Source organism: Haliea atlantica, from assembly GCF_054779855.1.
This window is the reverse complement of record NZ_BAAGXL010000007.1, coordinates 171,703-228,551: the sequence shown is the minus strand read 5'-3', so window position 1 is coordinate 228,551 and position 56,849 is coordinate 171,703. Positions and strand designations below refer to the sequence as shown.

Below are 56,849 nucleotides of genomic sequence, written 5' to 3'. Positions count from 1 at the left end.
CGCGGAGGCGGTCGAGGGTTTGCGCCTTGAGGGCCCGGATGGGGAGGCGCTGGTGATCCGGCGCCGGGCGCCGGGCTGGCAGTTGCAGGACGATAGCGGGGACGGGAGCGAAGTTCCGGCGGATGCGGCGCGAGTCGATGCCCTGCTGGACAGGCTGCTGGCCCTCGACAGCACGGGACCGGTGGCGAATAGCGAGGCCACCCATGACCGTCTGCGGGTCAGCGAGGAGGACTTCGAGCGGCGCATTAGCTTCCTCGGTCAGGCGAGCGAGCTGGCGGTGCTCTACCTGGGCAGTGCCCCGGATATGCGCAGTGTGCACGCCCGCGTGGCGGGCGAGAGCGCCGTGCATGCGGTGGCGATCAGCGCCTGGGAGGTGCCGGTGCAGCCGGACAGCTGGCGCCTGTCCGCGCCGGAGTCTGATCCTGGGCCCGCCGCAGGGTCGCAGGCGCCTGAGCCTGAACCGGCTCCATAGGCTTGAACGGCGAGGGCTCGCGTGATCCCCGGCGCGAGCCACTCGTCGCCACCCGGCGACCGGCGTCGCCCAAAGTAAGGTTTTGTAAATTCAATATTCTTGCGGTCAGCCCTTCTCTACAGTACGCAAACCGTACTGCGGCTCGCAGGCCGTTTTTCTCTTTTCGCGTTTTCGGAATCCACAGGGCATGACTGAATCCACTCTCCTTCCTCTTCCGCGTCGCTGGCTGTGGGCGGGGTTCATCCTGGCCGCATTGCTGGTCCTGGGCATTTACCTGACCGCTGACAGTGACGGCGAGGGGGATGCGCCACCCCGGCGCGGCGGCTGGGACGCACCGGCGGTGGTGCGGGTAGAGCCGGTGCAGCGGGGCAGTCTGGATGTCATCGTGCAGTCGATTGGTACGGTTACGCCCCTGAACACCGTCACCGTGCGCAGTCGGGTGGCGGGTGTGCTGGAGCGCGTGGTGTTTGCAGAGGGCGCGCGGGTAGAAGCGGGCCAGTTGCTCGCCGAAATCGATCCGCTGCCCTACCGGGCACAGCTGGAGCAGGCGGAGGGGCAGTTGCAGCAAAATCGCGCCCGGCTGGAAAACGCCCGGGACGATCTTGCCCTCTACCAGGACCTTTGGGAGCAGGACTCGATTGCCCGCCAGCAGCTCAGCGACCAGCGGGCCCTGGTGAAGGAACTCGAGGGCACTGTGCGTGCCGATGAAGCGCGGGTCGAGGACGCGCGGCTGCAGCTTTCCTGGACGCGCATCGAGGCACCCATTTCCGGCAAGCTGGGCCTGCGGCGGGTGGATGCTGGCAACCTCGTGGCAGCCGGCGATGCCGAGGGGCTGGTCAGCATTACCCAGATGCAGCCGATCGCGGTCAATTTCACGGTGCCCGAGGTGGAGGTGCCGGCCCTGTTCCAGGCGGTGAATGGCGGGGAAGCACTGCCGGTGCACGCACTGGGTCGCAACGGGCAAATACTGCTGGCGAATGGAGAGTTGACCACGCTGGACAACCAGATTGATACCAGCACCGGCACGCTGCGTGTCCGCGCGCGTTTCGCCAATGAGGACTTCGCCCTGTTTCCCAACCAGTTCGTCAATGTCGAGCTGCGACTGCAAACCCTGGAATCGGTGCTGACCATTCCCACCGACGCCGTGCAATACGGCACGGATCGCAACTATGTATATGTGATCGAAGACGGCAAGTCCTGGGTTCGCGAGGTGAAACTGGGCACTGCCTCCAACAATCGCGTGGTCGTCCGCGAGGGACTCGCCGAGGGTGACGCGATTGTGCTGGAGGGTCTCGATCGACTGCGCGACGGCAAGCAGGTGATACTCCCGTGAGTCTCTCCAGGCCTTTTATTCTGCGCCCGGTGGCCACCTCGCTGCTGATGCTGGCGCTGTTGGTCACCGGGCTGATCGCCTGGCGCCAGCTGCCGGTGGCGGCTCTGCCCCAGGTGGACTATCCGATTATCCAGGTGTTTACCTTCCAGCCTGGCGCCGGGCCCGAGGTAACCGCGCGCACCATCACCGCACCGCTCGAGCGACACCTTGGCCAGATACCGGGTCTCAAGCAGATGTCCTCCACCAGCGCCTCCGGCGCCTCGGTGATCACGCTGCAGTTTGATCTCGATGTCGACCTCGGGGTCGCGGAGCAGGAGGTGCAGGCGGCCATGAATACCGCCCAGAACCTGCTGCCCGGTGACCTGCCGACTCCGCCGGTCTACCGCAAGGTGAACCCCGCGGACGCGCCCATCCTGACCCTGGCGATCACCTCCGACAGTCTGCCCTTGCCCCAGGTGCACGACCTGGTGGACACGCGCATGGCGCAGAAGCTGGCGCAGTTGTCCGGCGTGGGCATGGTCAGCCTGGCCGGTGGCCAGCGGCCCGCCCTGCGTGTGCAGGCCAATCCCCGGGCGCTGGCCGCCTACGGCCTGAGCCTCGATCAACTGCGCCAGGCGATTGCCGCCACCAACGTGAACCAGCCCAAGGGCAGCTTTGACGGCCCCACCCGCAGCACCATGCTGGATGCCAACGACCAGATCCGCTCGGTGGCGGACTACCGGGAACTGATACTCACCTGGCAGGACGGGGCGCCGCTGCGGCTCGGGGATGTTGCCAGCGTCGTCGACGGTGCCGAAGACCGCTTCCTGGCGGCCTGGGCCGACGGCCAGCCGGCGGTGCTGCTCAATGTGCAGCGCCAGCCGGGGGCCAATGTCATTGAAGTCACCGATCGCGTGCGGGCCCTGCTGCCCCAGTTGACCGCTACCCTGCCCACGGCGGTGGATGTGGCCGTGCTCACCGACCGCACCGGGAGTATTCGCGCCTCGGTGCGGGACACCCAGAAGGAGCTGCTGTTCGCCGTGGGCCTGGTGGTGCTGGTGACCTTCGCCTTCCTGCGCAGTGTGCCGGCGACCCTCATTCCGAGCATTGCCGTCCCCTTGTCCCTGGTGGGCACCTTTGCGGTCATGTATCTGCTGGGCTTTTCCATCAACAACCTGACCCTGATGGCACTGACCATCGCGACCGGTTTTGTGGTCGACGATGCCATTGTCATGCTGGAAAACGTGGCGCGTCACCGGGAGATGGGCGCATCGCCGCTGGAGGCCGCGCTTCGGGGTGCGCGGGAAATCGGCTTTACCCTGGTGTCCCTGACCTTTTCCCTGATCGCGGTACTGATTCCTCTGCTGTTCATGCCGGACGTGGTGGGTCGGCTGTTTCATGAGTTTGCCATTACCCTGGCGGTGGCCATCGCGATTTCCCTGGTGGTTTCGCTGACACTGACGCCGATGATGTGCGCGCACATGCTGTATACCCCGCCCCGGGAGGAGGCGCGGGGCCTGCTGCACCGGATCATCCAGCACTACGGCCGCGCCCTCGACTGGGTACTGGCTCGCCAGGGCCCCGCGATGGCGGTGATGCTGGCGACCATCCTGTTGACCGGGGTGCTCTACCTGTTGGTGGACCGGGACTTCTTTCCCGTCCAGGACAGTGGTGTGATCCAGGTGGTCACAGAGGCCCCGCAGTCGATTTCCTTTACTGCCATGGCCGAGCGCCAGCAGCGGCTGGCCAGTGCCCTCCTGGCAGACCCGGGAGTCGATAGCCTGTCCTCCTTCATTGGCGTGGATGGCACCAATACCACCCTGAACAGCGGTCGCATGCTGATCAACCTGCCGCCCCATGACGCGCGCGGTGAGAGCGTGTTCGAGGTCATGGCACGCTTGCAGGAGCGGGCGAGGGAGGTCGATGGTATCGTCGCCTGGTTCCAGCCGGTACAGGAGCTGACCATTGAGGACCGCGTCAGTCGCACCCAGTACCAGTTCACGCTTACCAGTCTCGACAGCGACATGTTGCAGACCTGGGTACCGCCACTGGTGGCGGCGCTCAACGCGCGACCGGAGCTGGCGGATGTCGCCGCCGATCTGCAGCAGCGGGGGCGCGAGGCCTACGTGGACATCGACCGCGATGCGGCGGCGCGGCTGGGCCTGGATGTGACCGACGTGGCGGATACCCTGTACAACGCCTTCGGGCAGCGACAGATTGCGACCCTGTTCACCCAGTCCAACCAGTACCGCGTCATTCTGGAGGTGGACCCGGCCTTCGTCGGCGAGCCCGAGAGCCTGGGTCAACTCTATGTCACTACCGGATCCGGTGCGCCGACCCCGCTTTCCAGTGTGGCCACTATCCGCCAGCGACCGGCGCCCTTGTTGATCAATCATCAGGGCCAGTTCCCCGCCACCACGGTGTCTTTCAACCTGGGCGAGGGGGCGTCGCTGGGAGAGGCGGTAGCCGCGATTGAAGCGGTGCAGGCCGAGCTGCAGCTGCCCGGGGCGATCGAAAGTCGTTTCCAGGGCGCTGCGGAATCCTTCCGCGCGTCGCTGTCGAATACCCTGTGGCTGATCCTGGCGGCGGTGCTGACCATGTACATCGTGCTCGGTGTGCTCTACGAGAGCACGATCCATCCGGTGACGATTCTCTCAACGCTGCCCTCGGCCACGGTGGGGGCCCTGTTGGCGCTGCTGCTGACCGACCGCGCCCTGGACATGATCTCGGTGGTCGGGATTGTCTTGCTGATTGGCCTGGTCAAGAAGAACGGCATCATGATGGTGGACTTTGCCCTGGATGCGCAGCGCAATCTCGGTCTCTCTCCGCGGGAGGCCATTCACCGCGCTGCACTGCTGCGTTTCCGGCCCATCCTGATGACCACCCTGGCCGCCCTGTTCGGGGCGCTGCCGCTGATGTTGGCGGGGGGCTCGGGGGCCGAACTGAGGCAGCCCCTCGGGGTAGTGATGGTGGGTGGCCTGCTGGTCAGTCAGGTGCTCACCCTGTTTACCACCCCGGTGGTGTACCTGTTTTTTGACCGACTCAGCCGCCGTCGGGTGGCGCCACCCGACACGGTGCCGGCATTGTGAGCCCGCTGCGAACGCTGGTGGCGCGGCCGGTGGGGGTTTCCCTGCTGGCGCTGGCGGTGGTGCTCTGCGGTCTGCTGGCCTGGCGGCAGTTGCCGGTGGCACCCTTGCCACAGCTGGATGTGCCGATGATCGTGGTCACCGCCGGCTTACCGGGTGCCAGCCCCGAAAGCATGGCCAGCACCGTGGCCACCCCCCTGGAGCGCTCTCTGGGCAGTATTTCCGGGGTGACCTCGCTGTCCTCCTCCAGCCGTCAGGGCTCGACCCAGGTGGCGCTAATGTTTGAAATGGACCGCGATATCAACGCGGCGGCGCGGGAGGTGCAGGCGGCGATCAACGCGGTGCGCGGCGAGCTGCCCGCGGGGATGCCCGGCAACCCGCAGTATCGCAAGATTGATCCGTCCCAGGCGCCGATCATGGGTCTGGCCCTGAGTTCGCCGAACCTCTCCGCCAGTGAACTCTACGACGCCGGCTCGACCATCCTGGCCCAGAAGCTGGCACAGATCGCCGGGGTGGGGCAGGTGACGGTGAATGGCGCGTCCCTGCCGGCGGTGCGGGTGCAGCTGCAGCCCGGGGCCCTGCTGCACTACGGCATCGCGCTGGACGATGTGCGGCGTGCGATTTCCCGCAGTAACGCCCTGCGCCCCCTGGGGGTGATTGAAGAGGGGCCGCAGCGCTGGCAGGTACAGATCGCCGACCCGCTGCGCAGTGCGGCGGAATACCGGGCACTGGTGATCCGGCACGCAGACGGTGCCGTGGTGCGCCTGGGGGATGTCGCCACGGTGACTGACTCGGTGGAGAACCGCTACAGCAGCGGCTTCCACAATGACCGGCCCGCGGTGATTCTCAACATCAACCGGCGCACCGGCGCCAACATTGTCGAAACCATCGACAACATCCATGCCCGGCTGCCCCAGCTGCGCCAGCTCCTGCCGGCGGATGCCGAACTGGCCGTGGTGATGGACCGTTCCCCGGTGATCCGCGCGACGCTTCACGAAGCGCAGCTGACGCTGGTGATTGCCGTGTTGCTGGTGGTGCTGGTGGTCTGGGCCTTTCTCGGGCGCCTGCGCACGGCCTTGATTCCTTCGGCGGCGATCCCCGTGTCCCTGATCGGCGCCTTCGTGGTCATGCACTTCTGGGGCTTTTCCCTGAACAACCTGTCGGTGATGGCCCTGATCATCGCCGCGGGGCTGGTGGTGGATGACGCTATCGTGGTGCTGGAAAACGTGGAACGACACCTTTCCGCGGGCCTGTCCCCGGGGGAGGCCGCAAGTCGTGGTGTCAGCGAGGTGGGTTTCACGCTGGTGGCCATGACCCTGGCACTCGCGGTGGTATTTGTGGCCATTCTGTTGCCCGGGGGCATGCTTCAGCAACTGTTCCGCGAGTTCTCCGTGACCCTGGTCGCGGCGCTGCTTATCTCGCTGCTGGTATCCCTGACCCTGACGCCGAGCCTGTGTGCACGCTGGATGCGGGCCTCGGCTCAGGCAACACCTCGGGAGGCGCAAGGGGGCCGCGTCTTTTCGCGCCTCTTGCGCTTCTACGGCCATTCACTGGACTGGTTGCTGGCACACCGGCCCCTGGCCATCCTCCTGCTGCTGGCGGCGATAGCCGGCTCCGTGCAGCTGTTTGCCGGCCTGCCCAAGGAGGCCCTGCCGCGCCAGGACACCGGGCAGATTCGCGGCTTTGTTCGCGGCGATGACGGTTTCTCCTTCCAGGTGATGCAGCCCAAGATCGAGGTTTATCGCCAGTACCTGATGCAGGACCCGGCGGTGGCGGATGTGACCGGAACCAGCGGCGGTGACGGCGGCCTGACCAACGGCCAGATTACCATCCGCCTGAAGTCGCTGTCGGAGCGCGGTGTTTCCGCCCAGGCGGTGGTGGATCGCCTGCAGGCCCGGGCGCCGCAGGTACCCGGGGCCATGCTGCACCTGATGGTGGACCAGGACCTGAACTTCCGCTCGCCCTTCGGGCGCAGCGATTATGAGCTGGTACTGCGCTCGGATTCGCTGGCCTCCCTGAAGGTCTGGGCACGACGGGTGGCCCAGGCGATGCAGCAGAGCCCGGTGCTGGTCGATGTCGACTCGGTCGACGATGACGAAGCCCGCCAGGTGGTGCTGGAGATTGACCGCGAAGCCGCGCGCCGCCTGGGGGTCGACATGCAGACCATCGCCTCGGTTCTCAACAACTCTTTTTCACAGCGCCAGGTGGCCACGCTCTACGACGAGCTCAACCAGTACCGGGTGGTGATGGAGCTGGCGCCCGACTTCACTGCGCGCCCCACCAGCCTGTCGCGACTGGAAGTGCTCACCAACGATGGCCAGCGCGTGCCGCTGTCGACCTTTGCCAGCTGGGACTACGGCATGGCGGAGGACCGGGTGCGGCACGAGGGACAGTTTGCCTCCATGGGGATTGGCTACAGCCTGGCGCCGGGCGTCACCAGCCTGCAGGCGGAAGCCGCTATCGATGACATCCTCAATCAGGTGATGCTGCCCAGTGAGGTGCACGAGGCACCGCCATCGCCACAGGGCTTCAACCAGAGCCTGGAGGATCCCTGGCTGCTGGTGGCTGTGCTGGTGGCTGTCTATCTGCTGCTGGGCATGCTCTACGAGAGTACCCTGCATCCCTTGACTATCCTGTCGACACTGCCTCCCGCCGGGCTCGGGGCGCTGTTGGCACTGCGCCTGGGCGGTCTCGATTTCAGCCTGATTGCCCTCCTGGGGCTGTTCCTGCTGATCGGGATCGTGATGCGCAATGCCATCATGATGATCGATTTCGCCCTGGTGGCCCAGCGGCGCGACGGACTCGCCCCGCGCGAGGCCATTCACCGGGCGGCGCTGCTGCGCCTGCGGCCGATCCTGATGACCAACCTGGCGGGCATGCTGGGGGCGGTGCCCTTGATGATCGGCTTTGGGGAAGGTGCGGAAATGCGCCAGCCCCTCGGGGTGACGATTTTCGGCGGTCTGGCCCTGAGCCAGCTCCTGACCCTGTACACCACGCCCGCCGTCTACCTCTACCTGGAAAATTTGCGGCGCAGGGGGCTGGGCCTGGGTGCCACCGCTCCGGCTGCGCCGGGCAATCAATCATAGGCTTCCCTGTCATGTCGTGTTTTCGTCGCTCTCTTGCCGTCACTGCCGCCACCCTGTTCCTCGGTGCCTGTTCCGTGGGCCCGGACTACCGCCCGCCGACGGTGGCGGCACCCGCAACCGTGAAGTACGCGGCGGGCTGGCAGCCGCTGCCCGAGCAGGACTGGCAGAACAGTGGGGAATGGTGGCGCGTCTTTGGCGACGAGGCCCTGAACGCGCTGATAGCCGAGGCTGGACGAGGGAGCCAGACAGTGGCCCAGGCGGAGGCACGCTATCGCGCCGCCCTGGCCCAGCGGCGTCTGAGTCGCGGGGACTACAGCCCCCGCCTCGACGCAGACTTGTCGCTGCGGCGAGCTGGCAGCAGTGACCGTGCCGTCAGCGAGACTGCCGCGGCCGGTATCGGCATCAGCTGGGCCCCCGACCTGTGGGGGCGTGTGCGCCGGCAGGTGGAGTCGGATACCGCGGCCCTGGAGGCCAGCGCCGCTGACCTGGCAGCCGCGCGCCTGCTCCTGCAACTCGCGGTGATCGACAGCTATGTTGCAGTCCGGGTGCTCGACCGGCAGCGGGATATCCTGCAGGAGACCCTGGAGACGGTGGAGCGCTCGGTGGCGCTGACGCGCAACCAGTACGAGGCGGGTATCGTTTCGCGCGCCGATGTCATCCAGGCGGAAACCCAGCTGCAGTCCCTGCGCAGTGACGGCTACGACCTCGAGAACCGCCGCGCCATCGAGGAAAATACCCTCGCCGCGCTGCTCGGGCGGACGCCGGTCGATTTTGCCCTCGCCGCCTCCGACAGCCTGGCGACGGTGCCGATGGTGCCCGCGGAAGTGCCGGCGCTGCTGGTTGCGCGGCGACCCGATGTGGTGGCGGCAGAGCGGCGGGTGGCCGCCGCCAACGCCGAGATTGGCGTGACGATCGCCGCCTGGCTGCCGGATATCTCCCTCAGCGCCGGGCGCGGGGTCGAGGGCAGCAGCCTCAGCGACCTCTGGGAGGCGCCGGTGCAGGTCTGGTCACTGGGGCCAAGCCTGGCGCAGACACTGTTCGATGGCGGCCGCCGCCGGGCCAGCCGCGATATTGCCAGCGCCCGCTATCAGGAGCAGGTGGCGAGCTACCGGCAGACTGTCCTCGACAGCCTGCGCGACGTGGAGAATGCCCTGGCTACCAACGCCATCCTGGCGGAGAAAGCCGTGCAGCAGGAAAAGCTGGTGGAACTGGCGGAAGCCAATGAACGGGTGATTACCAACCGCTACCGCTCGGGGCTGGTGTCCTTCCTGGAAGTGGCCACGGCCCAGAACACAACCCTGAACGCCCGCCGCGGCCTGGTCGACGTTACCGCCGAGCGCTTGCTCGCGACAGCGGAGCTGGTGGCGGCGATCGGTGGCTCCTGGGAAGTCGGGGACGCCGTCGTTCAGTAGACGTCACGGCGGTAGCGATCTTGCTGGATCAGCGCTTCCAGGGCGGGTCGGCCGAGCATGTCCGCGAGTGTGTCGTCCACGCCCCGGGCCATGCCCAGGCGACTGCCACAGACCATGATCACGGCGCCGTCCGCCAGCCAGGCCGCGAGAGTTGCCGCCCGCTCCCGGAGCATATCCTGCACATAGCGGGCTCGCTCGGGGCAGCGTGAGAAAGCCAGATCGATGCGGTCGAGGTGGCCACTTTCCAGCCAGCGGTCCAGTTCGCCGGCGAAGGGGTGATCGCTGGCCGGGTCGCGTTCGCCAAACAGCAGCCAGTTGCGCCCGCCGCCGTGCAGCTCGCGCCAGCGCAGCTGGGCGCGCAGCCCGGCGATACCCGAGCCGTTGCCGATCAGGATCAGGGGGATGTCGGTCGCGGGCGGGCGGAACAGGGGGTTGTCGCTGATGCGCAACGTGATGCCCGCGCCGCAGCCCAGTTCCCGGGTGAGCCAGCCGGAGGCGAGCCCGGGCCGGCCCGCGGCGTCGCGCTGCCGGCGGATTACCAGATCGAGGCTGCCGTCCTCGGGGAGCGAGGCGATGGAATAGTGCCTGGCGATATCACAGCCGGGAGGTGTGACCTCGGCGATATCCCCGGGCTGCCAGCTGCACGCCTGTGTCGTGGCTGCGCTCAGGCGCAGGTGGAACAGCGGCTCGCCGGGTGAGCCCGGATTGAGGTGGCTGCGTGCCTGCAGGAACCAGTGACTGGTCGACGCCTCGGGTAGCTCCGAATCCTCAACCGGCGCCTGTCCCCACCACTGTTGCAGCTGCTTCCGCCAGCCCGCGAGGGCCTGGTTTGCCGCAGCGGGCCGGGCCGAATCCACCAGCAGGGGCCCCGCCAGTGCCTGTGCGCCGAGGGCGGCCAGCTGCGCGTGCAGGCGCTGACCAAAGGCGCAGAAATCCGGATACTGGCTGTCGCCCAGGGCCAGCACCGCGAAACGCAGATGCGGGAGCTTTGCCGCTTCCCCGTCCAGTACCCGGCGGGTGAACACGGCGGCATTGTCCGGCGCGTCGCCGTCCCCGCAGGTACTGGCGACAAACAGCGCCTGCCGCATCTGTGACAGCAGCCGGGTGTCCACCTGGTTGAGCGGCATCAGGCGGGCGCGGCCGTTCAGTGCGCGGGCACTCTGCTGCGCCAGCTTGATCGCGGTCCCGGTCTGGCTGGCGTAGGCCACCAGGATGTCGCCGTCGCCGCCGCGCGGCATCGCGCGCCGGTGACGATAGCGACACCACAGGCAGAACAGCAGGTAGAGGCCGCCGACCAGGCCGGCGAGCAGTCCGCGTTCGAGTTCTGACACGGCGCTGGAAACCTACAGCGGCAGGACTTCCAGGGTCACCACGTAGCTGCCCTGGCGGATCGTAGCGGGTGCCGCCGCGCGGTCATCCTGGTACTCCGCTTCCAGCCAGTAGCGTCCGGCCTGGGGCCAGGTCACCGCAATGAAGCCCTCGGCATCGGCGGTGAAGGTCATCTCCTCCTGGCTGTCGCGGTAGCGCACACCATCGGGAATCAGCGTCACTTCCGTACCCGCGGCGGGCTGGCCGTCGATCAGGAATTGAAAACTGGCGGTTTCGCCGCTGTAGAGGTCATTCGGGTGGGTGTGGGCTTGCATCTCCAGGCCCTCGCCACTCGGCGCCAGGGCGCTGTCGCTAGGCGCGCCGGCGGTGACCCAGGTTTCCACGCGGCGGGAGGCGCGGGACACCTCGAGGTTCTTGGCGTCACGGGGGACCTTGCGTTCAAAGTCGCCGGGCGCCGGTGTCTCGCCGCGACCGGGCCAGAAGTGCCGTTCGCCGTTTTCATCCTCCCAGCGGGCGCGCAGGCCGCTGCTGGCCATGCTCACGCGGTAGGTGCCGGGCTGGAGCAGCTGCAGGTCGAAGGTTCCGCGGTGCTTGCCGACATGGGGGTTCTGCAGCGGGATCTCGCTGCCGTCGGGGGCGGTGGCGGTGAATGCCGCCGGCTGCAGGGGGTGGTGGTTGAAGTAGAAAACATCATTGGAAACGGCGGCGTCGAAGGTGACCCAGGGGGCATCGCCAGAGAGAACCGTGGCGGCGGGCAGCAGCCAGACGCGGTGCGCCTGGGCACTCAGGGGTAAAGCCAGGATCAGGAGTGTAGTCAGAAGGGTTTTGCGTTGCATGAGGATTCCTCGCGTTCGCGTAAAAGAGAAGGTTTGATGCCTGTGGGCAGCGGCCGGAAACGGGCCCGACTCAGGGCGCCAGTTCCAGCACGACGCTGCCCAGTTCGCTGTCGCCCCGGGCTTCCAGGGTGGCGGCGCCGGATACGGGCCAGGAGAAGGGCAGGCGAAGCAGTTCGCGGCCGCCGACTTCCCGCGAGGCTTCGACGTACAGGGTGTACTCGCCGGGTGCCAGAGCGCTGAAGGCGTCACCCAGTGCAATGCGGTGCTCACCGGGCGCCCGGGTGGCACCGGTAAAACCGTCCACTGGCATTTCCAGGCTGCGACCACTGCGGCGCCACCACTGGCGCAGGTCCTTCAGCCACTTTTCCCCTTCGCGCTTATCGTCCATCTGATACCACAGGGCCAGATTGGTGACCTCGCGGCCACCCTCGGGCATCAGCCAGGCGGCAATGTAGGGGCGGTGGTACTCGGCCACCTGCAGGGCGGGGATGTCGATGGTCAGGCTGGCGTCGGCCGCCTGTACGGTGTTGATGGCAGCGGCGCCAAGCAGCAGGGCCGCGAGTGTCTTCCGTAACATGCAAAATTTCCTCAATGGACAAACAGAATGATCAGAATGAGCGGGATCACGATACCCAGGGCGACGCTGGGCCAGGTGGTCGGGCGCTGTCCAGCGTGACGCATCAGCAGCCACAAACCGGTGACGGAGAACACCACGCAGGCAATGGCGAAAATATCGATGAACCAGCGCCAGGCCTCGCCGGTGTCGCGCCCCTTGTGCAGGTCGTTGAAGTAGCTGACCCAGCCGCGGTCGGTGCGCTCGTAGAGCAGCTCGCCGCTCTCCAGGTCGAGGCTCAGCCAGGCGTCGCCGCCGGGCCGGGGCAGCGGCAGGTAGAGGTCGAACTCGCTCCACTCCGCCGCGACGCTGGCGCGAATGTGCAGGTCCAGCTCCTGCGCCAGCCACTGCCGCAGCGCGGCGGGCAGGGGCGCTTCGCCGGCGCCTGCCGCGCCGGCGTCCGCAGGCGACAGTGTCGCCAGCAGTTGCGCCGGGACCTGGGCTTCCAGCGTCCGTACGGTCGGCTGTGCGGGAATGCTGTCGGCGTGATTCAGCGTGATGCCGGTCAAGGCGAACAGCAGCATGCCCGCCAGGCATACGGCTGAACTGATCCAGTGCCATTGTCGCACGCTGCCCAGTCGCAGCCGGGCAGCGTATCCTCTTTCACGCATTCAGTGCCGTCCGTGGCTCAGAAGGTCATTTGTACGCTGAGCCACAGGTTGCGACCGGCGTCCTTGACGTTGTAGTCGTCGTTGAAGATCACCTCGCTGACCGCGCCGCGGCCAGTGGCCAGGGTGTAGACGCCATCGCCATCCAGATCCACGAAGTCCGTGGTGTAGGTGGTGAAGTCCTCGTCCAGCAGGTTGTTGACCCGGGCGAAGAAGGTGATGTTCTCGGAGAACTGATAGCGGGCCCCCAGGTTCCACACCTGGTAGTTCTCGTAGTAGAGCGCGCGGCCGAGGTTCTCGTCCCAACCCCGGTAGCGGTCAGAGCGAAGTTCCGCCTGCAGGGTGAAGGACAGCTGATCCAGGGCCTGCCATTCGAGGCTGGCGTTGGCCATGTGCTCGGCGGTATTGGTCAGCGGACGGCCCGCCTCGGGGCCGCTCAGCTGCTCGCTGTCGGTCCAGGTGTAGTTGCCGCGCAGGGACCAGCGGTCGCTGATCATGTAGCGGCCGGCGGTCTCGATACCCTGGATGTCGACTTCGTCGATGTTGATCTTCTGACTGTAGGTCGTATATCCCAGAGCATCGTACTGGCCCAGGTTCACGCAGGGGCGGGCCCCGCCGGTTGCCTCGCAGCTGAGGATGGTGTCGCCGCTGGCGATCTTGTCCTCGAACTGGGTATCGAAGTAGGTGATATTGAAGTTGTGGCCGTCGACACCATCCCAGTACAGGGCGATTTCACTGTTGACCGAGGTTTCCGGCTCGAGCTCCGGGTTGCCGGCGAAGGGCGAGGTGCCCTGACCGCCAAAGCCGGTGATGCCGTCGTAGAGGTCGGTGGTCTGGGGTGTCTTGTAGCCGGTACTGACGCCGCCCTTGACCGTCCAGGTATCGCTCAGGCTGTAGACGCCGTAGAGTCGCGGCGACAGCTGGCTGCCGAAGACATCGTGGTCGTCGTAGCGCACGCCCGCGGTGATGGTGAGGGGCTCGATCGGGGTCCAGCTGTCCTCGACAAACAGTGCGACCATCTCCTGGTCCTGGATACCGCCGGGCCGGCCGCTTTCCATGCCGAAAACGCCATCCTTGAGTTCGCCGTCGATCACCTGTGTGCCAACCACCAGCATGTGTCGGCCCGCGGCCTCCAGGGGGATATCCAGGCGTGCGTCGAGGGTGTACTGGCTGCTCTCGAGTGGGCGGTCGGGGCGCGGCAGGAAGGTGGCCTCGGCCAGGGCCTTGCGTTCGCTCTCGCTCATGCCGGCGTAATCGCCACTGCCGTCGTACAGGTTTTGCAGCAGCAGGCGTTCGTCGACTGTCAGGGGCAGGGTGCGTCCCTCGTTGGCGGTATCCACATAAGAGAGCGAGACCTGACTGTTGCCGAAGCCCCATTCGCCCTGGTGGGTGATGGACCACCAGTCGCGGGTGAACTCCTGGTCGGCGGCGTAGCCGGCACGCGGGTTGACCTGCCCCCCGCGCGCCTGCCAGAGCGCCTCGATGCTGTCCTTGGTGCCGAGCGGATAGCTGATCTCTCCGCTGTCGGGGTCGATCACCGGCGTATTGTCGTAGACCTGGCTGGAGCGGTCGTAGTCAAAGCGCAGGGTCTGGCGGTCGTCGAGTACCCAGGTCAGGGTGGCCCCGTATTCCTCACTCTCGCTCTCGACGGTCTTGCCGCCGCCGCCGAAGCCGAGGCTGCGCACGTGGACGGTGCCGTTGGGATCGACCACGTCGGCGAATTCGGGTGAGGAGGCTTCGGTTTCATAGTAGCTGCCGCGCAGGGCCAGCATCAGGCGGTCCTTCACCAGCGGCCCGCTGGCGGCGAACTGCCCCTTGTAGTCGTTGCCGAACTGGGAGTTTTCCTGCACGGTTCCCGAGACATTGACGCTGCCAAACCACGCGTCGGTGGTCTTGCGGGTGATCACATTGACCACGCCACCGAGGGCGTCGGCGCCATAGAGTGTCGACGCGGGGCCGCGGATCACTTCGACGCGCTCGATCGCCTGGGCGGGGGGCAGGTGACCAAAGGCGTTGCCGCCAAAGTTGTTGGGATAGATATCGCCGTGGTTGTTCTGGCGCTTGCCGTCGATCAGCAGCAGCGTGTATTCCCCGGTGAGACCGCGCATGCTGACACTGCCCTGGCCGGTCTTGTCCCGGGTGGTGCCGATGTCGATGCCTTCCTGGTACTTGAGGATGTCCAGCAGATTGACGTTGGGGCGAGTGAGAATCTCCTCCTGGGAGATCACCGAGATGCTGGCTGGGGCGTTGGTGATTTTCTGCTCGAAGCCGGTGGCGGTGACCACGATTTCCTCCAGCTGGGGCGGTGCCAGCTTGTCCACGGCAGAGGCGGCGGGTAGTGCGATCAGGGCCGCGATGGCCGCCGCCATGGCTTGTCGTGGTGTGGTCAAGGCTTTCTGTTGCATGCTGGTTCTCTCCCCCGGGCAAATAGGCACCAATAAACGTGGGCGCTAAATGTAATGAGAACGATTATCAAATGCAAACAAAAAGTGACAAAGTGTTGCCCGCGTCACGCTCGCGCGAGCGGGGGACAGGTTGTTGCGGCGGGAGGGGAGGTCGTGTGAGCGGCGGCCTTCAGGCCGCCGGTAGTCCGAGTTCGCGCATCAGCTGCTCGCGCAGACGGAATTTCTGAACCTTGGTGGCGGACATGGGCCAGTCACTGACGAAGCGCAGGTGGCGGGGTACCTTGAAGGAAGCGACCCGTTCGCGGCAGTAGTCGATCAGGGCATCGGCCTTGCAGTCGGTGCCGGGCTTTAGCTCGACGAAGGCGGCGACGACCTCCTCCAGGCGCGGGTCGGGGAGGCCCACCACCTGGACCATCTTGACCGCCGGGTGGGTCGAGAGCAGGGACTCGATTTCCAGCGCCGAGACATTTTCGCCGCCGACCTTGAGGGTGTCCTTGAGGCGGCCGTGGTAGGCCAGGCGGCCCTGGATGTCGAGGGCACCCAGGTCGCCGGTGCGCAACCAGCCGTCGGCCGTGAAGGCACTGGCGTTGGCCTCCGCTGCCTTGTAGTAGCCGGCGAACACGCTGCCGCCGCCGAGCTGGATTTCGCCCCGCTGGTCCGCGGTGCAGGGCGCGCCGGTTTCCGGGTCGACCACGCGCAGTTGGGTGTCGGCCAGTGGGCGGCCGATGCGGGTGGCGCGGGTCTCGTTGTCGTCCTCCGGGTGGCTGTAGCAGGAAATGCCCGTACCTTCGGTCAGACCGTAGGCGCTGATGTGCACACTGTGGGGTAGCAGCCGCATGTTCTCGCGCAGGCGATCGGGGGGCGCCACGTTGTTGATCAGGCGGATCTGGCGCGTGTCGAGTTCGGCAAAGCGCGGATGATTCACCAGCTCCGACATGACCGTCGGGAAGGCCGGATAGAGGATGGTGGCGCCTTCTTCGAGGATCTGTTCCCAGGCCCTGGCCGCGTCAAAGTGGCTGTCGCTGAGATAGCGGCCACCGGTGGCGAAACTCGCCAGCATGGGCAGCAGCGAGGCAAGATGGAACAGGGGCAGGGGGTTCCACTGGCAGTCGCTGTCGCGGAACTGCAGGCGCTCGACAATGGCCGCGGTCTTGGCGGTGAGTTGCCGGTGGCTGAGCAGGCAGCCCTTGGGGTGCGAGGTGGTGCCCGAGGTGTAGAGCATCAGGCAGGGGGCGTCCGCTGGGACCGGGCGTAGCGCGGGGTCGAGGGGCTCCAGCCCGTGGAGCAGATCCGCTGCGTGTAACCAGGGGCCGTCAAGGCATCCCCCGGCATCGCCGCACAACAGGATCCGCTGTAGCGCGGGTGCCTCCGCGGGGCCCAGACCCGCCGCCAGGTTGTCCAGGTCGGGGAAGGTCTCGCGCAGCAGGGACGGGTAATCCTGGTGTGCCTGCCGGTCGTGGCGGGTAATCAGACAGCTCAGGTCCGCGTTGGCCACCACATAGCCCAGTTCCGCGGACTTGTAGCGCGCATTGATGAGAACGGCGACGCTGCCGTGCAGGGCGCAGCCGAACATCCAGAGGAGGAAGTCGACGCTGTTGGGCATCAGGATGCCGACGTGTTCCCCGGGCCGGATGCCCAGTGATTCGAGGGCCGCCGCCCGGTGGCGGGATTCCCGGTACAGCTCGGCGTAGCTCAGTCGCTGGCCGGGAAAAACCAGCGCCGTGTGCCGCGGCCAGTGTCGGGCACTCTCGGCCAGCAGCTCCCCGAGCCGCTTCCCGCTCACGCCGCACCTCCCGCCAGCGCTACCAGTCTTGCGGTGTCGAAGTAGTAGGGGGTAATACGCAGGATGCGCCCCTCGGCAAACTCCCAGACTTCATTCACTGGCATCTGGAATGCCTCGCCGTTGTGCTTGCTGCGACCGCTCAGGGTCGCCAGCACCACCACGGTGTCGCCCTCCGCGAGCATCTGCCGGATATCCACCCGGGTATCCCGGAAGCTGGTGAAGACCCGCTTTACCAGCGCCAGGAAGCCCTCCAGCCCGCGGTGTTCACCGGCGTAGGGCAGGGAATCCGCTTCGTATACGCAGAAGTCGCTGTGCAGCAGTGCCGCCATGCGCTGCGTATCGCCGCGGCGGGAGGCGTCGAGGAAGTCGTCGACCAGCTGTTTATTATCTGCCATTGCATCAGCTCCCCGGGTGTCAGAACGAGCGCGGCATGCCGTAGCTCTCGGCAATCATGTTGCGGGCCATTTCGTTGCTGATCGGGCCGATGCGCAGCAGGCGCGAATCCCGCCAGTAGCGCTGCATGTCGGTTTCCGCGGAATAGCCCATGCCGCCGAGGATCTGGATGCCCAGGTCCGCGGCCTTGCTGACATATTCCGAACAGAGCACTTTGACCATGCCGGACTCGATGTGGCTGGGCTTGCCCTCGGCCTGCAGTTGCGCCGTGTGCAGCATCAGCAGCTCGCCCTGTTTCTGCCACATGGCCATGTCCGCCAGGTAGTGCTGCAGGGCCTGGAACTGCCCGATCGGCTTGCCAAAGGCCTGGCGCGTCTGCATGTGGTCGACGGCATCTTCGATCACACCGTCGAGCATGCCCAGGCAGGTCGCGGCATTTACCAGGCGTTCGTTGTTGAGGGTCTTGGTCGAGTGGTACCAGCCCTTGTGGGGCTCCCCCAGCACCAGCTCGTCCGGTACGAAGACATCTTCCATGGCGACGGTGCAGGAACTCACCGCGCGCATGCCCAGCTTGGCCAGGGGCGTCACCGTGATGCCCTCGCTGTGACGGGGCACGAAGAAGATCGAGATGCCGTCGCTGCGCTTGCTGGCGTTCGGGTCGGAGCGGGCCATCACCAGCAGGTAGTCGGCGACGTCGGCGCCGGTGCTCCAGATTTTTTCGCCCTTGAGCAGCCAGCCGCCGTCGACCTTGGTGGCGCGGCTTTTCATGCCACCCAGAAGGTCGGTGCCACCACTCGGTTCAGTGAAGGCCATCGCGGTCTTCAGTTCGCCGCTGGCGATTTTCGGCAGGAAGCGCTGTTTCTGCTCCTCGGAGCCGCCGAACAGCACGGCCTTGGTACCGGAGAAGGAGGTGACGCCCCAGACCCAGCTGAGGCCGGCCGCGTTGCGGGCAAACTCGCGGGCAAACAGGGCCTGGGTGATGATGCTGCCACCCTGGCCGCCGTACTCCTCGGCGACGCCGATGCCGTGGGCGCCGAAGGCCACCAGCTTGTCCCACAGCTCGTGGGGGAACTGGTGTTCGCGGGTTTCCAGCTCCCGGCACCAGTCCTTGGGGCATTCGTTGTCGACCCAGCGACGGGTGTAGTCGAGGAACATCTGGTCTTCTTCACTGAGCATGGCGTGCATGGGGCTATTCTCCTGATTCAAACCTGGGGACACGCGCGACTATCGCCGGTGTGCCGCACAGCGATTGCCACATTACTCATTAGTTGAAGTAAATTCAAGTTGTTCCTGTCAAGAAAGTGGCCCGGGATCCGGGGCCGGGGGTGACAGGCTGGGGCAACCCCCGGGGCGGGCCCCGGGGGCGGCAGGTCAGGGGGAGGGAATGGTGTAGCGGCGGTGGATGTCGTCGACACCCTCGATCACGCTGTCGGGCAGGCTCAGGGAGGCACTGGCAATATTGCTCTCCAGCTGGTCCAGGGTGGTCGCGCCGATGATGTTGCTGCCGAGGAAGCCCTGCTGGTTGACGAAAGCCAGCGCCATTTGCGCCGGGTCCAGCCCGTGCTCGCGAGCCAGCGCCACATAGGCTTCGGTTGCCGCCTGTGCCTGGGGGTTGCTGTAGCGGGCGAAGCGCTCGAACAGGGTCAGTCGTGCGCCATCCGGGCGAGCGCCCTGCAGGTATTTGCCGCTCAGCACGCCAAAGGCCAGCGGCGAGTAGGCCAGCAGATCAACCTGTTCGCGCATCGCGATTTCCGCCAGCCCGATCTCGAAGGAGCGGTTGAGCAGGTTGTAGGGGTTCTGGATACTGATGACCCGCGGCAGATTTTCCTCCCGGGCCAGGCGCAGGCACTCGAGCACGCCCCAGGGGGTCTCATTGGACAGGCCGATGTAGCGTACCTTGCCGGCGCTCACCAGTTCCCCCAGCGCGCGCAGGGTCTCGGCGAGGGCGATGCCGTCGTCTTCCCGGTGGCGATAGCCGAGGTTGCCGAAAAAATTGGTGTCGCGTTCCGGCCAGTGCAGCTGGTAGAGGTCGAGGTAGTCTGTGCCCAGGCGGCGCAGGCTGTCGTCGATGGCGCACTGAATGTGCTCCCGGGACAGGCGCGGGCCGTTGCGAATATGCATGACACCGGGGTTGCGCGAGCCCCGCCCCACCACCTTGCTGGCGATGACCAACTCGCTGCGTTTGCCGGAGCGCTGCAGCCAGCGGCCGAGGTAGTCTTCGCTGAGCCCCTGGGTCTCGGGGCGTGGCGGCACCGGGTACATTTCCGCGGTGTCGATGAAATTGATGCCTGCTGCCACGGCCCGGTCCAGCTGCGCGGCGGCCTCTTCGACGGTATTCTGTTCTCCCCAGGTCATGGTCCCGAGGCAGAGGCGACTGACCTGCAGATCGGAGCGGCCCAGTGTGCGATAGTCCATTGATACTTCCTGTCTGTGCTGAAGTGCCCGGGATGATAGCCCCCGGGGGGGCGGCGGGACAAACCTGACGCCGGTGGCGCTCCGCACACACGCTAGGCCGGGGTTTGATCCACGTCGCAGAGGCGGTGACAATGCCGAACAAGGTATCGCGATGCCGAGCCCGGGCGACGACGGGCCAGGGAGGGGAATGATGTCGCAGGAAAGGCACAGGCTATTGACGATCAAGCCGGTACCGGTCGAGGCGCGCGATGTTCTGTACCGAGTCCTGTTTGCGGCCTTTCTGTGGTGGGTTCTGTCCGAGGGCAGGGCCGATAGCTGGGGCTTCGGGGTGCTGATGGCGCTGCTGGTAACGGGCATCAGCCTGGGGCTGTTTCCCCCTGTTGGTCCGCGCCTGCGCTGGCGGCGCCTGCCCGGCTACCTGTTGTGGTTTGCCGGGCGCTCGCTGCTGGCGGGAGTGGATGTGGCCCGTCGCCTGCTTGCACCCGGGTTACCCCTGAACCCGGGACGCGTAACCCTGGACCTGGACTTGCCCGACGGGCCGCCGCGCTGGTGGCTGGCCAACAGCCTGTCGCTGCTGCCGGGGACCTTGAGCGTCGCTTTGCACGGCCAGCAGATCGAGGTTCACACGCTGGATACGCGTTCCGACATTGCGCGGGAAGTCGAGGAGGCCCGGCGTCGGGTGGGGGTTTTGTACGGCGAGGGGACGTCGCCATGACCCTGCCAATGGCGCTGGCGTCGTTCTGGCTCCTGACCATGCTGGGCCTGGGACTGTTACGTATCTGGCGCGGGCCCTCGGTGGCGGACCGCATGTTGGCTGCGCAGTTATTTGGCACCACCGGGGTGGCTCTGCTCCTGATACTGGCCCAGTCGCAGGCGCAGTCCGCCCTGCGCGACGTCGCCCTGGCGCTCTCCCTGCTGTCGGTGCTGGCGACGGTGGCCTTTGTGACACGGGTGGCTGGCAACCCGCCGGGTTCCACCGATGACTGAAGTGCTGCAGGTCGCGCTGCTGTTTCTCGGTTGCCTGTTCTTCGGTCTCGGGACGCTCGGACTGTTCCGCTTCCCCGATACCCTGACGCGTATCCACGCTCTGACCAAGGCCGACAACCTCGGACTGGGCCTGATCGTGCTCGCCCTGCTGCCCGGAGTGACCGGGTGGGCAGTCGCCGTGAAGATCCTGCTGGTCTGGGTGGTTGCCCTGGTGGCCAGTGCCACCTCGGCACACCTGGTTGCGCGTGCCCTGTCGGCGGGGGAGGAGGCGGACAGTGACTGAACTCTGGCTGGACGGCCTGCTGGTCTGTGCCCTGTTGGCGACGGCGGCCGGGGCGCTGTTGTCCCGGGATCTGTTCCGGGCCGTGGTCATGTTCATCGCCTTTGGTCTGCTGATGTCACTGGCCTGGGTGCGCCTGCGCGCGCCGGATATTGCCCTGGCCGAGGCGATTATCGGTGCCGGCCTCAGCGGTGTCCTGTTTCTCGATGCGGTCAGCCACTTGCGCCGTCGCCCCGCTGGCGGAGCAGCCGAAGATGATTGAACGCGCCAGACAGGCCCTGCTGGGGGCCGCCTGCCTGCTGTTTACGGTCTGCCTGCTCTGGGCGGTGCGGCATCTGGTGGCGCTGCCCGCGGAACAGCAGGCCCTGTCCGTGCTCCTGTCTCGCTGGTTGCCCGACAGCGGTGTCAGCCACCCGGTGACGGCAGTGCTGCTGAACTTTCGCAGCTACGATACCCTGCTGGAAATCGGCGTGCTGGTAATCGCCGGCATGGTGGGTATTTCCCTGGCCAGGACCTCGGCGCTGGAAGACCCGGCAATGCGTTCCGCCGACCCCCTGTTGCACGCGCTGCTGCGCCTGTTCTTGCCGCTGTTGGTGCTGCTGGCGGGCTGGCTGCTGTGGGCCGGCAGCAGCCGCCCCGGCGGCGCCTTCCAGGCGGGGGCGCTGTTGGCCGCAGCGGGCGTGCTGGGCCGGCTGGCGGGCTTGCCGATGGCCTTCCTGCGGCCCGGCACCCTGTTGCGCGCCGGCCTGGTGTTGGGCTTTTCTGTCTTCCTGCTGATTGCGCTCTTGGGCGCCCTCGATGGGCGGGCCTTCCTGGCCTATCCCCCCGGACTGGCGGGGGCGCTGATCCTGGTCATCGAGGCGGGTCTCAGCCTGTCCATCGGCATGATCCTGCTGGCGCTGTTTGTCTCCGCACCGGTGGCGCCGGAAGAGGATGCCGACGGGGGGCCGCCCGCATGACCTCCGCGCTGCTCTATGTCCTGGCGGGTGCCCTGTTGTGCGGTGGCGGCCTGGCGGGCTGCCTGCTGGTGCGCCATTTGTTGCGCCGCCTGCTGGCCTTCAACCTGCTGGGCTCCGGGGTGTTTCTGCTGCTCGTGGGCCTGCCTGCCCACCGGCATGGCAGCGACCCGGTTACCCACGCACTGGTCCTCACGGGCATCGTGGTGGCGGTGGCGGCCACTGCCCTGGCGCTGGTCCTGATCCGGCGTTACTTCCATCTCACTGGCAGGGTCAGCCTGCCGACCGGGCGGCAGGAAGATCGGTGAGCAGTCTCTTGATGGCGGGCCTTCTGTTCACGCCCCTGGCCTGGGCAGTCCTGTGTCTGTTGCTGGCGTTTCGCGCCGCCCGCCTGGCCAGCGTGATTGGCATGCTCCTGCAGATGGCCCTGTCCCTGGCGCTGTGGGCCTGGGTCGCGGAGCAGGGCGGGTTTTTCTACCACCTCGGGGGCTGGGCGCCGCCCCTTGGCATCGGCTTGCGAGTCGACGGCCTTGCGGTAACCTTCGTCCTGCTCACGGCGCTGGCTGGGGCCGCCTGCGGCTTGCATGCCGGGCTCTATCTGGATCCCTCGCGCCCCTGGCAACGCTATTTCTGGCCGCTCTTCTGGATGCTCTGGGCGGGTCTCAATGCGGTCTGGCTGGCGGGTGACCTGTTCAACCTGTATGTCGGGCTCGAGCTGATCACCCTGGCGGCGGTGGGGCTGGTGGTGCTGGGTGGCGCGGCACCCGCGCTGGAGGCCGCCCTGCGCTATCTGTTTGCGGCACTGATCGGCTCCCTGGCTTACCTGCTGGGGGTGGCACTGCTCTACGCCGAGTTTGGCAGCCTCTCACTGGTCGGGGTGGGGGAGGGTGCAGGCTCCGCGAGCCCCGCGGCCAGTTTTGCCTTGCTGATCATGCTGTTCGGGCTGGCGGTCAAGGCCGCCCTGTTTCCCGGGCATACCTGGCTGCCACCGGCCCACGGTATTGCACGCGCACCGGTGAGTGCGCTGTTATCGGGGCTGGTGGTCAAGGCGGCGTTTTATGTCGCGGCGCGGGTCTGGCTGGAGCTGGGGCCCGCCCTGGAGGCGGCGGTGGTGGGTGTTCTGCTGGGAGTGGCGGGCAGCGCAGCGGTGTGCTGGGGGAGCTGGCAGGCCCTGCGTCAGCCGCAGCTCAAGCTGGTCGTGGCCTGGTCTTCGGTGGCCCAGATCGGCTACCTGTTCCTGCTGTTTCCCCTGTCGCACGGCGTACCCGAGGCTGTGTCCCTGCAGGCGCAGCAGGGAGTGACCCTGCAGGTGATCAGTCACGCCCTGGCCAAGTCGGCGATGTTTCTGGCCGCGGGAAACCTGATCCTCTCGGTGCGCAGCAAACGGGTGGAAGCGCTGGCTGGCGTCAGCCGCTACCTGCCACTGTCGCTGTTTTCCTTTGGGCTGGCCGGAGTCTCGTTGATGGGCATGCCGCCCAGCGGTGGCTTCGCCGCCAAGTGGCTGTTGCTGCAGGCGAGCCTTGCCAGTGGCCAATGGTGGTGGGCCGCCGTCCTGTTGGTGGGCGGGCTGCTGGCGGCGGCCTACGTCTTCCGGATTTACCGCGCCTCCTTCCAGGAGGTCGAAGAGAGTGATCCCTTCTATCATCCCCCGCGCTCGCTGGAAATCATTCCCCTGGTGCTTGCCCTGCTGGCGCTGGGTCTGGGCCTGGTGGCTGAGCCGGTCCTCTCCGTGCTTGGACTGCCTTTCGGTGGCGAGGTGTTGTCGCCATGAGCGGCGCCTGGCTGCCACTCGCCACCCTGGCTACGTCGCTGCTGGCGTCGCTGATTATCTTTGCCCTGCCGGAGCACCGCCACAGCATCCGTACCACTGTGAATATTCTGGCGGCGACCCTTAAGCTCGCCCTGGTGGCGGCAATGACCTGGGGGGTCTTTCAGGGACGGTTCTACGGCATCAGCTACGAGATGCTGCCGGGGGTGCGCTTCGTGTTGCGGGCGGACGCGGTTGCCATGCTGTTCGCCGGCCTGTCGGCGCTGCTCTGGCTGTTCACCACCCTCTACGCCGTGGGCTATCTGGAGGGTTCCCCCAACCGCAGTCGCTTCTTCGGTTTCTTCAGTCTCTGCGTGGCCAGTACCCTGGGGATTGCCCTGGCGGGTAACCTGTTCACTTTTTTTCTGTTCTACGAAATGCTCACCCTGTCGACCTATCCGCTGGTGGTGCACCGCGGCACTCCGAAAGCCCTGCGCGCCGGGCGTCAGTACATTATCTATACCCTGGGCGGGGGCGCGGTGCTGCTGCTCGGTGTGGTCCTGCTATACCAGCTGGAGGGCGACCTGGCCTTCCGCGAAACCGGCCACCTGATGGGCTCGGACCCCGCCCGCTACCCGGCGCTGATCGGTATTTTCGCGCTGCTGGTGGCCGGCCTGGGGGTAAAGGCGGCCCTGGTTCCCCTGCACGGCTGGCTGCCCACGGCGATGGTGGCGCCGGCACCCGTGAGTGCCCTGCTGCACGCCGTGGCGGTAGTCAAGGCCGGTGCCTTCGGCATTGTTCGGGTGGTCTATGACATCTACGGCATCGATTTCGCCGCCAGCCTGGGGGTCCTGGAGCCGCTCGCCTGGGTGGCGGCGTTCACGGTGATCTACGGCTCACTGCGGGCATTGTGGCAGAGCGACCTGAAGCGACGCCTGGCCTTTTCGACGGTCAGCCAGATCGCCTACATCGTGCTGGGGATCAGCCTGTTTGGTCCCCTGGGCACGGTGGGCGGCCTGGTCCACCTGCTGCACCAGGGGATCATGAAGGTCACGCTGTTTTTCTGCGCCGGCAATTATGCCGAGACACTCGGCGTGCACCGGGTGGATGAGCTGGATGGCGCGGGGCCGCGCATGCCCCTGACCTCCCTGGCGTTTACTGTCGCCGCCTTCGGTATGATCGGCATTCCCCCCCTGGCGGGTTTTGTGACCAAGTGGATGCTGGGGCGGGGTGCGCTGGCGGCGGACATGGCCTGGGTGATCCCGGTGCTGCTGTTGAGCAGTCTGCTCAATGCCCTGTATTTCCTGCCCATTGTCTATCGCCTGTGGTTCCGGCCGCTGCGGGGTGACTGGCCGGCGGAGCGCGCCCTGGGGCGCCTGGAGACCCACGCCCTGCTGCTCTGGCCGCCGGTCTTCACTGCGGTCCTGACTGTACTGGTGGGCGTGCTGGCCGCGGCTCCCTTTAGCCCCCTGGCCTGGGCCGATCTGGTGGCCCTGAGGATGTACCTGCCATGAGCTGGGCTTTCTCCGCGGCGGTCCTGCTGCCCCTGCTGGCCGCCTCCCTGGTGGCAACGGGCTCCACGCGGTTTCTGTTATGGCGCCTGCTGCCCTGGTTGCCGCTGCCGGCGCTGCTGCTGGCCACCCAGGTGCGCGATGCCAGCGTGGACATCCCCTGGCTGATGCTGGGCGCGCGCTGGCAACTGGATACCCTGCGCAGCCCTTTCCTGCTGGCGGCCTCTCTGCTGTGGGGGGGTGCCGGCCTGTACGCGCGCGCCGTGCTGGAGGGGGCGGAGCGGGAGCGCTGGTTCCTGAGCAGCTGGTGCCTGGCCCTCGCCGGCAACCTGTGGCTGATCGTGGCGGGGGATGCGGTGGGGTTCTACGCCGGCTTTGCGCTGATGACCTTTGCCGCCTGGGGGCTGGTCGTGCACGCCGACAGCCCGCGTGCCCTCTGGGCGGGCAAGGTCTATATCGCCATGGCTGTCCTCGGGGAGCTGGCGCTGCTGGCGGGCCTGCTGCTAGCCAGTGAGCTGGCCGGTGGCAGTGTGCTGCTGGCGGAGATGGCGACGGCCCTGGGCCGCTCGCAGCAACCGGGGCTTGCCCTCGGCCTGTTGCTGACGGGCTTTGGCGTGAAGGCTGGCCTGCCGCTGCTGCATTTCTGGTTGCCGCTGGCGCACCCGATGGCGCCAACACCCGCCAGCGCAGTGCTCAGCGGGGCGATGATCAAGGCCGGGTTGCTGGGCTGGCTGGTAGTCTTGCCGCTGGGGCTGACCAGCCTGCCAGCCTGGGGCACAATGGTGATGGCCCTGGGGCTGATTGCCCTGCTCGGGGCGGCACTTCGCGGCATCTGGACCCGCGAAGCGAAGACCGTGCTGGCCTGGTCGAGTATCAGCCAGATGGGGCTGGCGACGCTGATGCTGGGTGCGGTTCTGGTGGAGCCGGCACTGTGGTGGCAGGTCAGCGGCTGGTTCGGTCTGTTTGTGTTGCACCACGGTTTGGCCAAGGGCGCGCTGTTCCTGAGTGTCGGCCTGTCGCTTCCCGGGTCGCCAGTCGCTCGCGGTCTGGCCCTGCTGGTGGTGGCCCTGCCCGCGCTGTCGGTGATTGGCCTGCCCCTGACCAGCGGCGAGGCGGTAAAGCGCTGGCTGAAGGACAGCGTCAGTGGTCACCTGGCGGGCGCCGTGCCCTGGCAGCCGTGGTTGCCGCATTTGTTGAGCCTGTCCACGTTGTTGACGCTGCTGTTGCTGCTGCGCTGGTGGTGGCTGTTGCGCTCGGGCGACGGCTCGACCGCGGTCGCTACTCTGCCCTGGGTCGCCTGGCTGCTGCTGGCAGCGCTCAGCCTGGGGCTGCCACTGTATGCGCCGATACTCCTCTGAGCCTGGAGGTGCTGCCTGCATTGTTGAACCGGGCGGCCGCCACGCGGGCGGACCATTCGTCCCCTTGCGCAAGCGCTGTTACTATCGCTGCGATAACAGTCGATCGCACGCGCCGAGGTAGCCCATGAACAGTACTGTTTCCCCCTTTGATCCCGTCACCATCGGGCCCCTGACCCTGCGCAATCGCTTTATCAAGTCGGGTGCCAACGAGGCCATGTGCCTGGATGGCAAGCCCACCAAGGCGCTGGTCAAGCACCACCGCGACCTGGCGGCGGGGGGGGCGGTATGACCACCGTCGCCTATATCTCGGTGGCCCCCGAGGGGCGCACACTGCCCAACCAGATCTGGATGCGCGAGGAAGCACTGCCGGACCTGCGGGTGCTCACCGACGCGGTGCACGCCGAGGGCGCTGCAATCTCGGCACAGATCACCCACGGTGGCTCCTTCGTGACCGGCATGAAGGTCAAGGGGCGCACCATCAGCTCGGTCTCCGGCTTCAACCCGGCGGGTGCGCTGAAGGGCAATTTTTTCAGCCGCGCGATGGACGAGACAGACATGGCGCGTGTCACCGCGGAGTTCGTGCGGGCCGCCGAGCTGTGCCGCGAGGCCGGTTTCGATGCGGTCGAGCTGCACATGGGGCATGGCTACCTGCTCAACCAGTTCATCTCCCCGCTGAGCAACAAGCGCAAGGACGAGTACGGCGGCAGTGCGGAGAACCGGGTACGTTTCCCGGCGCGCGTGCTGGCCGCGGTCAAGCAGGCGGTGGGCAAGGACCTGGCCGTGCTGGCGAAAATTTCCGTGGCCGACGGTGTGCGCCGCGGCACCCAGGTCGAGGACTCCGTGGTAACCGCACGGGCCCTGGAGGCGGCGGGTGCCGACATGCTGGTGCTTTCCGGGGGGCGCAATGTCGAGTCCACCTGGTACATGTTCGGCAGCAACATGAACCGGGTGGAAATCAGCAAGGTGCTCAAGGAGCAGGGGGAATGGGTCACTGCGCTGATGATGAAAGGCGCGGCCGCCAGTGAGCCCAAGGTGACCTTCCGGGAACGCTACTTCCGCGAGAACTCGCTGCGCATCCGCGAGGCGGTGAACATGCCGCTGGCCTACCTCGGGGGCGTGAAGTCCCTGGCCAATGCCGAGGAAGCCGTGTCCGAGGGCTTCGAGTGCGTGGTCATGGCGCGTGCCCTGATCCACGACCCGGCCCTGGTGAACAAGTTCCACAGCGGGGAGGTCACCCAGTCCGGCTGCGACAACTGCAATGGCTGTGTCGCCTACATCTATCATCCCGCCGGAACCTGGTGTGTCAGGAACCCGCCCAATGATCCGGCCCTGAACCGCATTGCCGCGGCCGCGGCCGAATAAGCGCTGCCGCCACCAGCCGACAGGAGTTGTCATGACTTCCATATTGGATCGTTTCCGTCTGAACGGAAAAGTTGCTCTGATTACCGGTGCCGGTCGCGGCATTGGCGCCGCTACCGCCATTGCCTACGCCGATGCCGGGGCCGATGTCGTGATATCGGCGCGTACCGAGTCACAACTGGAAGATACCGCGAAGGCCGTGCGTGAGCGCGGTCGCCGCGCCCTGGTCGTCCCCTGTGACGTACTCGAGAGCGAGCAGCGTGAAAGCCTTGTGGCGCGTGCGCTGGAGGAATTCGGTCGCCTGGATGTGCTGGTCAACAACGCCGGTGGCTGGGGGCCCCAGCCCGCCCTGGAGACGACTGACGAGGATCTGGAGGGGGCCTTTCGCTTCAATGTCACCACGGCGTTCTCTCTCTCCCGTCAGTGCGCGCCCCACCTGGCGAAGAGTCCCGATGGCGGCGCCATCGTCAACATCTCCTCCACCGCGGGTTGTCACCCCCAGCCGGGTTTCGTCGCCTACGGTATCGGCAAGGCGGCGCTGTCGTGGATGACCGAAGAACTGGCCCAGGATTTCGCGCCGAAAATCCGGGTTAACGCGATCGCCGTGGGTGCCACCCTGACCAGTGCCCTGGCCAATTTCATGACCGATGACCTGGAGCGGACCATGTCCGAGCGCACTCCTCTCGCGCGCCTGGGAGATCCCGAGGACATCGCCGCCTGCGCCCTGTACCTGGCTTCGCCCGCCGCAGCTTACGTCACCGGCGAAATTGTCGGGGTCAATGGCGGGATCACCACGTCCCAGGTGAGCATGCCCCGCGCGACTTTCTGAGTCCTGAAGCGGAATCGGAATTTCCGGTTTGACCTCGAAGGCGGCCTTGCCAATACTGTCGGTTGTAACTCCGAGGGCTGGCGCGTGACCCTGCATCTCCCAACGCTGTTTTTTGCGATCACGCTGAATTCCCTGGTCTGTGTACTGGTCCTGTTTCTGGTATGGCGGATCAATCGGGACGTTCCCGGCGTGTTTCAGTGGTGGCTGGCCCTGCTGCTCAATGCCCTGGGCTTTCTGCTGGTCAGCATTGTCGCGCCGGGCGCGGAGCGCGCGATACCCGAGCTGGTCTGGCTTAGCAATCTGCTGACCATGATGGCCACCGCCCTGATCCTGGAGGGGAGCCTGCGCTTCCGCGGCTGCTCTGCAGGCTATCCCCGACTGCCGCTGCTGATTGGTGTGTGCGTGCTGGCGGCCGTGCCGCTGTGGTGGGTGCGTGGCACGGAGCAGCGTTTCCTGATTATCGACTTGCTCGGCCTGGTTTTTCTCGGCCTCTCGGCAGTGGCCATGGTGTGGCGGCCCCGGGATAGGGAGGAGTGGCGGGCCCACGGCCTGGCTGCGCTGTTTCTGCTGTTTTTGTCCCTGCTCTTTGTGCTTCGCTGGTTGAGCGTGGCGCTGCCCGACTGGCAACCCTTCGGGCGCCGGTTGGTGTCCCTGCCGCTGGTGTTCAGCGCCATTTTCCTGTTTGTGATGGGCTGGACCTACAGTGTTATTGTCGCCTGCTACTTTCGCGTCAACCAGCGGGCCCAGGCCCTCGCCAGGCTCGACCCCCTGACCGGCCTGCCGAATCGGCGCAGTATCGACGAGACCCTGGCGGCGAGCCTGGAGCGCGCCCGACGGACCGCACAGCCCTTTGCCGTAGTCATCATCGATCTCAATCTGTTCAAGGCCATCAACGACCGCCTCGGCCACGCGACCGGTGACGGCCTGCTGCTCGCAGTTGCCGACCGCCTGCGCGATTTCCTGCGCGGCAGCGACTTTGCCGGCCGGCTGGGGGGTGATGAGTTCCTGCTGATTTTGCACGGCGTCGACGACCAGCAGGCCGGCGTCGCCGCGGCCCAGCGCCTGCGGGATCGTGTACTGGGTGCGGTCTCGGTGAATGGCCACCGGCTGCAGATCAGTGCCGGTATCGGTCTGTCGCGCTGGCCCGAGGATGGCGACTCGGTGGACGCGCTGCTGAGCCGCGCGGACGCCAACATGTATCGGGACAAGCATCCGGGGCGCTGACTCTGGAGGTTGTGAATTGTCGGCACAGCCCGCTAGCGGGGATCAGCGGGATTCATGTGTCGGGTGCTTTTTCTTGTGCCGTTGGGCCCTGCGGGCCGCGCGGGGCAGGGGGCGGCACTCCCGGCGCAGAGCCCACCGGGTCGCCAGGGGCCCCAGTAGCTCGAAGATCACGGTGGAGGCCAGCACCATGGTCAGTATCACCTGGCCTTCCCCTGCAAGATTCTGACTGGCGGTGAGTGCCATGGCGACGGCGACGCCGGCCTGGGGCAGCAGGGCGCTACCGCTGTGCAGCCCGGTGCGTGCCGTGGTACCGGTGAGCAGGCCGATCGTGAGGCCGCCACTGACCTTGCCAAGGGTGCGCAACAGCATGTAGGCCGCCCCCAGCAGTCCGCCGGCCAGCAGCGAATCCAGCTGCAGCGAGGCGCCGGCAAGAATGAAGAACAGCATCAGGAAGGGCCACTGGATACCCTCGATGGCGTGAAAGGGGCGCTTGTGGTGGCTGGCCAGGTTGGCCACCGTGGCGCCCATGACAATGGCCGCCAGCAGGTGGGAGACCTCCCAGCGCATCGCCAGGCCGGCGCACAGGAAGACCAGACCCAGGGCCTCGATCAGCAGCGGCTCACCGCGGCGGATCCGGCCGGTCAGGAAGGCCATGGGCAGGCCGATCATCAGGCCGAGCAGAACCGCGCCGGCAATTTCCCAGAGACCCGCTGCCAGCACGGCGTGCCCGTTGCTGGCGCTGCTGCCGATGGCTACAACCAGGGCGAGACTGAAAATGAGCAGTCCCCAGGCGTCGTCCAGCGCCACGATGCCCAGCAGAAGTCGGCCAAAGGGACTGCGGTCATCGCGCTCCTCCAGCAGGACATCGGCCGTGGCCGCCGGATCGGTGGCGGTGGCAATGGCACCCAGGGTCACGGCAATCACCAAACCCTGGCCCACCGCCAGCAGGCCTCCGCAGACGACCAGGAAAGTGACCAGGGCAATGCCCAGGGAGAGCCAGAGAATCTGTCGGCCCTGCTGCTGGAACAGGTCGCGGGTCAGGGAGCCGCCAATCAGGAAGCCGAGCATGACCAGTGCCATGTCGGCGATCATCGGGAACAGCTGCTCGCGATAGCCCGCGAACCAGTCCATGCCGGTAGGGCCGATGGCGACGCCCGCCAGGATCAGCAGAGTGACTCGTGGCAGCCGGGTGCGCAGGCCGATGTAGTGGGCCACAAGGCCCAGAAGAAGGAATGCCGCCAGAGCAATGAAAAGATCCGCCATGGCCCATTCTGCGCAATCGAGCGACGATGCACAATCGGGCATTCTTGTCAGTCAGCAAAACATACTGTATGTTCAAATCCGGAATGACCCGCACGGAAAAGCAGGAGAAGAAGGTGGCGGATCTGGACGCTTTCCGCGCCGAAGTGCGCGAGTGGCTTGAGGCCAACTGCCCGGCGAGCATGCGCGAGCCGGTCCGCGGCTTCGAGGACATCTACATGGGGGGACGCAAACCGGAGGTCCGTCACCCCGACCAGCCCTTGTGGTGCCAGCGCATGGCGCAGCGTGGCTGGACCGTGCCCCACTGGCCCGTGGAATACGGTGGCGCCGGGCTCGACCGCGACCGGGTCAAGGTACTGCGTCAGGAAATGGACCGCATCAATGCCCGCAGTCCTCTCGAAAGCTTTGGCATTTCCATGCTGGGGCCGGCGCTGCTCAAGTTCGGCAGTGAGGCGCAGAAGCGCGAACACCTGCCGCCGATCGCCCGCGGCGAAATCCGCTGGTGCCAGGGCTACTCGGAGCCCAACGCGGGCTCTGATCTCGCCAGTCTGCAGACCCGCGCCGAGGACTGTGGCGACCACTACCGGATCAACGGCCAGAAGATCTGGACCTCCTACGCCGACAAGGCCGACTGGATTTTCTGCCTGGTGCGTACCGACAGCAGTGGCAGCAAGCACGAGGGGATCAGCTTCATCCTCTTCGATATGGCCAGCGAGGGGGTGAGCACTCGCCCCATCCGCCTGATCAGCGGAGCCTCGCCCTTCTGTGAAACCTTCTTCGATAATGTCCGCGCCTGGAAGAAAGACCTGGTGGGCGAGCCCGGCAAGGGCTGGAGCATTGCCAAATATCTGCTGACCCACGAGCGGGAAATGATCTCCGCCTTTGGCACCGCCCCGAGGCAGTCACTCGGAGACGCCGCGCTCGCACACTTCGGCCGCGACGCCCAGGGCCGTCTGGACAGCCCGGTACTGCGCACGGACATTGCCCGCTACCAGCTGGACTCCCTGGCTTTTTCCGCGACGATGGAGCGCGTCGGCGATGAAGTCAAGGCCGGGCAAGGCCTGGGGGCGGCCTCCTCGATCTTCAAATACTACGGCACCGAGCTCAACAAGCGGCGCCATGAACTCAACCTGGCCATTGACGGGGAACCGGCCCTCGGCTGGTCGGGGGAGGTCTACGACGGGGGCGTGGTGTGCCGCGACTGGTTGCGCTCCAAGGGCAACTCCATCGAGGGGGGCACCTCGGAAATCCAGCTCAACATCATTGCCAAGCGCGTGCTTGGCCTGCCGGACTGAGGGGCGCGCATGGCACTGGTATTGAGTGAAGAGCAGCAAATGTTGCGGGAGTCTGCCCGGGGCCTGCTGGCCTCCCGGGCCGGCGTGTCGCACTTGCGCGCCCTGCGGGATGGGGGCGACCCCCTCGGCTTCGAGCCCGCAGTATGGGATGAGATTGTCGCCATGGGCTGGCCCGGGATTGCCATTGCCGAGGACTGCGGTGGACTGGGTTACGGCCATGTCGGCCTCGGCGTGGTGCTGGAAGAGGCCGGTCGCCACCTCAGCCCGACTCCCCTGCAGTCGGCGGTGCTGATTGGCGCAAGCGCGCTCGACCGGCTGGCGACGAAGGCCCAGCGCCAGGCGCTTTTGCCAGCCGTTGTTGCCGGGGAGCGGCGGCTCGCCCTGGCATTGCAGGAGGGCGCCCACCACGCCCCGGAAAATACCGCGTCGCCGGCGCGTCGCGAGGGGCGGGGCTGGCGTCTGAGCGGCAGTAAACGCCTGGTGCTGGGCGCGCCGGGAGCCACGGACTTTCTGGTGATTGCCCGCAGCGATGGCCAGCCCGGGGACAGGTCGGGCCTGAGTGCCTTCCTGGTGCCCGCGGACGCGCCGGGGCTGCAGGTGGAGCCGCGCAGCCTGGTGGACAGCGGCCCGGCGGGCGCCCTGCGATACGCCGATCTGCAGCTCGGTGACGAAGCCCTCCTGGGCAGCCCCGGGGGTGCCTGGCAGGGGCTGGAAACTGCCCTCGATATCGCCAACATTGGCCTGGCGGCGGAATTGCTCGGCTTGTCCACCGAGGCCTTCGAGCGCACCGTGGCATATCTGCGGGAGCGCAAGCAGTTTGGCCGCCCGATCGGCAGCTTCCAGGGGCTGCAGCACCGCGCTGCGGAGCTTTACGCGGAGCTGGAACTGGCCCGCTCCCTGGTGCTCAAGGCCCTGCAGGCCATCGATGCCGGCGATCCGCAGCTTTCCCTGCTGGCCAGTGCCTGCAAGGCGAAGCTCTGTGAGGTCGCCCAGCGCGCGACCAACGAGGCGATCCAGATGCACGGTGGCATTGGCATGACGGATGAATTTGATATCGGCTTCTTTATCAAGCGGGCGCGTCTTGTCCAGCATTGCTTCGGGGACTATAACTACCACCTCGACCGCTATGCCCGCCTCAGTGGATTCTGACAATAGCTAACAAGGGGAACTGCATGGATCTGGGCGTCAGTGAAAAGGTTCGGCCGCTGCTGGCACAGGTGAAAGCCTTTGTGCAGGATGAAATCCTGCCTCTGGAGGAGGCGTATCTGGCGGAAATCCCGGTCGGTGACCGCTGGCAGTTCACGCCCCGACAGAGCGAGATTCTCGAGGGGCTCAAGGACAAGGCGCGCAGCGCCGGGCTGTGGAACTTCTTCCTGACCGATGGCGAACACGGCTCCGGCCTGAATACGGTGGAATACGCCTACCTGGCTGAGGAAATGGGCAAGTCCCACCTTGCGGCCGAGGTGTTCAACTGTTCGGCTCCGGACACCGGCAATATGGAGGTGCTGCACAAGTACGGCAGCGAGGCACAGAAGCGCCAGTGGCTGGAACCCCTTCTCAATGGGGAGATCCGCTCCGCCTTTGCCATGACCGAACCCGGGGTGGCCTCCTCCGATGCCACCAACATCTCCACTCGCGCCGAGCTGGATGGCGACGAGTGGGTGATCAACGGGGAGAAGCACTATATTTCAGGTGCCGGCGACCCCCGCTGCAAGGTCATGATCGTGATGGTCAAGACCGACCCGGAGGCGCCCAAGCACCTGCAGCAATCGCAGATCCTGGTGCCCATGGGCAGCCCCGGTGTCGAAAACCTGCGCCCGATGCTGGTGTTCGGCCAGGACGATGCGCCCCACGGCCACATGCACCAGCGTTTCACCAATGTCCGGGTGCCCCGGGAGAATGTCATCCTGGGCCCGGGTCGCGGCTTCGAGATCGCCCAGGGCCGGCTGGGGCCGGGTCGCATCCATCACTGCATGCGTGCCATCGGGGCCGCGGAGCGGGCGCTGCAGCTGCTCTGCGAGCGGGCGGTTTCACGCACGGCTTTCGGCAAGCCCCTGGCTCGGCTGGGTGGCAACATCGACATCATTGCCAACGCCCGCATGGATATTGAAATGGCCCGCCTGCTGACCCTGAAGACGGCCTGGATGATGGACCACCGTGACGCCAAGGAGGCGCGGGTGTGGATTTCCATGATCAAGACCGCGGTGCCCAATGTCTCCATTCGCATCGTCGACGAGGCGATCCAGGTCTTCGGGGCACTGGGCATCTCCCAGGATACGCCGCTTGCGGGCCTGTACGTGGCCCAGCGCAGCCTGCGTCTGGCAGACGGACCCGATGCCGTGCATCGCATGGTGGTGGGGCGCCACGAACTCAAAGGCTATACCGGGCAGGGCGAGGTCAACGCGACTTTCCGCGATGGCTGAAACCCTGTGTTGACCACACATCACAAGTATCTTGAAAACGGGGGATTTCGCGCATGTCCATGAAAGTGGTACCCAAGGAAGAGCTGGTCAATCAGGTGGGTTTGAAACTGGAACCCGGTCCCTGGGTCACCCTGGATCAGCCACGCATCAACCAGTTCGCCGATGTCACGGAGGACCACCAGTTTATCCACGTCGACGAGGAAAAAGCTGCCGGTACACCCTTTGGCGGCACCATCGCCCACGGCTTCCTGACCTTGTCCCTGCTGCCCAGACTCTGCGAAGGTAACGGGGTGATGCCGGAAAAGGTGCTGATGGGCATCAATTACGGCTTCGACAAGGTGCGCTTCCTGGCGCCGGTGCGCGCCGGCAAGCGGGTACGTGCCCACGGGGAGATCACGGGAGTGGAAGCCAAAGACGGTGACCGTTTCCTGATTCGCCAGCAGGTTAGCGTTGAGATCGAGGGCGAGGAGACCCCGGCCCTGGTGGCCGAGTGGCTGACCATGGTGGTCGCCGGTTAGGCTGGCGCGCCGATTGTCTGCCCGCTAGCAGCCTTCTACCCAGCCAAGGAATTCAAAGGGAGAGCAAGCATGACAATTCGTTATGACGGCAAGGTGGCCATCGTCACGGGCGCGGGCCACGGCCTGGGCCGCAGCCACGCACTGGAGCTGGCAAAACGCGGCGCCAAGGTGGTAGTCAATGACCTGGGTGGTGCCAAGGACGGCACCGGGGCGTCCAGCGAGGCGGCCCGCAGTGTGGTGGCGGAAATCGAGGCCGCCGGTGGCGAGGCCATTGCCAATGGCGCCAATGTGGCGGACTACACCGAGGTGGAATCCATGGTCCAGCAAACGATGGACCAGTGGGGGCGGGTCGACATCCTGGTCAACAACGCCGGGATCCTGCGCGACAAGAGTTTCCACAAGGGTTCCCTGGAGGATTTCCGCCTGGTCATCGACGTACACCTGATGGGCACGGTGAACTGCACCAGGGCCGTCTGGGAGATCATGCGCGAGCAGAATTACGGCCGCATTGTGGTGACGACTTCATCCAGCGGGCTCTACGGCAACTTCGGCCAGAGCAACTACGGTGCCGCCAAGATGGGCGTAATCGGCATGATGAACACGCTGGTCCAGGAGGGCGCCAAGTACAACATCCGCGTGAATGCACTGGCGCCCACTGCGGGCACGCGGATGACCGAGGGTTTGCTGCCGGAGAAGGCCTTTGAATTGCTGACTCCGGAGACGGTAACCCCGGCGGTGCTCTACCTGGTGAGTGAGAATGCCCCCAACCGCACCATCCTGGCCGCCGGTGCAGGGGCGTTTGCCGTGGCTCGCATTGTCGAGACCGAGGGCATGTGGTTGCCGCCGGAAGAACAGACGCCGGAGGCAATTGCCGCCCACTGGGAGCGTATTAGCGAACGCGGTGGCGAGCGGGAACTGACCGCCGGCTTTGAGCAGAGCACCAAGATGGTCAGCCAGGCGGCGGCAGGTATGGGCATCAAGCTCGATTGAAAAGGATATTTTGGACCCCGCTCCCGCGCGAGTGGGGTCCCTGACAGGAGCAAGACATGAAAGCAGTGGTCTGCAAGGAACACGGCCTGCCCGACAAGCTGGTGCTGGAAACCGACTGGCCGGACCCCGAGATTGGCGACCAGGAGGTGCTGATCGAGGTCAAGGCCGCGGGCCTGAACTTCCCCGACGTGCTGATTATCCAGAACAAGTACCAGACCCAGCCGGACCTGCCCTTTATTCCCGGTGCTGAGTGTGCCGGGGTGGTGGCTGCGGTGGGTAGCGGGGTGAGCCGCTTCAAGCCCGGTGACAAGGTGATTTCGATGGGGGCCCACGGGGCCTTCTGCTCGAAGATTGCCGCCGATCAGAGCGCGGTATTTCCGATGCCCGAGGGGCTCAGTTTTGAGCAGGCGGCCGGGGTGGCGATTACCTATTTCACCTCCTACCACGCCCTTCGCCAGCGCGCGGATATCCAGCCCGGGGAGACCCTGCTGGTCCTCGGCGCCGCCGGTGGGGTGGGCATTACGGCGGTGGAGCTGGGCAAGCTCTTCGGCGCCCGGGTCATCGCGGCCGCCAGTTCCGACGAAAAGCTCGACGTGTGCCGGCAGATGGGAGCCGACGAGGTTATCAATTACAGCCGCGAGTCCCTCAAGGACCGGGTCAAGGAACTCACCGGGGGGCGCGGCGTGGATGTGGTCTACGACCCGGTGGGTGGCGACTTCTCCGAGCAGGCCCTGCGCAGCATGGCCTGGAAGGGGCGCTTCCTGGTGATCGGTTTCGCCAGCGGCCCGATTCCGAAGGTGCCGCTCAACCTGGCTCTGCTCAAGGGCTGCGCCATTGTCGGCGTGTTCTGGGGCCGCTTCATGGCCGAGGAGCCCGAGGTGAACCGGCAGAATATTCACGAACTCTGGGAACTGTTCGCCCAGGGCAAGCTGAAGCCGGTGGTCACCGACCTGTTCCCGCTGGAGGACTACGAGGCCGCCTATGCCTGCATGATGGAGCGCCGGGCGCGCGGCAAGGTAATCCTGACCCTCTAGCAGGCAGGACAGGATACGCCCGCGGCCGCAGAACGGCCGGGGTTGGGCGGGCCCGTGCATCGTTGGAAAAGGGAGGTGGCCATGCAGTCCTTCGTCTTTAACACCACACCGCGGCTGGTCTGTGCGCCCGGCAGTGCCCTGGAACTGGCACCCCTCCTGGCTGACCTGGGCGCCCGCCGCCCCCTGCTGGTCACGGACCCGGGGCTGGTCAAGATCGGCCTGCTGGCACCGCTACAGGCGGCGCTGGAGGCTGCCGGGACAACTGCGATCCTTTTCGACCGGGTGCAGGAAGACCCGCCGGAGTCGGTGGTGGAGGCCGCCGTGTCACTGGGGCGCAGGGAACAGGTGGATGCCGTGGTAGCGGTTGGCGGCGGCAGCTCGATGGACGTGGCCAAGGTGGTGGCGGTGTTGTTGGGTGATGGCGGGCAGGAGCTGGCGGCGCTTTACGGGGTCGATCAGGTTCGCGGCGCGCGCCTGCCCCTGGTGCTGGTGCCGACGACCGCAGGGACGGGCTCGGAGGTGACTCCCGTGGCGGTGATTACCACCGGTGCCACGACCAAGGCGGGGGTGTCCTCGCGGCTTCTGCTGCCCGACGTCGCGGTGCTGGACGCCGACCTGACGCTGGGCCTGCCGCCCCGGGTCACGGCGATGACCGGGATCGACGCCATGGTGCACGCCATCGAGGCCTACACCTCCCGGGTGAAGAAGAACCCGATGTCCGACCACCTGGCCTGGGAGGCCCTGCGGCTTCTTTCCGCCAACCTGCGCCTTGCTGTCACCCGGGGGCATGACCGGGATGCGCGCGCCGGCATGCTGCTGGGGGCCTGCCTCGCCGGGCAGGCCTTCGCCAATGCACCGGTTGCGGCGGTGCACGCGCTGGCCTACCCCCTCGGCGGCCACTACCACATTCCCCACGGTCTGAGTAATTCCCTGGTGCTGCCCGCGGTGCTGGATTTCAATCTGCCCGCCGCCGCACCGTTGTACGCGGAACTCGCTACCCTCGTGGCGCCGAATGTCACTGGCAGTGACGAGGCCCGCGCTATGGCCCTGCGGGACTTCCTGGTCGCCTTGATCGCGGCGGTGTCGCTGCCTGCGACCCTGGCAGAAGCGGGGGTGCCGAGAGAGGATCTGGCCATGCTGGCGGAGGACGCCATGCTGCAGCAGCGTCTGCTGGTCAACAATCCCCGCGAGCTGAGTCGCGAGGATGCCCTGGCGATTTACACCGCGGCCTGGGGGAAAGCCGCATGAGTCCTCGGCCCGATCGCGATGCCTACCGTGTCTTCTACCCGCTCAACACGCGCTGGTCGGACAATGACATCTATGGCCATATCAACAACGTGGTCTACTACAGTTATTTCGACTCCGTCGCCAATCGCTACCTGATCGAGACGGGGGGGCTGGATATCGCCGCGGCGGAGATCGTAGGCTATGTGGTGAATTCGGGCTGTGACTACCACGCGCCGGCGGCCTACCCGGATGCGCTGGAGGGCGGCCTGCGCGTGGACCGCCTGGGCAACAGCTCGGTGCAGTACGGTATCGCCATTTTCCGGGCCGGTGAACGGGAAGCCCTGGCGCATGGGCATTTCGTGCACGTGTTTGTCGAGCGTGCCAGCAACCGTGCGGTGCCGATTCCCGCGCCCCTGCGCAAGGCGCTGGAAGCAATAGCCGTGGGCTAGTGGGCTGAGCCTATTTCAAGAGATATCGCAGCAGCAGGGTCAGCACTTCCTCCCGAAACGCCGGCTCTTCCAGGACTTCGGGGCGCTCGGTCAGGGCCGCCTGCAGGGTCGCGTCCAGACTGCGACGGGCGATAAAGGCCATGGTTTCGATCTCCCCCTCGCGCAGGCATTCCCGGTGCTGGCGCAGCAGGTGGGGGAACCAGCGCTCCCAGGACGGATTGGCCAGGGACTGGGTAAACTCGTTGACCCGGGCCCGGATATCCAGGCTTTGCTGATACTGAAGGTAAAACTCCGGGTGCATGCGATAGAGTTGCAGCAGCAGGGCAATTTCCTGGTCGATAATTGCCGCCAGGGTGGCCTCCAGGCCCTGTTGTGTCAGTCGGTCGATCCGCGGGAACTCCTCGGCCATGCCGGCCACCAGCTCGCGCATGGCATTCTCGTAGACCTCCGCCAGCACGGCCTCCTTGTTGGGGAAATACTGGTAAAGGGACGCGATGTTGACCCCGGCGACGTCGGCGATGCGCTGGGTGGTCAGGCGGTCGGCGCCCTCCTGTTCGAGGATGCGGATGCAGGCCTCACGGATGGCCTCCACCAGCGCGCGCGACCGCTGCTGCCGGGGGCGCTTGCGCGGGCGGGGCAGCCCGGGGTCGCTCACGTGCGGCCCCGGCGACGTCGCCACGGTGTGTTAACAGAAATGTAAGTGCGCCCGAGCGACATTTTTTGTTGCCCCTGAAATTCCTTGAAAAACAAAAGCCTGCAGCTCTCCCGCTGGGGCCGGAATCGCAGTTGTCCGGCGCCGCCAGTGGCGTAGAGTAGCGCATGATTCCACAAGCACAGACTCGCTTCCATGTACTTTGACTTCGATTACTATTTTCGCCTGCTGCGCCATGTCTGGAACCTGAAGCACTGGCCGGGCCGCTGGCGCCTGCTTGCCCGCCTGCTGCTGGTGACGCCGCCGGTGACCCTGTTTCATACCCTGTGCTTCCTGCTCGACTACCTGCTGTTCCCCAGCCTGTGGCGGCAGCCGGTGCGTACGCCGGTGTTTATTGTCGGCCACGCCCGTAGCGGGACGACTCTCATGCACCGCCTGATGTCCGCCGATGGAGACCGCTTCAGCTATTTTCTGTATTGGGAAACCCTGTTTCCCTCGCTGCTGCAGAAGAAGGTTATCCGCTGGCTGGGCAGGGTGGACCAGGCGCTCCTGGGCGGAATGTTCTTCCGCCGTCTGAAGGCCTGGGATGATCGCACCTTCGGGCCTTTTCGCCACATCCACAACATGAGCCTGTGGAATTCCGAAGAAGACCAGTTTGCCATGCGGGCGGCCTTTGTCACCCAGCAATGGGCGACGGACCTGCCGGTGATGGATGTGCTCGACCTGTTTCACCTCGACCAGATGCCGAAAAAACGCCGTCGCTGGATGCATCACTACCGCGAGCTGGTCAAACGCCAGCTGCTGCTGAATGGCGGTGACCGCACTCATTTGAGCAAAAACCCCGTGATGAGCGGTTGGGTGGGCTCGATCATCGAGACCTTCCCCGATGCACGTATCGTGGTGATGTTGCGCGATCCGGCCCAGTGCGTGCCCAGCCTGCTCAAACTGGTAGAAAAGTCCTGGAAGGCCCGGGGCTGGAAACCGGCGGACTACCAGGCCTCCCTCGACCTGCTGCTGCAGACCTCCTTCGAGAGCTTTCACAATCCAGCCCAGCAACTGGCCCGCTACCCCGAGGTGCCGCGCGCCATTGTCGATTACCGCGAGCTGACTGCCCGGCCCCGGGAGACCGTGCACGAAGTTTATCGACAGTTGGGCTTTGATGTCGGGTCGGAGTTTGACGCCTTCCTGCAGGCGAACGCCGAGCGGGAGAAAAAGCATCACTCGAAGTTCGAATACAGCCTGGGTGACTATCGCATTACCGCCGATCAGCTCGAGGCCGAGCTGGGCGAGTTCTACCGACAATACGAATGGCCCCGTGCTGGCGCCACGCAGGGCGATCAAGCCGCCGCGGGTGCCCAGCAGCATTCACAACAAGGAGAAAGAGACCGTGTCGCACCCTGAAAGCAGTCCACAAACTCGCGCCGCACTGCGCACCGCCTTCGACGACATGATCCAGTGCTTCCAGGAGGCGCGTGATGCCATCGATACGCCAGAGCTCTATCCGCCGCCGCCGACTGACCGCAACCTGGCGGAGGGCTACCGCTATGTGCTGGGCTTCATGCTCAACGGCATCGAGCGTGCCCTTGCCGATCCGCTTTATCCGCGTTTCCGCCGGGCCATCCAGCCGATGAACCGCTCCACCATCGACAATGCCGACGGGGTCTACCTGGGCGTGGAAATCGATGGCAACTACAGCTACCGGGTGCGCGGCCGCGCGCTGGACAGCCGTCACTGGCGCGGCGAGGCCCCTGCCGAGGGCAAGACGGCGCCCCAGTACGTGATTTTCGAACTGGCCAGCGGCTACTCCGGTGACAGCGGAAAACTGTCGGAAATGCAGCCGGGCACCCGCATCAACACCAGTACCCTCGACAGCACCAAACTGCAGGTCGCGGAAGATGGCAGTTTCGAGATCCTGATTGCCCCGGAAAAACCCGAGGGCTACAGCGGCAACTTCATGGCCAGCAAGCGCACCAGCCGCGGGGTGGAGCACGTCGGCAGATTCCTCACCTGCCGCGAGCTGTTCCACGATTGGGAACACCAGGACCTGCTCGACCTGGAGATCCTGCGTATCGGCTGCGAGCACGAGCCGCGGCCGCCCATCGACCCCGAGGGGGCCATGCACATGCTGCGCGAGGTGGGTCGCATTGCCCGCAACCAGGTGCATTTCTGGAACGCTTTCAACACCATCACCCTGGAAACCTACGGCAAGGTGCCGGGGGGTGTCAGTGAGCGCATGGGGCTGGAGGGGCCTTTCATGCCGGTGAACGACATGAACCCGCCCAACGCCCTGGGCATTGCCACCGGCGGCGGGCAGAGCAGCAATGTCTACGCCGGCGGGACCTACCTGCTGGAGGATGACGAGGCCCTGGTGATCGAGACCCGGACGCCCGTCGAGCCCCACTTCCTGGGCTTCCACCTGGCCAACCTGTGGGGGGAGTCACTGGATTTCGAGAGCTACCCGAGTAATATCAATGCCCACTTCGCCGGCAAGGACCCCGACGGCGCGCGGCGCTGGGTGGTCTGTCATCGCGATCCGGGTATCGCCAACTGGGTCAGCACCACGGGCATTCCCCACGGCTACACCAGCATGCGCTGGACCTACCCGGAGCGGCCGCCGGAAGACCAGCTGCCCAGTCTCACGGTGAAGAAGGTCGCCTTCGACAGCATTCGCGAGCACATGCCCTACGCGCGGGAAGTGACACCCGAGGAGCGCGCTGCCGAGCGGCTGGTGCGCCACCGCCATGTGCAGCGTCGCTACCGGCAGTACTGATACATCGCTGGACGCGCTGCCTCTGGCCGGTGGCAGCGCCCCGCGCGCAGGATTCGAATAAACAGGGAGAGGGAATATGGGACAACTGAGTGGAAAGACGGCGCTGATCACCGGCGGCAGCCGCGGTATCGGGCGCGCCATCGCGACCCGCTTTGCCGCCGAGGGTGCCGCCGTGGTGCTGGTGGCCTCGCGCCTGGGTGCCCACGGCAACTTGCCGGGCACGCTGGAGGAGGCAGTGGCGGAAATCAATGCCAGCGGTGGACGCGCGGCAGCCGAAGTCTGCAGCCTGCTGGAACTGGCGGCGCGGGCCGATCTGGTGGCCCGAGCCGCCAGTCATTTCGGGCCGATTGATATCCTGGTCAACAATGCCGCCATGCAGTACCCCGGCATGCCCAGCGAGATCTCCACCGACCACCGCAACAAGATGTACGACCTGAACCTCAACGTGCCCATTGAGCTGGTCCAGCAGGCCCTGCCCGGCATGCGTGAGCGGGGCGAGGGCTGGATCCTGAATATCAGCAGCGCCACGGTGGACCAGCCGGTCGTGCCTTACCGTCATACCCGGGAAGCGGCCCTGGCGATCACCGCCTACGGGGCGACCAAGGCGGCTCTCAACCGCTATACCGAGGGCCTGGCCCACGAGCTGGCGCCCGAACACATCTACGTCAACACCCTGGCACCGGAAAGCATCGCCCTGACCCCCGGGGCCGAGTATGTGCGCGAGATCGCCCGGCGTTTCCCGGATATGGCCGAGCCCCTGGAGACCATGGCCGAGGCAGCCCTGGCCCTGTGCGCCGGTCGCCATGTCGGTCGCATCACCTACAGCCGTCAGTTGATCCACAGTCTGGGCCTGCCGGTGAAGAGCCTGGATGGCCGGACGATACTCGGGGACGCGTTCCTGCCGGCGGAGCCCTGATCCGCTTTGGGTGCGGTGGGCAAGGCCAACGCTCACTGCACCTTCAGGCCGACCGGCGGGCGTTGCCCTCCCGGTCCCGGGTGACCAGCAGCACCAGGGTGAGAAAGAATACCGTGGCCGAAAACAGCGGTGCCAGCGGGCCGTGCCACTGGTAGAGGGCCCCGCAGACCAGCGGCCCGATAATGAAGCCCGCGGGGGGGCAGGAGGCGACCAGCCCGGCGACACCCCCCTGTTCTTCGGGCGTCACCGCCAGGGAAGCGCCGGCGGACACCGAGGGCATGGTCAAGCCGAGCCCGGTGCCCATGAAGGCCATGCCCACGGCAACCAGGGGGAAGCGGTCCGCGGCCGCGATAATCGCCGCGCCAAACAGCAGCGCCAGCAGGCCCAGGCGGATCAGCTGCCCGGGTCCGAGGCGAACACGCTGCAGCACCGTCATCTGCACCAGGAAGGTGAAGGCCGCCGAGACCATCAGCGCCGCACCGGTCATCTGTGCGGTCTCGATGCCGGTCAGTTGCAGCTTGTCCTGGAGCAGGAAGCCCAGTGTCTGCTGTATGCCCGAGAAGCCCACGAAGACACCGACCGCCGAGACCAGCAGCCAGCGGTAGCGCGGGTCGTTGTAGCTGAGTCGCACGCGCGGCTGGTGCGCCGAGCGGTCCCGTTTGGGTGTGGGTGGCAGACCCCGCCACACCAGCAGCGCGCCCAGGGCCGCCAGCCCGGCGGCAAAGTACAGTGGGGCCAGCAGCCCGAGTGTGGCCAGGGCGCCGCTGACCGCGGGGCCGAGGATGGTGCCCAGGCTGTTGGCGGTACCCAGTCGGGCCATCGTCCGGGTGCGCTGTTCGGTGCTGCTGTTGTCCGCCGCGTAGGCGGTGGCCGAGGGGCTGCCCGCGGACATGATCAGGGCCTGCGCGCAGCGGGAACCGATCACGGCGCCGTAGAGCAGACTGCCGCTCAGGATGCCCGCCAGACCCAGCCAGAACACACTGGTGAACAGCACGGTCCCCAGGGTGTAGCCCACCAAGCCCACGATCATTACCGGTTTGCGCCCGATGCGATCCGAGAGGCGCCCCCAGAGGGGGGAGGCGAGGGCGAAGCAGAGGGAAGAGCAGGCGATGATGGAGGTGATCTGCACCTCGCGCATGCCCACCTCACGGCCCAGCGGGGCGAGGATGGCGAAGACCAGCGACTGGCCGATGGCGGTGGCCATCAGGGCGGTAATCAGCACGCCCAGCTGGCGCCAGTGCAGGCTGCCGCTCATGGTCCGCTCTTGCCCAGTCTGCCCAGCCCCGGGAGCAGGCGCGGGTAGCTGACCGGGAACAGCCGGGCCAACAAGTCGATGAAGCGCGCGTCGTTGCCGATCAGCAGCCGTGTCTGGCGACCTTCGATGGCTTTCAGAATCCGCGACGCGGCCGCTTCCGCTGTGGTACGGGCCACCGGGTCGAACATGGCAGCGCGGTCTTCTTCAGTGGCATCGGGCGGACCGCCCCGGCTGCGTCGGGCGATATTGGTCTTCACGCCCCCCGGCAGCACGCAGCACACATGCACCGTGCTCCCGGCCAGCTCCTGGCGCAGTGACTCGGTGTAGCCGCGCACGGCGAACTTGGCGGCGTTGTAGGCGGACTGGGTGGGCACGCCGATGACACCGAAAATCGAGGACAGGTTGACCAGATGGCCCCGGGGTGCCCGTTTCAGGAGTGGCAGGAAGGCTTGCGTGCCGTGCACGACGCCCCAGAAATTGATGCCCATCAGCCAGTGCTGGTCCTCGTAGCAGGCTTCGTCGACCCGTGCGCTGTAGGCGACGCCGGCGTTGTTGATCACGATGTCGACACAGCCGTACCGCTCGCCGATGGCCGCAGCCCAGGCGTCCACTGCGGCCTTGTCCGCCACATCCAGTTCGCAGGTTTCCACGCTGGCATCGGGATGCTCGAACCCGGCTACCGTCTCCGCCAGCCCGCTGCCATCAATATCGGCCAGACAGAGGTGGCAGCCCTCGCGGTTGAGCTGGCGGGCAAGGGCGCGACCAATGCCCGAGCCGGCGCCGCTGATCACCGCTCGCCGGCCTGTGCTGTAAGCGTGCATGTACCGCCCCCCGTGGGTGCTTGGTATGGCCGGGCGCCGAGGGCGCGCCGGGCGGAGTGAGGACCGGGAACTGGCAATCAAAGCGCAGACTTGCTGGACAGTTCCGGGGCGATCCCCTAAAATGCTTTGCCAGATTTCACAAGCCCGGCCCGCGCCTCCGGGCGCCTGTGTACCTGAGAGAAACCCGAGCTGATTCTATGAGAAAAAGCGAGATGTGGTCACCCCATCTCGCTTTTTTTCGGCGCCCGCAGCGAAGGTTCCATGCCGAAAGTTGGAGGTGTCCTTGTCCAGACCTGCCCTGTTAGCCCTAGCGGATGGGACGATATTCAGAGGCGTGGCCATCGGGGCGGATGGCGCCTCGGTCGGTGAGGTGGTGTTCAACACTGCCATGACCGGCTACCAGGAGATCCTCACCGATCCCTCCTATGCCCGCCAGATTGTCACCCTGACGTACCCGCACATCGGCAATACGGGCACTAATGCCGAGGACGAGGAGTCGGGGTCCGTCTGGGCCGCGGGCCTGGTCATCCGCGACCTGCCCCTGCTGGCCAGCAATTACCGCAATCAGCAGAGCCTGGAGGACTACCTCCGGGAACGCAATATCGTCGGTATCGCCGACATCGATACCCGGCGCCTGACCCGCATCCTGCGGGAAAAGGGTGCCCAGAATGCCTGCCTGATGGCGGGTGACGACCTCGACGAGGAGCAGGCCCTGACCCAGGCGCGTGCCTTCGCCGGCCTCAAGGGCATGGACCTGGCCAAGGTGGTCAGCGCATCGCAGTCCTACGAATGGCGCGAGGGTAGCTGGAGCATCGACGCGGGCTACCGGCACTTCCGCGACGAAGAGCTGAAGTGGCACGTGGTGGCCTACGACTATGGCGTCAAGCGCAATATTCTGCGCATGCTGGTGGATCGTGGCTGCCGCCTCACCGTGGTGCCCGCACAGACGCCGGCCAGCGAGGTGCTCGCCATGAACCCGGACGGCATCTTCCTCTCCAATGGCCCCGGCGACCCGGAGCCCTGCGACTATGCCATCGCCGCCATTCGCGAATTCCTGGAAACCGATATCCCGGTATTTGGTATCTGCCTGGGCCACCAGCTGCTCGGCCTGGCCAGCGGTGCCCGCACGATGAAGATGGGCCACGGCCACCACGGCGCCAACCACCCGGTGCAGAACCTGGATGACGGCACGGTGCTGATCACCAGCCAGAATCACGGTTTCGCGGTGGACGAGGCCAGCCTGCCCGAAACCCTGCGGGTGACACATAAATCCCTGTTTGACGGCACGCTGCAGGGCATTCACCGCAACGACCGGCCGGCCTTCAGTTTCCAGGGCCACCCCGAGGCCAGCCCGGGGCCCCACGACGCCGCGCCGCTGTTTGACCATTTCATCGAGCTGATTGCCGCCAGATCCGGGAGCCGCTGAACCGATATGCCCAAGAGAACCGATATACAGAGCATCCTGATCCTCGGTGCAGGCCCCATTGTCATCGGCCAGGCCTGCGAATTCGACTACTCCGGTGCCCAGGCCTGCAAGGCCCTGCGCGAGGAAGGCTACCGGGTGATCCTGGTGAACTCGAACCCGGCCACCATCATGACCGACCCGGCGATGGCCGACGCCACCTATATCGAGCCTATCGTCTGGCAGACCGTGGCGCGCATCATCGAGGAAGAGCGCCCGGACGCACTGCTGCCCACGATGGGCGGGCAGACTGCCCTCAACTGCGCCCTGGACCTGGACCGCGAAGGCGTGCTGGAAAAGTTTGGCGTGGAGATGATTGGCGCCACCAAGGAGGCCATCGACAAGGCCGAGGACCGCCACCTCTTCGACGAGGCGATGAAGCGCATCGGCCTGGAGACGCCCCGCGCGGCCCTGGCCCACAGCATGGAAGAGGCCTTCCAGGTCCTCGACCAGATCGGCTTCCCCTGCATTATCCGGCCCTCCTTCACCATGGGTGGCTCCGGCGGCGGCATCGCCTACAACCGCGACGAGTTCGAGCAGATCTGCACCCGCGGCCTGGATCTGTCGCCGACCAAGGAGCTGCTGATCGACGAGTCGCTGATCGGTTGGAAAGAGTACGAGATGGAGGTGGTCCGCGACAAAAAGGACAACTGCATCATCGTCTGTTCGATCGAGAACTTCGATCCCATGGGCGTGCACACCGGCGACTCGATCACGGTGGCCCCGGCGCAGACCCTGACCGACAAGGAATACCAGATCATGCGCAACGCCTCCCTGGCGGTGCTGCGCGAGATCGGCGTGGAAACCGGCGGCTCCAACGTACAGTTCGGTATCGACCCGAAGACCGGGCGCATGGTCATCATCGAGATGAACCCGCGGGTGTCGCGCTCCTCGGCCCTGGCCTCCAAGGCCACCGGCTTCCCGATTGCCAAGGTGGCCGCCAAGCTGGCGGTGGGCTATACCCTGGACGAGCTGCAGAACGACATTACCGGCGGCCGGACTCCGGCCTCCTTCGAGCCGGCCATCGACTACGTGGTCACCAAGATTCCGCGCTTTGCCTTCGAGAAGTTCAACGCCGCGGATCCGCGCCTGACCACCCAGATGAAGTCCGTCGGCGAGGTCATGGCCATCGGTCGCACCTTCCAGGAGTCGGTGCAGAAGGCCCTGCGCGGCCTGGAAGTGGGCTCCGACGGCTTCGAGCACAAGGTGGACCTGGACAGCGAAGACGCCCGGGAGATCCTGATCAAGGAGCTCACCATCCCCGGTCCCGACCGCATCTGGTTCATCGCCGACGCCCTGCGCTACGGCATGAGCGTGGACGAGGTCTACCAGTACTCCGGGGTCGACCCCTGGTACCTGGTGCAGCTGGAAGACCTGGTGCGCACGGAGAACAGTCTCAAGACCGTGTCCCTCAACGAGCTGGACCGCGACGCCATCTTCAAGCTCAAGCGCAAGGGCTTTTCCGACGCGCGCCTGGGTGTGCTGCTGGGTGTCAGCGAACGCAGTGTGCGCAAGCACCGCCAGTCCCTGGGTGTGCGCCCGGTGTACAAGCGCGTGGATACCTGTGCCGCGGAGTTCGCCACCGCCACCGCCTACCTCTACTCGACCTACGAGGAGGAGTGCGAGGCGCACCCGAGCGATCGCCAGAAGATCCTGGTGCTCGGGGGCGGCCCCAACCGCATCGGCCAGGGCATCGAGTTTGACTACTGCTGTGTGCACGCCTCCCTGGCGATGCGCGAAGATGGCTATGAAGCCATCATGGTCAACTGCAACCCGGAAACCGTGTCCACCGACTACGACACCTCCGATCGCCTCTACTTCGAGCCGGTCACTCTGGAGGACGTGCTCGAGATCATCGACCTGGAGAAGCCGGTCGGTGTGATCGTGCAGTTTGGTGGCCAGACACCGCTGAAGCTGGCGCGTGACCTCGAGGCCGCCGGTGTGCCGATCATCGGCACCAGCCCGGACGCCATCGACCGCGCCGAGGACCGCGAGCGCTTCCAGCAAATGATCCAGAAGCTGGGCCTCAAACAGCCCGCCAACACTACCGTGCGCAGCGTCGACGAGGCCCTGGAAGCGGCCAATCGCATCGGCTATCCGCTGGTAGTGCGTCCCTCCTACGTCCTCGGCGGCCGCGCCATGGAGATCGTCTATCGCGAGGAAGACCTGCTGCGCTACATGCGCGACGCAGTGCGCGTCTCCAATGAAGCACCGGTGCTGCTGGACTCCTTCCTGAGTGCGGCGATCGAGGTGGATATCGACGCCGTGTCCGACGGCGAACAGGTGGTGATCGGGGGCATCATGCAGCACATTGAGCAGGCCGGTGTTCACTCCGGTGACTCCGCCTGCTCCCTGCCACCCTACAACCTGGCCCCGGAGGTACAGGACGCCATGCGCGAAGAGGTGCGCCAGATGGCCCTGGAGCTGGGCGTCAAGGGCCTGATGAACGTGCAGCTGGCCTGGCAGGACAACGAGATCTACGTGATCGAGGTGAACCCCCGGGCCTCGCGTACCGTACCCTTCGTGTCCAAGTGCATCGGTGTCTCCCTGGCCAAGGTGGCGGCGCGCTGCATGGCCGGCCAGAGCCTCGCCGACCAGGGCTTCACCCGCGAAATCATTCCGGCTTACTATTCGGTCAAGGAAGCGGTGCTGCCCTTCAACAAGTTCCCCGGGGTCGACCCGATCCTGGGGCCGGAGATGCGCTCCACCGGCGAGGTCATGGGTACCGGCGACACCTTTGCCGGCGCCTTTGCCAAGGCCCAGCTGGGGGCCGGGGAGCCGCCGCCGCGCGGCGGCACCGCCCTGATGAGTGTCCGCGACGTGGACAAGCCCGGCGCGGTGCGCGTGGCCCGGGAGCTGGTCGCCATGGGCTTCAGTCTGGCGGCTACCCACGGCACCGCCGATGCCCTGGAAGCTGCCGGCCTGGAAGTCCGGCGCGTCAACAAGGTGCTGGAGGGCCGTCCGCACATCGTCGACATGATCAAGAACGATGAGGCCGACCTGATCATCAATACCACCGAGGGCCGGCGCGCGATTGCCGACTCGGCACCGATCCGTGCCAGTGCCGAGCAACACCGGGTGTTCTACACCACCACGCTGGCGGCCGCGGAGGCCATGTGCATGGCGCTCCAGCAAGGCTCGGACCAGACCGTGCGCCGCCTGCAGGATCTGCACAGGAGTATCGTGGCATGAGCAAGGTACCGATGACGCTACAGGGCGAGCGCGCCCTGCGGGAAGAGCTGGATCGTCTGAAGCGGGTGGAGCGTCCGCGCATCACCCAGGCGATCGCCGAGGCCCGGGAACACGGCGACCTGAAGGAAAATGCCGAGTACCACGCGGCCCGCGAGCAGCAGAGCTTCAACGAGGGGCGGATCAAGGACATCGAGGGCAAGCTGTCGAATGCCCAGGTCATTGATGTCACCACGCTGCCGCATACGGGCAAGGTGATATTCGGTACGACCGTCGACCTGCTCAACCTGGATACCGATGCCACGGTAACCTATCGCATCGTTGGCGACGACGAGGCGAATGTGAAGAACAACCTGATTTCGGTCAGTTCCCCCATTGCCCGTGCCCTGATCGGCAAGGAGGAGGGGGATATCGTGGTGGTCCGCGCCCCCGGGGGCGAGATCGAATACGAGATTGACCAGGTGCGCCACGTCTGAGGGCTTGTGGCGCTCACTGGAGCAAGCCCGACACTTCAACGCTGGCCGCTGCCGCTGGCGACGGCCTTTCTGTTTGTCCTCCTGCTGATACCGGCTCCGTCCGGTATCGCCCAGTCAGCCTCGCCTGAGGCGGGTCCGAGCGCGGAGCGACCTGTCACTCAGCGTCTCGCGGCCATGTGGCGCGCCTGGTTGGCCCCGCAGCCCTGGAACCAGGGCTCCATCAATGTCCACGGCGCGGGCGCCGAGCCCGGGCAGCACCTGACCCCCGTTGTGCTCCTCGGCGTGCTGACGCTGCTGCTGGGGCTGCCCGGCTATTGGCGCTGGGGTAGCCGCTTCCCGCTCGCCTGGATGCTGGTTTCCTGGCTTTTGCTGGATCTGGTCTGGCAGCGCCAGCTGCTCTGGCGGGGCCAGGATACCCGTGAGCAATTTGCCGGTCTGCCCGCGGCTGACCGTCCCGCGCAGGGGGACGACAGCTTCTTCTGGGCCGTCTCGCAGAAGACCAAAGCCCAGTTGCCCGCCGCGGGCGCACGTGTTTTCGTGGCCAGTGCGAACGATTTTGTCGGCATGCGCATGGCCTATTACCTGTACCCCCTGAATGTGTATTGGCGCCGGGGTGGTCCCGAGCTGCCGGGGCCATCACAGTTTCGTACGGGAGATTACATCCTGCTTGTCGAACCAACGGCGGTTCGTCCGCTGTCCGGCGGTGGCCGTCTGCGCTACGCCGGGGAGACCTCGCTGGTGCGCCCCGTGGCTCGCATGGCTGACGCAAGCCTTTACCAGGTGCGCTAGATGGAGTGGCTGCGACTGACACTGGCCCTGGGTTTGCCCGCGACACTGGGCCTCAGCCTTGCGGCGACATGGATTCCCGCGGCCCGGCGCCGGGCATGCCTGGTTGCCGGCTACGGACTGGTCATGACCCTGGTGTTGTGGCCGCTTGTTCTGCGCCTCTGCGCTGCGCTGGGAGCCGGACCGGGCTTCCACCTGCCACTGGTCTTCGCTCTGCTGCTGATAGTGGGACTACAGATCCGGCTCTGGCGTTCTACCCCCGTCACGCCTGCACCACGTGAGGTCAAGCCCCCGTTGTTCGCCGCTGGGTGGCTCCCGCGTGCCCTGTGTTTGCTGTTGCTGGCCCTGCTTTCCCTGCGCCTGTTTTCCCTGGCGCAGGAAGTCCTGTGGCGCCCGGTCTACCCCTGGGACGCCACCATGCACTGGGCTACCAAGGCCAGGGTCTGGTTCGAGCTGCAGGACTTTGTGCCCTTTGTGAGTAACGACGAGTGGCTGAGACGGGGCGGCGAGGGTGTCTTTACCGACCACCATCCGGGGTACCCGGTGACGGTGCCGCTCTGGCAATACTGGGTCAGCACCGCCCTGGGGCGCTGGGATCCCGCCCTGATCAACCTGCCCTGGTTGCTTTGCTATCTCGGCCTGGGCCTGGCGTTTATGGGGCAGGCCCGGGAGGCCGGTGCCTCGCGCGTGGAGTCCCTGGTATTCACCACCTTCCTGCTGACGCTGCCCCTGCTGAATACCCATGTGGCATTGGCCGGTTATGCCGACCTGTTTCTCGGCGCCTGCTACGGGCTCGCCTTGATGGCGCTCCACGCGGCCAGCCGCGGCGGGCAACGCTGGCAATGGCTGCTGGTTTTCCTGTTTGCCTGTGCCTGTCCCCTGATCAAGAACGAGGGCTTTTTCTGGATGCTGACACTGTTGCCGGGGTGCTGGGTCGCCTGGCGTCGGGATGCCACCAGTATCCTGCTTGCTATCCTGGGCGTCGCTGCCGCGGTACCGCTGGTCCTGTGGCTGTTTCCCGCGGATGTCAGTGTTGCCGGCCACTCCCTCAACAGTCTCGACCTCGCCTATCGACCCGGTTCCCTCGAGGGTATATTCACCAGTCTGCTGGTACTCGACAACTGGCATCTGACCTTCTGGTATTTTTGTCTGCTGTTGGTTCTGGTGATCTGGCGGCGGCCCGGTGTCCTCCAGGCCGCCGGGCCCGTGATGGCGGCTCTGGCCGCGGCCGGCATTCTGTTTCTCTGCCTGTTCACGGTGACAGAGTACGCCGTGGGTGCGGTGCGGCAGACGGCGGTGGGTCGTATCACCCTGCAGCTGGTGCCGGGGCTCCTCTTCCTGCTGCTTCTGCTGCATCTCCAGCTGCACCGGGATGAACCCGCATGAGCGCTCCGGTACCCGTTGCCACCCCCGCTATCGGCCAGCTGCGCAGCCTCTGGCTGGCCTGGTTTGTCGTCGGTGGCCTCTGCCTGATGCCGCTGTTGCTTCCCGACCGTGCCCTGTCGTCGCTGTTTGCCTGGCTGCCTTTGCTTTCCCATCATGTGCTTCCGGAAAAGGCGCTCTACTCACCCTTTGCCTACTGGTTGCTGTTCACCCTGGTCTGGTGGGTGCAGTCGAGCTGGCCGGCGGCTTCCTCGCCGTTTTTTTCGCGGGCCCTGCGCCAGGACCTGTTCTGGTATCTTGCCAGCATGGGCCTGCGGCTTCTGTTCCTGGGGGTTTGGGCCCAGGCTCTGGTCGCTTTCTATTCCACCCACCTCGGCTTTCTGACCCTGCCGGGGGTGGCGCACTGGCACCCCCTGGCCCAGTTTGCCCTGGGGGTCTTGCTGGCGGACTTCGCGCGCTGGCTGAGTCACCTCATTCGCCACAAGGTACCGCTATTCTGGGCTTTTCACGCGGTTCATCACTCCCAGCAGAACCTGAACCTTTTCACCGATGCCCGGGTGCACCCGCTTGACCGCATGGTGTCATCACTGATTACCAGTCTGGCCCTGGTGCTCACAGGGAATGATGCTCCGGCGGTGATTCTCTGGATGGTCTTTGAAACGGTGTACCCAAAGTTCTATCACGCCAATACCCGACTGGATTTTGGGCCGCTGCGCTTTCTGTTGGTAACACCGCAGTCACACCGGGTGCATCACGGTATTGAGCGGCGCTATCACGACTGCAATTTCGGCTTCATTTTCTCCTTCTGGGATCGACTGTTTGGCACCCAGTTTCGCGATCATCGGGTGTACCCGGCCACCGGCATTCCCGATACACGGTTCCCGCTGGAAGACCGGGAAGGGCACTCCGGCCCGTTGAAAACCCTGTGCAGTCAGTTGATTTACCCATTCTTCCGCTGGCGACGCTTGCCGTGAAAGTGGGCTTTCTGATTCAGCACTACCCACCCTATCTGGGCGGGGCGGAATGTCAGGCGCGGGATCTTGCTGAAGCCCTGGTTAGCCGCGGCCACACGGTGGAGGTGGCCACGACTCGCTGGGATCGGTCCGAGCCTCTTCGCGAAGCCCGACAGGGGGTTGGCATACGTCGCTGGCCGACACCGCGACTGCGCTGGCTCAGATTCCCCTGGAATCTTCTGACAGGCTTTGCCGCGGGCTGGTCGCTCAGCGGGCGTTGCCAGATTCTGCACGGCCACTGCCTGTCCGCGTTTGTGCTGGGCGGCCTGGTGGCCGCCCGCTGGCGCGGTTGCCCGGCGCTGGTCAAACCCTGCTCACTGGGTCCTGACGGTGATGTAGCGCGCATTCGCCGGCCCTGGATGCTCGGTCTGGCCTGGTGGATGGCGCGGTCGGCGCGGGGTTTTCTGGTGCAGACCCGGGCGGTGGGGGCCGAGTTGCAGGGAGAAGGGATTCCACAGGCGCGTATCCATAGGCTGCCATCGCTGTTTCCCCGCCTGGGGGCGGAATGTTCGGATAGCGCCCACCCGCTGTCGCCGCCGTCGGCGCAGGTGCTTTACGTCGGTCGCCTGCACCCCGGCAAGGGGCTGCACACCCTGATGGCGGCGTGGCCCGCCGTGGCTCGAAGTACCGGTTGGCGCTGGACGGTCGTCGGGGACGGCCCCATGCGACAGGAGATGCTGGACTGGATCGAACGGGAAGGGCTGCAGGACTCTGTGGCGTTGGTGGGTTATCAGCCGGATCCCACGCCCTGGTTCCGCAACGCGGAAGTGCTGGTATTTCCCTCGTACTCGGAATCCTTTGGCAATGTCCTGGTTGAGGCCCTGCAGGCGGGTTGCGGAGTGCTGACCACCCGGGTCGGTGTCGCCGCCGACTGGCCAGCGGAGGCGCCGGTTATCCGTCTGCCGTCAGCCGACCCGCGGGCCTGGGAGCAGGCACTGCGGGATTGGGCGGCGCAGCCGGAAACCCGGCGCCTGTCGCGCCGACGCGCAGCCCGTCAGTTTGCCCGCGCCCACCACCACCCCGACGGTGTGCTGTCCAGGCTGGAAGCGCTGTATCTCGGGCACATCGACGCGGCCGTGGGTGGCTCCGCGGGCCGTGGGGGCGCAGCGTGAAATTGCCGCTGCGCTGGGAGCGCTTATGGTGGCGCCTGCGCTATCTGCGGCCCACTCAGGTGTTGCAGCGTCTGCACTTGCGCCTGCGGCCCCCGGGGCAACTGGCCGCTGTCGATACGCCAGTCTGGCGGGTACCGCCCGGGCGCTACCTGGAGAGTGCTCCCATGCCCGCCCATTGTCGCGGCGGCGATCAGCTGGTGCTCCTGGGCAGTGAACTGGCGTGGACCGCCGGTTCGGCGTGGCCGGACCGGGTTCCGGGCAAGAAGCTCAGGATGGAGCTCAACACCTTCAATTGGCTCTGGAGCTGCGAGCCGGCGCTCGCCTCTGAGCGCCTGGAGGCCTGGATCGAAGCCCATAAAATACCCGGGGGGCCCGCATGGCACCCCTACATCACCTCCCAGCGCATTGCCAACTGGCTCAAGTGGAGTCTCCAGGGGGAGGTGCCGGGTGCCTCATTGCGGGAGAGCCTGGCGCAACAGCTGCGCTATCTCGAGCCGCGCCTGCAGTATGACGAGTGCGACCACAAGCTGATCAACAACGCCAAGGCGCTCCTGTTTGCGGGGCATGTGCTGGAGGATACCCGCTCCCATCGCTGGCGGCGGCTCGGTCTGCGTCTGTTGTCACGCTATCTGCCCCGCGTGCAGCATCCTGACGGCGGCTACCAGGGCCGCAGCCCGATGTACCACAATGCCCTGCTTCACGATCTGCTGGACATCATCAACCTGTTGCAGGCCTGTGGGCGCCCGCTGCCCGATGGGCTTCGTGAGCGCTGTCTGGCGGCGATGCGTTGGTCGCGGGCCCTGTGCCACGCCGATGGTCGCCCCGCGCTGTTCAACGACGCGGCACTGGACGTGGTAGCGAGTACCCCGGATCTGACTGACTACGCCCGGCGTCTCGGTCTGCTGACGGCGGACGCCGGTCGGGATACGCCCGGAAGTTGCTGGTTGCCGGATTCCGGATTTGGCCGCCTGTCCTGCGGCCCCGCCCTGCTGCTTGCCGATATGGGACCGCCGGGACCTGACCACGCCGCCTCGCACGGCCACGCAGGCGCCCTGGGCTTTGAGTTTTCCCTGGGCCAGCAGCGCGTGCTGGTGGACACCGGGCTGTCGACCTATGAAAGCCTCGCCGAGCGGGAATACGAGCGCAGTACGGCCGCCCACAACACACTGGTGGTGGACGCACACAATTCTTCGGATGTCTGGGGCCTGTTCAAGCTGGGCCGCCGCGCGAAAATCTCGGCGGCGGGGTTCCGCGAGCAGACCGGCCAAGCCAGGCTTTGGGCGGCACACGACGGTTATTCCCGTCTGCAGCCGGGGCTGCTGCACCGACGGGATTGGCAGCTCGAGGGCGGCCGTCTCTGCCTGGAAGACCGGGTGGAAGGGCGGGGCCAACACGAACTGGCACTGTACTTTCATCTGCACCCGGCTCTGTCTGCCCAGCTCACCGGTCCAGATGTTGCCCGCCTTGCCCTGCCCGATGGTCGGCGGCTGACACTGACGGTGGATCAAGGCCTGAATCTGGCCTTGCAGGCAGGTTACCGTGCCACCCACTTTGATCGGCGCCAGCCCTGCACCGTGATCCGCGCCAGCGGCGCTTTCTGTTTGCCGATTATCTTGCGCTGCCGGCTGGAGGGCTGGTCTCAGTCAGTGCCGGACCTCGGCCACAGGGAGTGACCTTCCCCCACCCGGGACACCGCCCCACAGGCCTGGCTGATGGTCGCGGCGATATCCAGCACGCTGCTGTCGCTGGGTAGCGGGCCGGAGCCAGGGGCGGTGCCATCGCGAAGTATCAACATGGCGTGCTGGTTGTGGGCACCG

At 66.1% G+C, this 56,849-nt stretch carries 51 protein-coding genes (2 of these 51 only partly in view); 37 read left to right on the top strand and 14 right to left on the bottom strand.

All coding sequences use genetic code 11. From position 1 onward, the window contains the following. The 5 genes from ACYVGS_RS08975 to ACYVGS_RS08955 all read left to right on the top strand — a co-directional run. Positions 1-472, top strand: the 3' portion of a protein-coding gene (locus tag ACYVGS_RS08975; protein WP_460588341.1) for a DUF4340 domain-containing protein. It extends 131 nt beyond the left edge of the window; the window shows 472 of its 603 coding nt (coding positions 132-603); its start codon lies off the left edge, out of view; the stop codon is at positions 470-472. A gap of 187 nt (positions 473-659) precedes the next feature. Next, on the top strand, positions 660-1,805 hold the full coding sequence (locus ACYVGS_RS08970) for an efflux RND transporter periplasmic adaptor subunit (protein WP_460588339.1): 1,146 nt from the start codon (positions 660-662) through the stop codon (positions 1,803-1,805). Beyond that, entirely contained in the window at positions 1,802-4,873 is a 3,072-nt protein-coding gene (locus ACYVGS_RS08965) for an MdtB/MuxB family multidrug efflux RND transporter permease subunit (protein ID WP_460588338.1), read from the top strand. The genes ACYVGS_RS08970 and ACYVGS_RS08965 overlap by 4 nt, the downstream gene beginning before the upstream one ends. Beyond that, the gene (locus tag ACYVGS_RS08960; RefSeq protein WP_460588336.1) at positions 4,870-7,956 is read left to right on the top strand and encodes an efflux RND transporter permease subunit; all 3,087 of its coding nucleotides are present in this window, start codon (positions 4,870-4,872) and stop codon (positions 7,954-7,956) included. Before ACYVGS_RS08965 ends, ACYVGS_RS08960 begins: the two co-directional genes overlap by 4 nt. An 11-nt stretch (positions 7,957-7,967) precedes the next feature. Beyond that, positions 7,968-9,368 carry an outer membrane factor lipoprotein domain-containing protein gene (locus ACYVGS_RS08955; protein ID WP_460588335.1) on the top strand — a complete coding sequence of 467 codons (1,401 nt, stop codon included), beginning with the start codon at positions 7,968-7,970 and terminating at the stop codon, positions 9,366-9,368. Here the strand turns inward: ACYVGS_RS08955 and ACYVGS_RS08950 are convergent. From ACYVGS_RS08950 to ACYVGS_RS08910, 9 genes are all read right to left on the bottom strand, one after another. Further along, positions 9,362-10,699, bottom strand: a complete 1,338-nt coding sequence (locus ACYVGS_RS08950; protein WP_460588334.1) for a sulfite reductase subunit alpha — start codon at positions 10,697-10,699, stop codon at positions 9,362-9,364. The genes ACYVGS_RS08955 and ACYVGS_RS08950 overlap by 7 nt on opposite strands. Positions 10,700-10,711: 12 nt before the next feature. Beyond that, positions 10,712-11,533, bottom strand: a complete 822-nt coding sequence (locus tag ACYVGS_RS08945; protein WP_460588333.1) for a DUF4198 domain-containing protein — start codon at positions 11,531-11,533, stop codon at positions 10,712-10,714. Positions 11,534-11,603: 70 nt separating this feature from the next. After that, positions 11,604-12,110, bottom strand: coding sequence for a DUF2271 domain-containing protein (locus ACYVGS_RS08940; RefSeq protein ID WP_460588332.1), 507 nt, complete (start codon positions 12,108-12,110; stop codon positions 11,604-11,606). Positions 12,111-12,121: 11 nt separating this feature from the next. Next, the gene (locus ACYVGS_RS08935; protein ID WP_460588331.1) at positions 12,122-12,757 is read right to left on the bottom strand and encodes a PepSY-associated TM helix domain-containing protein; all 636 of its coding nucleotides are present in this window, start codon (positions 12,755-12,757) and stop codon (positions 12,122-12,124) included. Between the two features lie 17 nt (positions 12,758-12,774). After that, a complete protein-coding gene (locus ACYVGS_RS08930) occupies positions 12,775-15,159 on the bottom strand; it encodes a TonB-dependent receptor domain-containing protein (protein ID WP_460588330.1) in 2,385 nt (794 codons plus the stop codon). Positions 15,160-15,328: 169 nt separating this feature from the next. Then, positions 15,329-16,942 (bottom strand): class I adenylate-forming enzyme family protein, encoded by a 1,614-nt coding sequence (locus tag ACYVGS_RS08925; RefSeq protein ID WP_460588329.1) that lies wholly within the window; start codon positions 16,940-16,942, stop codon positions 15,329-15,331. Beyond that, on the bottom strand, positions 16,939-17,337 hold the full coding sequence (locus tag ACYVGS_RS08920) for a nuclear transport factor 2 family protein (RefSeq protein WP_460588328.1): 399 nt from the start codon (positions 17,335-17,337) through the stop codon (positions 16,939-16,941). The genes ACYVGS_RS08925 and ACYVGS_RS08920 overlap by 4 nt, the downstream gene beginning before the upstream one ends. 19 nt (positions 17,338-17,356) lie before the next feature. Beyond that, positions 17,357-18,520: an acyl-CoA dehydrogenase family protein gene (locus ACYVGS_RS08915; RefSeq protein ID WP_460588327.1), complete on the bottom strand. Its 1,164-nt coding sequence runs from the start codon at positions 18,518-18,520 to the stop codon at positions 17,357-17,359. A gap of 186 nt (positions 18,521-18,706) precedes the next feature. After that, entirely contained in the window at positions 18,707-19,750 is a 1,044-nt protein-coding gene (locus tag ACYVGS_RS08910; protein ID WP_460588326.1) for an NADP(H)-dependent aldo-keto reductase, read from the bottom strand. A gap of 190 nt (positions 19,751-19,940) precedes the next feature. Here ACYVGS_RS08910 and ACYVGS_RS08905 point away from each other — a divergent pair, with 190 nt between their 5' ends. The 13 genes from ACYVGS_RS08905 (at position 19,941) to ACYVGS_RS08845 (ending at position 30,001) form a co-directional block, all read left to right on the top strand. Further along, positions 19,941-20,465: a Na+/H+ antiporter subunit E gene (locus ACYVGS_RS08905; RefSeq protein WP_460588325.1), complete on the top strand. Its 525-nt coding sequence runs from the start codon at positions 19,941-19,943 to the stop codon at positions 20,463-20,465. Then, on the top strand, positions 20,462-20,737 hold the full coding sequence (locus ACYVGS_RS08900) for a monovalent cation/H+ antiporter complex subunit F (RefSeq protein ID WP_460588324.1): 276 nt from the start codon (positions 20,462-20,464) through the stop codon (positions 20,735-20,737). Before ACYVGS_RS08905 ends, ACYVGS_RS08900 begins: the two co-directional genes overlap by 4 nt. Then, positions 20,730-21,020, top strand: coding sequence for a cation:proton antiporter (locus tag ACYVGS_RS08895; protein ID WP_460588323.1), 291 nt, complete (start codon positions 20,730-20,732; stop codon positions 21,018-21,020). The genes ACYVGS_RS08900 and ACYVGS_RS08895 overlap by 8 nt, the downstream gene beginning before the upstream one ends. After that, positions 21,013-21,279 (top strand): Na(+)/H(+) antiporter subunit B, encoded by a 267-nt coding sequence (locus ACYVGS_RS08890; RefSeq protein ID WP_460588322.1) that lies wholly within the window; start codon positions 21,013-21,015, stop codon positions 21,277-21,279. Before ACYVGS_RS08895 ends, ACYVGS_RS08890 begins: the two co-directional genes overlap by 8 nt. Further along, positions 21,272-21,976, top strand: coding sequence for an MnhB domain-containing protein (locus tag ACYVGS_RS08885; protein ID WP_460588321.1), 705 nt, complete (start codon positions 21,272-21,274; stop codon positions 21,974-21,976). The genes ACYVGS_RS08890 and ACYVGS_RS08885 overlap by 8 nt, the downstream gene beginning before the upstream one ends. After that, positions 21,973-22,281 carry an NADH-quinone oxidoreductase subunit K gene (locus ACYVGS_RS08880; protein ID WP_460588320.1) on the top strand — a complete coding sequence of 103 codons (309 nt, stop codon included), beginning with the start codon at positions 21,973-21,975 and terminating at the stop codon, positions 22,279-22,281. Before ACYVGS_RS08885 ends, ACYVGS_RS08880 begins: the two co-directional genes overlap by 4 nt. Further along, positions 22,278-23,744, top strand: coding sequence for a complex I subunit 5 family protein (locus tag ACYVGS_RS08875; protein WP_460588319.1), 1,467 nt, complete (start codon positions 22,278-22,280; stop codon positions 23,742-23,744). Before ACYVGS_RS08880 ends, ACYVGS_RS08875 begins: the two co-directional genes overlap by 4 nt. Then, positions 23,741-25,234: a complex I subunit 5 family protein gene (locus ACYVGS_RS08870; protein WP_460588318.1), complete on the top strand. Its 1,494-nt coding sequence runs from the start codon at positions 23,741-23,743 to the stop codon at positions 25,232-25,234. The genes ACYVGS_RS08875 and ACYVGS_RS08870 overlap by 4 nt, the downstream gene beginning before the upstream one ends. Then, positions 25,231-26,589: a proton-conducting transporter transmembrane domain-containing protein gene (locus tag ACYVGS_RS08865; protein ID WP_460588317.1), complete on the top strand. Its 1,359-nt coding sequence runs from the start codon at positions 25,231-25,233 to the stop codon at positions 26,587-26,589. The genes ACYVGS_RS08870 and ACYVGS_RS08865 overlap by 4 nt, the downstream gene beginning before the upstream one ends. Before the next feature lie 124 nt (positions 26,590-26,713). Then, positions 26,714-26,878: a hypothetical protein gene (locus tag ACYVGS_RS08860; protein WP_460588316.1), complete on the top strand. Its 165-nt coding sequence runs from the start codon at positions 26,714-26,716 to the stop codon at positions 26,876-26,878. Beyond that, positions 26,875-27,951 carry an NADH:flavin oxidoreductase gene (locus tag ACYVGS_RS08855; RefSeq protein WP_460588315.1) on the top strand — a complete coding sequence of 359 codons (1,077 nt, stop codon included), beginning with the start codon at positions 26,875-26,877 and terminating at the stop codon, positions 27,949-27,951. The genes ACYVGS_RS08860 and ACYVGS_RS08855 overlap by 4 nt, the downstream gene beginning before the upstream one ends. Before the next feature lie 31 nt (positions 27,952-27,982). Continuing rightward, the gene (locus tag ACYVGS_RS08850) at positions 27,983-28,777 is read left to right on the top strand and encodes an SDR family oxidoreductase (RefSeq protein ID WP_460588314.1); all 795 of its coding nucleotides are present in this window, start codon (positions 27,983-27,985) and stop codon (positions 28,775-28,777) included. A gap of 84 nt (positions 28,778-28,861) precedes the next feature. Then, positions 28,862-30,001, top strand: coding sequence for a GGDEF domain-containing protein (locus tag ACYVGS_RS08845; RefSeq protein ID WP_460588313.1), 1,140 nt, complete (start codon positions 28,862-28,864; stop codon positions 29,999-30,001). A 42-nt stretch (positions 30,002-30,043) separates the two neighbouring features. Here ACYVGS_RS08845 and ACYVGS_RS08840 read toward each other — a convergent pair whose 3' ends face one another. Further along, positions 30,044-31,264, bottom strand: a complete 1,221-nt coding sequence (locus tag ACYVGS_RS08840; protein ID WP_460588312.1) for a cation:proton antiporter — start codon at positions 31,262-31,264, stop codon at positions 30,044-30,046. A 68-nt stretch (positions 31,265-31,332) separates the two neighbouring features. On the opposite strand from ACYVGS_RS08840, the gene ACYVGS_RS08835 reads away from it, so the two are divergent. The 8 genes from ACYVGS_RS08835 (at position 31,333) to ACYVGS_RS08800 (ending at position 39,197) form a co-directional block, all read left to right on the top strand. Continuing rightward, positions 31,333-32,556 carry an acyl-CoA dehydrogenase family protein gene (locus tag ACYVGS_RS08835; RefSeq protein ID WP_460588311.1) on the top strand — a complete coding sequence of 408 codons (1,224 nt, stop codon included), beginning with the start codon at positions 31,333-31,335 and terminating at the stop codon, positions 32,554-32,556. A gap of 9 nt (positions 32,557-32,565) precedes the next feature. Continuing rightward, a complete protein-coding gene (locus tag ACYVGS_RS08830) occupies positions 32,566-33,705 on the top strand; it encodes an acyl-CoA dehydrogenase family protein (protein ID WP_460588310.1) in 1,140 nt (379 codons plus the stop codon). Positions 33,706-33,728: 23 nt separating this feature from the next. Continuing rightward, a complete protein-coding gene (locus tag ACYVGS_RS08825; protein ID WP_460588309.1) occupies positions 33,729-34,979 on the top strand; it encodes an acyl-CoA dehydrogenase family protein in 1,251 nt (416 codons plus the stop codon). Positions 34,980-35,032: 53 nt separating this feature from the next. Further along, entirely contained in the window at positions 35,033-35,497 is a 465-nt protein-coding gene (locus tag ACYVGS_RS08820) for a MaoC family dehydratase (protein WP_460588308.1), read from the top strand. A 69-nt stretch (positions 35,498-35,566) separates the two neighbouring features. Continuing rightward, a complete protein-coding gene (locus ACYVGS_RS08815) occupies positions 35,567-36,487 on the top strand; it encodes an SDR family oxidoreductase (RefSeq protein WP_460588307.1) in 921 nt (306 codons plus the stop codon). 56 nt (positions 36,488-36,543) lie between these two features. After that, positions 36,544-37,521 carry an NADPH:quinone oxidoreductase family protein gene (locus tag ACYVGS_RS08810; protein WP_460588306.1) on the top strand — a complete coding sequence of 326 codons (978 nt, stop codon included), beginning with the start codon at positions 36,544-36,546 and terminating at the stop codon, positions 37,519-37,521. Positions 37,522-37,602: 81 nt separating this feature from the next. Beyond that, complete coding sequence (locus tag ACYVGS_RS08805; RefSeq protein WP_460588305.1) at positions 37,603-38,769, top strand: iron-containing alcohol dehydrogenase; 1,167 nt, start codon at positions 37,603-37,605, stop codon at positions 38,767-38,769. Beyond that, positions 38,766-39,197 carry an acyl-CoA thioesterase gene (locus ACYVGS_RS08800; RefSeq protein WP_460588304.1) on the top strand — a complete coding sequence of 144 codons (432 nt, stop codon included), beginning with the start codon at positions 38,766-38,768 and terminating at the stop codon, positions 39,195-39,197. The genes ACYVGS_RS08805 and ACYVGS_RS08800 overlap by 4 nt, the downstream gene beginning before the upstream one ends. A gap of 10 nt (positions 39,198-39,207) precedes the next feature. Here ACYVGS_RS08800 and ACYVGS_RS08795 read toward each other — a convergent pair whose 3' ends face one another. Further along, complete coding sequence (locus ACYVGS_RS08795; protein WP_460588303.1) at positions 39,208-39,852, bottom strand: TetR family transcriptional regulator; 645 nt, start codon at positions 39,850-39,852, stop codon at positions 39,208-39,210. 192 nt (positions 39,853-40,044) lie between these two features. Here ACYVGS_RS08795 and ACYVGS_RS08790 point away from each other — a divergent pair, with 192 nt between their 5' ends. From ACYVGS_RS08790 to ACYVGS_RS08780, 3 genes are all read left to right on the top strand, one after another. Beyond that, positions 40,045-41,250 carry a sulfotransferase family protein gene (locus ACYVGS_RS08790; RefSeq protein WP_460588302.1) on the top strand — a complete coding sequence of 402 codons (1,206 nt, stop codon included), beginning with the start codon at positions 40,045-40,047 and terminating at the stop codon, positions 41,248-41,250. Further along, entirely contained in the window at positions 41,237-42,619 is a 1,383-nt protein-coding gene (locus tag ACYVGS_RS08785) for a hypothetical protein (protein WP_460588301.1), read from the top strand. Before ACYVGS_RS08790 ends, ACYVGS_RS08785 begins: the two co-directional genes overlap by 14 nt. 76 nt (positions 42,620-42,695) lie before the next feature. Then, positions 42,696-43,535, top strand: a complete 840-nt coding sequence (locus tag ACYVGS_RS08780; protein WP_460588300.1) for an SDR family NAD(P)-dependent oxidoreductase — start codon at positions 42,696-42,698, stop codon at positions 43,533-43,535. Positions 43,536-43,578: 43 nt separating this feature from the next. Here the strand turns inward: ACYVGS_RS08780 and ACYVGS_RS08775 are convergent, their stop codons facing one another. Next, the gene (locus tag ACYVGS_RS08775; RefSeq protein WP_460588299.1) at positions 43,579-44,790 is read right to left on the bottom strand and encodes an MFS transporter; all 1,212 of its coding nucleotides are present in this window, start codon (positions 44,788-44,790) and stop codon (positions 43,579-43,581) included. Beyond that, entirely contained in the window at positions 44,787-45,611 is an 825-nt protein-coding gene (locus ACYVGS_RS08770) for an SDR family NAD(P)-dependent oxidoreductase (protein WP_460588298.1), read from the bottom strand. The genes ACYVGS_RS08775 and ACYVGS_RS08770 overlap by 4 nt, the downstream gene beginning before the upstream one ends. A 283-nt stretch (positions 45,612-45,894) precedes the next feature. On the opposite strand from ACYVGS_RS08770, the gene carA reads away from it, so the two are divergent. From carA to ACYVGS_RS08730, 8 genes are read left to right on the top strand one after another with little or no spacing between them, the layout of a single operon-like run. Next, positions 45,895-47,037 (top strand): glutamine-hydrolyzing carbamoyl-phosphate synthase small subunit, encoded by a 1,143-nt coding sequence (carA, locus tag ACYVGS_RS08765; RefSeq protein ID WP_460588297.1) that lies wholly within the window; start codon positions 45,895-45,897, stop codon positions 47,035-47,037. A gap of 6 nt (positions 47,038-47,043) precedes the next feature. Next, positions 47,044-50,265: a carbamoyl phosphate synthase large subunit gene (gene carB / locus ACYVGS_RS08760; RefSeq protein WP_460588296.1), complete on the top strand. Its 3,222-nt coding sequence runs from the start codon at positions 47,044-47,046 to the stop codon at positions 50,263-50,265. Beyond that, positions 50,262-50,738 carry a transcription elongation factor GreA gene (gene greA / locus ACYVGS_RS08755; RefSeq protein WP_460588295.1) on the top strand — a complete coding sequence of 159 codons (477 nt, stop codon included), beginning with the start codon at positions 50,262-50,264 and terminating at the stop codon, positions 50,736-50,738. The genes carB and greA overlap by 4 nt, the downstream gene beginning before the upstream one ends. A gap of 6 nt (positions 50,739-50,744) precedes the next feature. Then, positions 50,745-51,527 (top strand): hypothetical protein, encoded by a 783-nt coding sequence (locus ACYVGS_RS08750; RefSeq protein ID WP_460588294.1) that lies wholly within the window; start codon positions 50,745-50,747, stop codon positions 51,525-51,527. After that, positions 51,528-52,910, top strand: a complete 1,383-nt coding sequence (locus tag ACYVGS_RS08745; protein ID WP_460588293.1) for a hypothetical protein — start codon at positions 51,528-51,530, stop codon at positions 52,908-52,910. Next, positions 52,907-53,881, top strand: a complete 975-nt coding sequence (locus tag ACYVGS_RS08740) for a sterol desaturase family protein (RefSeq protein ID WP_460588292.1) — start codon at positions 52,907-52,909, stop codon at positions 53,879-53,881. The genes ACYVGS_RS08745 and ACYVGS_RS08740 overlap by 4 nt, the downstream gene beginning before the upstream one ends. Then, positions 53,878-55,032: a glycosyltransferase family 4 protein gene (locus ACYVGS_RS08735; protein ID WP_460588291.1), complete on the top strand. Its 1,155-nt coding sequence runs from the start codon at positions 53,878-53,880 to the stop codon at positions 55,030-55,032. Before ACYVGS_RS08740 ends, ACYVGS_RS08735 begins: the two co-directional genes overlap by 4 nt. Then, positions 55,029-56,705, top strand: coding sequence for a heparinase II/III domain-containing protein (locus tag ACYVGS_RS08730; RefSeq protein ID WP_460588290.1), 1,677 nt, complete (start codon positions 55,029-55,031; stop codon positions 56,703-56,705). The genes ACYVGS_RS08735 and ACYVGS_RS08730 overlap by 4 nt, the downstream gene beginning before the upstream one ends. Here the strand turns inward: ACYVGS_RS08730 and ACYVGS_RS08725 are convergent. Further along, positions 56,672-56,849 carry the final stretch of an alkaline phosphatase family protein gene (locus ACYVGS_RS08725; RefSeq protein ID WP_460588289.1) on the bottom strand. 1,319 nt of this gene lie beyond the right edge of the window, so only the last 178 of its 1,497 coding nucleotides appear in the window; the start codon falls outside the window, past its right edge — the gene reads right to left on this strand; the stop codon is at positions 56,672-56,674. The two genes, ACYVGS_RS08730 and ACYVGS_RS08725, sit on opposite strands and share 34 nt — an antisense overlap.

Bases quoted from the DNA above. Each gene is read 5' to 3' on its own strand.
- ACYVGS_RS08970 (WP_460588339.1), top strand. From the start codon at position 660: ATGACTGAATCCACTCTCCTTCCTCTTCCGCGTCGCTGGCTGTGGGCG.
- ACYVGS_RS08955 (WP_460588335.1), top strand. From the start codon at position 7,968: ATGTCGTGTTTTCGTCGCTCTCTTGCCGTCACTGCCGCCACCCTGTTC.
- ACYVGS_RS08945 (WP_460588333.1), bottom strand. From the start codon at position 11,533: ATGCAACGCAAAACCCTTCTGACTACACTCCTGATCCTGGCTTTACCC.
- ACYVGS_RS08940 (WP_460588332.1), bottom strand. From the start codon at position 12,110: ATGTTACGGAAGACACTCGCGGCCCTGCTGCTTGGCGCCGCTGCCATC.
- ACYVGS_RS08935 (WP_460588331.1), bottom strand. From the start codon at position 12,757: ATGCGTGAAAGAGGATACGCTGCCCGGCTGCGACTGGGCAGCGTGCGA.
- ACYVGS_RS08930 (WP_460588330.1), bottom strand. From the start codon at position 15,159: ATGCAACAGAAAGCCTTGACCACACCACGACAAGCCATGGCGGCGGCC.
- ACYVGS_RS08920 (WP_460588328.1), bottom strand. From the start codon at position 17,337: ATGGCAGATAATAAACAGCTGGTCGACGACTTCCTCGACGCCTCCCGC.
- ACYVGS_RS08915 (WP_460588327.1), bottom strand. From the start codon at position 18,520: ATGCACGCCATGCTCAGTGAAGAAGACCAGATGTTCCTCGACTACACC.
- ACYVGS_RS08910 (WP_460588326.1), bottom strand. From the start codon at position 19,750: ATGGACTATCGCACACTGGGCCGCTCCGATCTGCAGGTCAGTCGCCTC.
- ACYVGS_RS08905 (WP_460588325.1), top strand. From the start codon at position 19,941: ATGTCGCAGGAAAGGCACAGGCTATTGACGATCAAGCCGGTACCGGTC.
- ACYVGS_RS08900 (WP_460588324.1), top strand. From the start codon at position 20,462: ATGACCCTGCCAATGGCGCTGGCGTCGTTCTGGCTCCTGACCATGCTG.
- ACYVGS_RS08895 (WP_460588323.1), top strand. From the start codon at position 20,730: ATGACTGAAGTGCTGCAGGTCGCGCTGCTGTTTCTCGGTTGCCTGTTC.
- ACYVGS_RS08885 (WP_460588321.1), top strand. From the start codon at position 21,272: ATGATTGAACGCGCCAGACAGGCCCTGCTGGGGGCCGCCTGCCTGCTG.
- ACYVGS_RS08880 (WP_460588320.1), top strand. From the start codon at position 21,973: ATGACCTCCGCGCTGCTCTATGTCCTGGCGGGTGCCCTGTTGTGCGGT.
- ACYVGS_RS08870 (WP_460588318.1), top strand. From the start codon at position 23,741: ATGAGCGGCGCCTGGCTGCCACTCGCCACCCTGGCTACGTCGCTGCTG.
- ACYVGS_RS08865 (WP_460588317.1), top strand. From the start codon at position 25,231: ATGAGCTGGGCTTTCTCCGCGGCGGTCCTGCTGCCCCTGCTGGCCGCC.
- ACYVGS_RS08860 (WP_460588316.1), top strand. From the start codon at position 26,714: ATGAACAGTACTGTTTCCCCCTTTGATCCCGTCACCATCGGGCCCCTG.
- ACYVGS_RS08855 (WP_460588315.1), top strand. From the start codon at position 26,875: ATGACCACCGTCGCCTATATCTCGGTGGCCCCCGAGGGGCGCACACTG.
- ACYVGS_RS08850 (WP_460588314.1), top strand. From the start codon at position 27,983: ATGACTTCCATATTGGATCGTTTCCGTCTGAACGGAAAAGTTGCTCTG.
- ACYVGS_RS08840 (WP_460588312.1), bottom strand. From the start codon at position 31,264: ATGGCGGATCTTTTCATTGCTCTGGCGGCATTCCTTCTTCTGGGCCTT.
- ACYVGS_RS08835 (WP_460588311.1), top strand. From the start codon at position 31,333: ATGTTCAAATCCGGAATGACCCGCACGGAAAAGCAGGAGAAGAAGGTG.
- ACYVGS_RS08830 (WP_460588310.1), top strand. From the start codon at position 32,566: ATGGCACTGGTATTGAGTGAAGAGCAGCAAATGTTGCGGGAGTCTGCC.
- ACYVGS_RS08825 (WP_460588309.1), top strand. From the start codon at position 33,729: ATGGATCTGGGCGTCAGTGAAAAGGTTCGGCCGCTGCTGGCACAGGTG.
- ACYVGS_RS08820 (WP_460588308.1), top strand. From the start codon at position 35,033: ATGTCCATGAAAGTGGTACCCAAGGAAGAGCTGGTCAATCAGGTGGGT.
- ACYVGS_RS08815 (WP_460588307.1), top strand. From the start codon at position 35,567: ATGACAATTCGTTATGACGGCAAGGTGGCCATCGTCACGGGCGCGGGC.
- ACYVGS_RS08810 (WP_460588306.1), top strand. From the start codon at position 36,544: ATGAAAGCAGTGGTCTGCAAGGAACACGGCCTGCCCGACAAGCTGGTG.
- ACYVGS_RS08805 (WP_460588305.1), top strand. From the start codon at position 37,603: ATGCAGTCCTTCGTCTTTAACACCACACCGCGGCTGGTCTGTGCGCCC.
- ACYVGS_RS08800 (WP_460588304.1), top strand. From the start codon at position 38,766: ATGAGTCCTCGGCCCGATCGCGATGCCTACCGTGTCTTCTACCCGCTC.
- ACYVGS_RS08790 (WP_460588302.1), top strand. From the start codon at position 40,045: ATGTACTTTGACTTCGATTACTATTTTCGCCTGCTGCGCCATGTCTGG.
- ACYVGS_RS08780 (WP_460588300.1), top strand. From the start codon at position 42,696: ATGGGACAACTGAGTGGAAAGACGGCGCTGATCACCGGCGGCAGCCGC.
- ACYVGS_RS08775 (WP_460588299.1), bottom strand. From the start codon at position 44,790: ATGAGCGGCAGCCTGCACTGGCGCCAGCTGGGCGTGCTGATTACCGCC.
- ACYVGS_RS08770 (WP_460588298.1), bottom strand. From the start codon at position 45,611: ATGCACGCTTACAGCACAGGCCGGCGAGCGGTGATCAGCGGCGCCGGC.
- carB (WP_460588296.1), top strand. From the start codon at position 47,044: ATGCCCAAGAGAACCGATATACAGAGCATCCTGATCCTCGGTGCAGGC.
- greA (WP_460588295.1), top strand. From the start codon at position 50,262: ATGAGCAAGGTACCGATGACGCTACAGGGCGAGCGCGCCCTGCGGGAA.
- ACYVGS_RS08745 (WP_460588293.1), top strand. From the start codon at position 51,528: ATGGAGTGGCTGCGACTGACACTGGCCCTGGGTTTGCCCGCGACACTG.
- ACYVGS_RS08740 (WP_460588292.1), top strand. From the start codon at position 52,907: ATGAGCGCTCCGGTACCCGTTGCCACCCCCGCTATCGGCCAGCTGCGC.